This is a genomic window from Pseudoalteromonas caenipelagi, assembly GCF_013140855.1.
GTDB classification, from domain to species: domain Bacteria; phylum Pseudomonadota; class Gammaproteobacteria; order Enterobacterales; family Alteromonadaceae; genus Pseudoalteromonas; species Pseudoalteromonas caenipelagi.
Genome location: NZ_JABBPG010000002.1, coordinates 576,714 through 634,384, shown reverse-complemented (window position 1 = coordinate 634,384; position 57,671 = coordinate 576,714). Strand labels below are relative to the sequence as shown.

The 57,671-nt window shown below is 39.3% G+C and carries 41 protein-coding genes and 3 pseudogenes (2 of these 44 cut by a window edge); 20 read left to right on the top strand and 24 right to left on the bottom strand.

What is annotated here, in order from left to right:
* Both HG263_RS07490 and HG263_RS07485 read left to right on the top strand, forming a co-directional pair.
* Positions 1-1,381, top strand: the 3' portion of a protein-coding gene (locus HG263_RS07490) for an isocitrate lyase (RefSeq protein ID WP_171625447.1). Its footprint begins 224 nt before the window's first position; the window shows 1,381 of its 1,605 coding nt (coding positions 225-1,605); the start codon falls outside the window, past its left edge; the stop codon is at positions 1,379-1,381.
* A gap of 839 nt (positions 1,382-2,220) precedes the next feature.
* Entirely contained in the window at positions 2,221-2,712 is a 492-nt protein-coding gene (locus HG263_RS07485; protein ID WP_171625446.1) for a hypothetical protein, read from the top strand.
* A gap of 38 nt (positions 2,713-2,750) precedes the next feature.
* Here HG263_RS07485 and HG263_RS07480 read toward each other — a convergent pair whose 3' ends face one another.
* The 6 genes from HG263_RS07480 to HG263_RS07455 all read right to left on the bottom strand — a co-directional run bounded on the left by HG263_RS07480 (position 2,751) and on the right by HG263_RS07455 (position 11,017).
* Positions 2,751-4,193 carry a DNA recombination protein RmuC gene (locus HG263_RS07480; protein WP_171625445.1) on the bottom strand — a complete coding sequence of 481 codons (1,443 nt, stop codon included), beginning with the start codon at positions 4,191-4,193 and terminating at the stop codon, positions 2,751-2,753.
* 183 nt (positions 4,194-4,376) lie between these two features.
* On the bottom strand, positions 4,377-5,054 hold the full coding sequence (locus HG263_RS07475) for a response regulator (protein WP_171625444.1): 678 nt from the start codon (positions 5,052-5,054) through the stop codon (positions 4,377-4,379).
* 7 nt (positions 5,055-5,061) lie between these two features.
* Positions 5,062-5,265 (bottom strand): hypothetical protein, encoded by a 204-nt coding sequence (locus HG263_RS07470; RefSeq protein WP_171625443.1) that lies wholly within the window; start codon positions 5,263-5,265, stop codon positions 5,062-5,064.
* 276 nt (positions 5,266-5,541) lie between these two features.
* Complete coding sequence (locus tag HG263_RS07465; RefSeq protein ID WP_171625442.1) at positions 5,542-8,643, bottom strand: DEAD/DEAH box helicase; 3,102 nt, start codon at positions 8,641-8,643, stop codon at positions 5,542-5,544.
* A 163-nt stretch (positions 8,644-8,806) separates the two neighbouring features.
* Positions 8,807-9,769, bottom strand: a complete 963-nt coding sequence (locus tag HG263_RS07460) for a transcriptional regulator (protein ID WP_171625441.1) — start codon at positions 9,767-9,769, stop codon at positions 8,807-8,809.
* An 18-nt stretch (positions 9,770-9,787) separates the two neighbouring features.
* Positions 9,788-11,017 carry an AAA family ATPase gene (locus HG263_RS07455; protein ID WP_171625440.1) on the bottom strand — a complete coding sequence of 410 codons (1,230 nt, stop codon included), beginning with the start codon at positions 11,015-11,017 and terminating at the stop codon, positions 9,788-9,790.
* A gap of 698 nt (positions 11,018-11,715) precedes the next feature.
* Here HG263_RS07455 and HG263_RS07450 point away from each other — a divergent pair.
* Entirely contained in the window at positions 11,716-12,930 is a 1,215-nt protein-coding gene (locus HG263_RS07450; protein ID WP_171625439.1) for a replication protein A, read from the top strand.
* A 24-nt stretch (positions 12,931-12,954) separates the two neighbouring features.
* Here HG263_RS07450 and HG263_RS07445 read toward each other — a convergent pair whose 3' ends face one another.
* Complete coding sequence (locus HG263_RS07445; RefSeq protein WP_171625438.1) at positions 12,955-13,824, bottom strand: DNA replication terminus site-binding protein; 870 nt, start codon at positions 13,822-13,824, stop codon at positions 12,955-12,957.
* Positions 13,825-15,550: 1,726 nt separating this feature from the next.
* Between HG263_RS07445 and HG263_RS07440 the strand changes: the two genes are divergently transcribed.
* Positions 15,551-16,906 carry a class II 3-deoxy-7-phosphoheptulonate synthase gene (locus tag HG263_RS07440; RefSeq protein WP_171625437.1) on the top strand — a complete coding sequence of 452 codons (1,356 nt, stop codon included), beginning with the start codon at positions 15,551-15,553 and terminating at the stop codon, positions 16,904-16,906.
* Positions 16,907-16,936: 30 nt separating this feature from the next.
* On the opposite strand, the gene ppsR is transcribed toward HG263_RS07440, so the two are convergent.
* A complete protein-coding gene (gene ppsR, locus HG263_RS07435; RefSeq protein ID WP_171625436.1) occupies positions 16,937-17,746 on the bottom strand; it encodes a posphoenolpyruvate synthetase regulatory kinase/phosphorylase PpsR in 810 nt (269 codons plus the stop codon).
* A 143-nt stretch (positions 17,747-17,889) separates the two neighbouring features.
* On the opposite strand from ppsR, the gene ppsA reads away from it, so the two are divergent.
* Positions 17,890-20,265 (top strand): phosphoenolpyruvate synthase, encoded by a 2,376-nt coding sequence (gene ppsA / locus HG263_RS07430; RefSeq protein WP_171625435.1) that lies wholly within the window; start codon positions 17,890-17,892, stop codon positions 20,263-20,265.
* A 41-nt stretch (positions 20,266-20,306) separates the two neighbouring features.
* Here the strand turns inward: ppsA and HG263_RS07425 are convergent, their stop codons facing one another.
* Positions 20,307-20,510 carry a PGPGW domain-containing protein gene (locus HG263_RS07425; RefSeq protein WP_171625434.1) on the bottom strand — a complete coding sequence of 68 codons (204 nt, stop codon included), beginning with the start codon at positions 20,508-20,510 and terminating at the stop codon, positions 20,307-20,309.
* A gap of 145 nt (positions 20,511-20,655) precedes the next feature.
* On the opposite strand from HG263_RS07425, the gene ydiJ reads away from it, so the two are divergent.
* Complete coding sequence (ydiJ, locus tag HG263_RS07420; protein WP_171625433.1) at positions 20,656-23,703, top strand: D-2-hydroxyglutarate dehydrogenase YdiJ; 3,048 nt, start codon at positions 20,656-20,658, stop codon at positions 23,701-23,703.
* A 55-nt stretch (positions 23,704-23,758) separates the two neighbouring features.
* Here the strand turns inward: ydiJ and HG263_RS07415 are convergent, their stop codons facing one another.
* From HG263_RS07415 to zapE, 4 genes are all read right to left on the bottom strand, one after another.
* The gene (locus HG263_RS07415; RefSeq protein ID WP_171625432.1) at positions 23,759-24,970 is read right to left on the bottom strand and encodes a tyrosine-type recombinase/integrase; all 1,212 of its coding nucleotides are present in this window, start codon (positions 24,968-24,970) and stop codon (positions 23,759-23,761) included.
* Positions 24,971-25,582: 612 nt separating this feature from the next.
* The gene (locus HG263_RS07410; protein ID WP_171625431.1) at positions 25,583-25,975 is read right to left on the bottom strand and encodes a hypothetical protein; all 393 of its coding nucleotides are present in this window, start codon (positions 25,973-25,975) and stop codon (positions 25,583-25,585) included.
* Positions 25,976-26,043: 68 nt separating this feature from the next.
* A complete protein-coding gene (locus HG263_RS07405) occupies positions 26,044-26,520 on the bottom strand; it encodes an NYN domain-containing protein (RefSeq protein ID WP_171625430.1) in 477 nt (158 codons plus the stop codon).
* Positions 26,521-26,607: 87 nt separating this feature from the next.
* Positions 26,608-27,675 (bottom strand): cell division protein ZapE, encoded by a 1,068-nt coding sequence (gene zapE, locus HG263_RS07400; protein ID WP_171625429.1) that lies wholly within the window; start codon positions 27,673-27,675, stop codon positions 26,608-26,610.
* A gap of 114 nt (positions 27,676-27,789) precedes the next feature.
* On the opposite strand from zapE, the gene HG263_RS07395 reads away from it, so the two are divergent.
* The 3 genes from HG263_RS07395 to HG263_RS07385 all read left to right on the top strand — a co-directional run bounded on the left by HG263_RS07395 (position 27,790) and on the right by HG263_RS07385 (position 29,559).
* Positions 27,790-28,392 (top strand): Crp/Fnr family transcriptional regulator, encoded by a 603-nt coding sequence (locus HG263_RS07395; protein ID WP_171625428.1) that lies wholly within the window; start codon positions 27,790-27,792, stop codon positions 28,390-28,392.
* Between the two features lie 65 nt (positions 28,393-28,457).
* Positions 28,458-29,105 carry an NAD(P)H-dependent oxidoreductase gene (locus HG263_RS07390; protein WP_171625427.1) on the top strand — a complete coding sequence of 216 codons (648 nt, stop codon included), beginning with the start codon at positions 28,458-28,460 and terminating at the stop codon, positions 29,103-29,105.
* 1 nt (position 29,106) lies between these two features.
* Entirely contained in the window at positions 29,107-29,559 is a 453-nt protein-coding gene (locus tag HG263_RS07385) for a DMT family transporter (RefSeq protein WP_171625426.1), read from the top strand.
* A 49-nt stretch (positions 29,560-29,608) separates the two neighbouring features.
* Here HG263_RS07385 and HG263_RS07380 read toward each other — a convergent pair whose 3' ends face one another.
* The 5 genes from HG263_RS07380 to HG263_RS07360 all read right to left on the bottom strand — a co-directional run bounded on the left by HG263_RS07380 (position 29,609) and on the right by HG263_RS07360 (position 34,233).
* The gene (locus HG263_RS07380; RefSeq protein ID WP_171625425.1) at positions 29,609-30,244 is read right to left on the bottom strand and encodes a glutathione S-transferase family protein; all 636 of its coding nucleotides are present in this window, start codon (positions 30,242-30,244) and stop codon (positions 29,609-29,611) included.
* A 195-nt stretch (positions 30,245-30,439) separates the two neighbouring features.
* Positions 30,440-32,035 (bottom strand): AbgT family transporter, encoded by a 1,596-nt coding sequence (locus HG263_RS07375; RefSeq protein WP_171625424.1) that lies wholly within the window; start codon positions 32,033-32,035, stop codon positions 30,440-30,442.
* 143 nt (positions 32,036-32,178) lie between these two features.
* Positions 32,179-33,657, bottom strand: coding sequence for an FAD-binding domain-containing protein (locus HG263_RS22675; protein WP_171625423.1), 1,479 nt, complete (start codon positions 33,655-33,657; stop codon positions 32,179-32,181).
* Positions 33,650-33,958, bottom strand: a complete 309-nt coding sequence (locus tag HG263_RS07365) for a hypothetical protein (RefSeq protein WP_171625422.1) — start codon at positions 33,956-33,958, stop codon at positions 33,650-33,652. Before HG263_RS07365 ends, HG263_RS22675 begins: the two co-directional genes overlap by 8 nt.
* An 8-nt stretch (positions 33,959-33,966) precedes the next feature.
* Complete coding sequence (locus tag HG263_RS07360; protein WP_171625421.1) at positions 33,967-34,233, bottom strand: DUF3081 family protein; 267 nt, start codon at positions 34,231-34,233, stop codon at positions 33,967-33,969.
* 81 nt (positions 34,234-34,314) lie between these two features.
* Here HG263_RS07360 and HG263_RS07355 point away from each other — a divergent pair, with 81 nt between their 5' ends.
* The gene (locus tag HG263_RS07355) at positions 34,315-35,250 is read left to right on the top strand and encodes a ribonuclease Z (protein ID WP_171625420.1); all 936 of its coding nucleotides are present in this window, start codon (positions 34,315-34,317) and stop codon (positions 35,248-35,250) included.
* On the opposite strand, the gene HG263_RS07350 is transcribed toward HG263_RS07355, so the two are convergent.
* Complete coding sequence (locus HG263_RS07350; RefSeq protein ID WP_171625419.1) at positions 35,215-36,540, bottom strand: DUF2252 family protein; 1,326 nt, start codon at positions 36,538-36,540, stop codon at positions 35,215-35,217. The genes HG263_RS07355 and HG263_RS07350 overlap by 36 nt on opposite strands.
* A 252-nt stretch (positions 36,541-36,792) precedes the next feature.
* Here HG263_RS07350 and HG263_RS22815 point away from each other — a divergent pair, with 252 nt between their 5' ends.
* The 6 genes and pseudogenes from HG263_RS22815 to HG263_RS07330 all read left to right on the top strand — a co-directional run bounded on the left by HG263_RS22815 (position 36,793) and on the right by HG263_RS07330 (position 47,789).
* Positions 36,793-37,212 carry a DUF4158 domain-containing protein gene (locus HG263_RS22815; RefSeq protein WP_439331982.1) on the top strand — a complete coding sequence of 140 codons (420 nt, stop codon included), beginning with the start codon at positions 36,793-36,795 and terminating at the stop codon, positions 37,210-37,212.
* Between the two features lie 100 nt (positions 37,213-37,312).
* The gene (locus HG263_RS22810; RefSeq protein ID WP_439331981.1) at positions 37,313-38,242 is read left to right on the top strand and encodes a hypothetical protein; all 930 of its coding nucleotides are present in this window, start codon (positions 37,313-37,315) and stop codon (positions 38,240-38,242) included.
* A gap of 36 nt (positions 38,243-38,278) precedes the next feature.
* A pseudogene (locus tag HG263_RS22805) lies at positions 38,279-39,714 on the top strand (Tn3 family transposase).
* A gap of 249 nt (positions 39,715-39,963) precedes the next feature.
* Positions 39,964-40,482 (top strand): hypothetical protein, encoded by a 519-nt coding sequence (locus HG263_RS07340; protein ID WP_171625418.1) that lies wholly within the window; start codon positions 39,964-39,966, stop codon positions 40,480-40,482.
* Between the two features lie 330 nt (positions 40,483-40,812).
* Positions 40,813-44,925 (top strand): hypothetical protein, encoded by a 4,113-nt coding sequence (locus tag HG263_RS07335; protein ID WP_171625417.1) that lies wholly within the window; start codon positions 40,813-40,815, stop codon positions 44,923-44,925.
* A gap of 5 nt (positions 44,926-44,930) precedes the next feature.
* Entirely contained in the window at positions 44,931-47,789 is a 2,859-nt protein-coding gene (locus tag HG263_RS07330; RefSeq protein WP_171625416.1) for a hypothetical protein, read from the top strand.
* 114 nt (positions 47,790-47,903) lie between these two features.
* Here HG263_RS07330 and HG263_RS22310 read toward each other — a convergent pair.
* Positions 47,904-48,017: pseudogene (locus tag HG263_RS22310) on the bottom strand (IS30 family transposase); the annotation flags it as partial.
* Between the two features lie 82 nt (positions 48,018-48,099).
* Here HG263_RS22310 and HG263_RS07325 point away from each other — a divergent pair.
* Complete coding sequence (locus HG263_RS07325) at positions 48,100-49,197, top strand: ISAs1 family transposase (protein ID WP_171625415.1); 1,098 nt, start codon at positions 48,100-48,102, stop codon at positions 49,195-49,197.
* Positions 49,198-49,227: 30 nt separating this feature from the next.
* Here HG263_RS07325 and HG263_RS07320 read toward each other — a convergent pair.
* Positions 49,228-50,067, bottom strand: a pseudogene (locus HG263_RS07320) (IS30 family transposase); the annotation flags it as partial.
* 452 nt (positions 50,068-50,519) lie between these two features.
* On the opposite strand from HG263_RS07320, the gene HG263_RS22305 reads away from it, so the two are divergent.
* From HG263_RS22305 to HG263_RS07310, 3 genes are all read left to right on the top strand, one after another.
* Positions 50,520-50,846 (top strand): recombinase family protein, encoded by a 327-nt coding sequence (locus HG263_RS22305; RefSeq protein WP_246239898.1) that lies wholly within the window; start codon positions 50,520-50,522, stop codon positions 50,844-50,846.
* Complete coding sequence (locus HG263_RS22670) at positions 50,840-51,064, top strand: helix-turn-helix domain-containing protein (RefSeq protein ID WP_343043962.1); 225 nt, start codon at positions 50,840-50,842, stop codon at positions 51,062-51,064. Before HG263_RS22305 ends, HG263_RS22670 begins: the two co-directional genes overlap by 7 nt.
* Positions 51,065-51,559: 495 nt before the next feature.
* Positions 51,560-54,520, top strand: coding sequence for a TonB-dependent receptor domain-containing protein (locus HG263_RS07310; protein WP_171625413.1), 2,961 nt, complete (start codon positions 51,560-51,562; stop codon positions 54,518-54,520).
* A 72-nt stretch (positions 54,521-54,592) separates the two neighbouring features.
* Here the strand turns inward: HG263_RS07310 and HG263_RS07305 are convergent, their stop codons facing one another.
* The 3 genes from HG263_RS07305 to HG263_RS07295 all read right to left on the bottom strand — a co-directional run.
* Entirely contained in the window at positions 54,593-55,396 is an 804-nt protein-coding gene (locus tag HG263_RS07305; RefSeq protein WP_171625412.1) for a DUF1338 domain-containing protein, read from the bottom strand.
* Positions 55,397-55,462: 66 nt separating this feature from the next.
* Positions 55,463-56,482, bottom strand: coding sequence for an arginine N-succinyltransferase (astA, locus tag HG263_RS07300; RefSeq protein WP_171625411.1), 1,020 nt, complete (start codon positions 56,480-56,482; stop codon positions 55,463-55,465).
* Positions 56,483-56,522: 40 nt separating this feature from the next.
* Positions 56,523-57,671: the 3' portion of an aspartate aminotransferase family protein gene (locus HG263_RS07295; RefSeq protein ID WP_171625410.1), read on the bottom strand. The gene runs 78 nt beyond the window's last position; only the last 1,149 of its 1,227 coding nucleotides appear in the window; its start codon lies beyond the right edge, outside the window — the gene reads right to left on this strand; it ends in the stop codon at positions 56,523-56,525.

The following is a 57,671-nucleotide window of genomic DNA, read 5'->3' as shown; positions in this document are numbered from 1 at the left end:
TGGTTTTACTGCTCAGCAAATGATGATGGCTATTAAGCGCCATCAAAAAACCACAAAGCGCTCATACGTTTACTTAAGTGGCTGGATGGTGGCGGCATTACGCTCTGAATTTGGTCCATTGCCAGACCAAAGCATGCATGAAAAAACCTCTGTACCAAAGTTGATTGAAGAGATTTACACCTTTTTAAAACAAGCAGATGCAAGAGAGCTTGATCACCTATATCGTGAACTTGACGAAGCTAAAGCGACAGGCGCAGATACTCAAGCGATCATCAGCAAAATCGATAACTTTGAAACCCATATTGTACCTATTATCGCAGATATTGATGCAGGGTTTGGAAATGAAGAAGCAACTTATCTGCTTGCTAAAAAGATGATTGAAGCGGGTGCATGTGCAATCCAAATCGAAAACCAAGTATCAGATGCAAAACAGTGTGGGCACCAAGCTGGTAAAGTGACTGTACCACATGAAGACTTCTTGGCAAAAATAAACGCTGTTAGATATGCCTTTTTAGAACTTGGCGTTGAAGAGGGAATAATTGTTGCGCGCACCGATTCTTTAGGCGCAAGCCTTACGCAAAAAATTCCTGTATCGAAAGAGCCCGGCGATTTAGCAAGCCAATACACAGCATTCTTAGATACCACGCCCGTTAAATCAGCCGATGACTTAAACGATGGAGAAATGGCAATAAAACTAAATGGTCAATTATGTAAGCCAGTGCGTTTAGATAACGGCTTGTATCAGTTTAAAGAAGGGACAGAAAAAGACCGAGTTGTTTTAGACTGTGTTACTAGCCTAAACTCTGGTGCAGATCTGCTTTGGATTGAAACTGAAAAGCCGAATGTTAGTCAAATTGCTGAACTTGTGAATCGCATTAAAGAGCAAGTCCCTAATGCTAAGTTAGTTTATAACAACTCACCATCATTCAACTGGACATTAAAATTCAGAGAGCAAGTTTATGCACAGTGGCAACAAGAAGGCCGTGATCTAACACAATACCCAGAGCCAAACCAAGATCCAAAAGCACTCATGGATCCACAATTAGATAACTCTGAATTAGCAGCAGCGGCAGATGAACTCGTTAAAAACTTCCAGCGTGATGGCGCTCGTGAAGCGGGTATATTCCATCACTTGATTACACTGCCTACTTACCATACCGCCGCGTTAAGTACAGATATTCTAGCCGAAGGATATTTCGGAGATTTAGGTATGCTTGCTTATGTGCGTGATGTACAAAGACAAGAGATTAGAAGGGAACAAGCTTCGGTTAAGCACCAAGACCTAGCAGGTTCAAACATTGGTGATACACATAAAGAATACTTTTCTGGTGAAAATGCGTTAAAAGCAGGTGGTGAAGCTAACACCATGAACCAATTCTAATAAGCAACAGTTCGCAGTTCAAAATCAATTACTTTTTATAGAGGGTCGCAAGACCCTTTATTTTTTGTAATTCATATCTTCGTCTTGCGATGAGATCAGATTTTTACCAAATCACTCACCGCTATGACTCGCGCGCATCGTCTGGCGTTGAGTTGTCCAAGAAAATATTAAAACTCAGTACATTGTTATTATTTTTCTAATATTTATGACCATAACAACACATCTGAAAACAAAATTTTACTAACTAAATAAGCCACAGAGCATCATTTTACTAACTGAATCTCTGAATAAACCGAAATTTTACTAACTCAAAAGCGATAAACCAAAATTTTACTAACTATTTTGACATGTCTTTGTCATAAATCCATATTATTGAATAAAGAGCAACTTTGTAAACCCCCTTTACAATTTAACCTAAATTTTAGTTGAAATATTACTCTTATGTTATACGCATAACGTTTAGCCCTTTCATTTAGCATTATCATTACTTATATTTAAAAGAATTCTATGGCAGTACCTGAGTTTATTTTAACATTGTATAAAATTAGGAAATTCCTCTTGGTAAAAGTGTGATCTAAAATAACATAAACTTATTTCAAGCCGCGAAAAAACAAAGAAAGACATTTAATAACAACAAGTTAAAATGCATTCGAACATTTCAAATGTGCTATATAGATCAAGATTTAACTAACTAGACAATAGAAAGTTAAGAAGGTAGCGTCATTCATTCACACCTCGTATGCATATTTACTGGTCCTATCAGCTTTCACTAACTAGATGCTTCATTTTTCTTCCACATTTATTCGCTTAAATAGCGTTACACACGAGAGGAAAGAAAAATGACACAGCAAACTATGAAACACGGAGATTGGGCCAAAGTTGTCGAAATACGTCAAAAAAAGAAGCAAGCTAAATTAAAAAAAAGTGACGATAACAAGTCGATAATTGCCATACTACTTCTTGGTTTTTTTGTTATTGCAACTCTGTGGGTATGCTTCCTTGACAGCTCTCAACAAACCTTAATTTCAACTTTGAATAAAGCGCAAAAAGAGCGCATAACTAGACATTTTTCAAAGCAGTTTATTATGGGGAGTTGGGAGTTTTACGATGCCAAGTTTACAAGTTCAGATATTAACGTGCTAATAAAAATACCAACAGAGCTGGCAATGGATGAGTTACAGATATCAAAATATATAAAAAACTCGTTATGTCCTTCAACAAACAGTCAAGTGTGGAGAGATGTGAGAAAGTACAATCTGTATATCAGCTTATTTGTCGACTCTCCGCGTAAAGGCATCTACGCTAAGTGCGTAAATCCAAATATGGCTTGATAAAGTCTGCATTTAACCCCCTGTAAAGGGGGTTAACATTACTCAAGTTCTAAACGGGACTTTTCGACGACTTCCTCTGGTAAAGATTTACTTACCGACACCCCTAATTCTTTAAATTCAGATGCTTGCTTGATCAAATTTCCTTTTCCGCTGTATAGCTGACCAAATGCTTTATCATAGCTTTCTTTGGCTTTATCTAGTTGTTTTCCGACGCCATCCATACTGTGCAAAAAGGCATTTAACTTGTTGTAAAACTTCTCCGCCCGTAACGCCAACTCTCTGCTGTGCTTACTCTGCTCTTCAAACTTCCATAGTTGTTTAACAATATTTAAACTAGTAAGTAAGGTCGTCGGTGTGGCCACTAAAACATTCATATCAAGTGCTTGCTGATATAAATTAGGGTTGTGCTTAATCGCTTCAACAAAAGCTGACTCAACAGGGATAAACATGATCACGACTTCTGGCGAGTTAAGCCCAGGTAGCCGCTCATAAGATTTATCACCAAGCTCTTTTATTCTTGCTTGCACCGCTTGGCAATGTTCAACAAGCGCATCTTTGGCACTAACGTCATTATCGGAGTTAACATAACGGGTATAAGCATTTAAAGACGTTTTTGCGTCAATTACCAAGTGACGCTGTTGAGGTAAATACACTATAACATCGGGACGAAACTTGCCTTGCTCAGTGGTAAATGACACTTCTCTTTTATAGTCAAACCCAGCTCTTAAACCAGCACTATCAAGTACATTTTCAAGCATCAACTCACCCCAATTACCTTGGGTTTTCTTCTGTCCTTGCAGTGCAGTGGTTAGCTTATCAGCTTGCTCGGTGATTGTTTTATTATTCGCTTGCAAATGCATAAGTTCTGTTTTTAAAGAAGCACGCTGTTTTAGCTCTTCACTATGAATCGCTTCCATTTTGTCACGAAATCCCTTTAGCTCACCCTGCACTGGCTGCAACAATTGACTTATACGCTCTTGGCTTTGACTGTTAAAACGCGCTGTCTTTTCTTCAAAAATCTGATTCGCAATATTTTCAAATTCTTGTTTCAAAATAGCCTTGGATTTTTCTAGCTGCTCAATTTGTGCATCAAATGCTTGTTGTTTTTGCTCTAGTGTAGTTTTAAGGTCGGTTAATTCAATTTCTAAACCGTGGGATTTTTCTGTGCTTTGCACCAGAGATTTTTCACTTTGCTGCCATAGCAGATGGTACTGGTTCGCTTGCTGTTGCTTTTCACTCAATCGCGCCTGATATTGCTGACAATTCCCATGCAACTGCAATTTTTCAGCTTGTAATTGCCTTACTTGCTCAGCGTAATCAGTGGCCTGTTCAGCGTGCTCAACAAGGCGTTGTTCTATGGTATTTAGCTGCGAGGAAAGCTTTTGCTTTTGCATGATATACCAAGGAAAAGTCACAACCGCACCGCCGCCAATTAAGGCTAGATGCAACCAGCTGATGTGCGAAACAAGCGTATCAAACATACATTATCTCAAAGATAAAACTCATATGTTTGATAATACCTTAATGAGCTAATACAAGCACTTAATTAACCCCGTTTGAATAGGAGTTTTAATTATCGGTGTGATAAAAACTAACATTACTCATCCGATGAATGATAATGTTCTCAAAATCAAGGCGTTTATCCTGAGCTGAGATTAATTAACTCATTCTTCGAGTTGTTGGGCGTCATAACGATAACCGGCACCATATACGGAGCCAATTAACTTAGCACAGAAGCCAAGTTGCTTTATTTTCTTACGAATATTTTTTATGTGGCTGTCGATTACTCGATCAGAAATATCAAAATTATCTGGTTGGATAAGGTCTAAGATTTGTTGGCGGGAAAACACGCGGCTTGGCGCTTTATACAAGAGTAAAAATATATCAAACTCAACCTTGGTTAGAACAAGTGGTTTGCCAACAATGCAGATAGATAACTCGGATTCATTAACCGCGACTTTTTGCTGTGTTTGCTCATTGGGTGTGCAACGTCTTAAAATAGCTTTAATACGCATGACAAGCTCTGCAGCACTAAATGGCTTACATACATAATCATCAGCGCCAAATTCGAGCCCTTTAAGCCTGTCAGCTTCAGCCACCTTAGCGGTCACCATCACAATTGGGACCATCGAAAACTGACGAATTTGCTTCATGCACTCAACACCATCTTGGTTTGGCAACATGATATCCATAACAATCGCATCTGGTTGATTTAATTTAACCCAATCAACAACCAATCCGCCATCGGCTATATGAGAAGTTTCGAATCCAGACGCTTTAAAGAACAATATTAATTGCTCTGCAATATCAAAATCATCTTCGACTATTAAAATGTGATGCATAAACCCTCTAGTTCAATGTAGCACTTTGTTTTGCTTTCAATTGGTTATTTACTTTACGGCGTAATGAATCTGATAACGTGTCATCCAAAAGCAACATCACTAAAATACTATCTAGATCTTCACACGCAGCAACTTCATCTAACAGATCATAATCGCTTTGCGAAGCAGGTTCTATAAAATTAAGATTCTGAGGCAATTCATGACGGCTCATGATGATATATCCTTATTGATATTAACCGACCTAACAATGTAAGTGTGATTAAGTTTTAGTATGGATATTTAAACATCATAATATGGAGCAAATATGGAATGCATTACCTGCGCTTCTATCTTAACAAACAAAAAAGCCAGCTTTCGCTGGCTTTATTACAAAATGGTAATCAAGGGGGAATCAACAAATGCTTATCGCTACAACAAGCATAATAATAGACTCGCTGATAAACGTTTAGTTCAACATTAGATTAAATAAATTACTTCCGCATTCTTTTTAACGTAACAGCGACAACATTTGCTCTTCATCAAAGTTATTTAAATTCATACCCTTATCTTCAAATAAAGCATCTACGAGTGCTTGTTTTTGTTTTTGCATATTAAACACTTTTTGCTCAATAGAATTAGCCATGATCAGTTTGTAAACAAAAACAGGCTTGTCTTGTCCTATTCGGTAAGCTCGATCTGTGGCTTGATTTTCTACAGCAGGGTTCCACCAAGGATCAAAATGAATAACCGTATCTGCTTGGGTTAAATTTAGTCCGGTGCCACCGGCTTTCAAACTAATTAAAAAGACATTACATTGACCATCTGTAAATGCGCTAATTACCTTATCTCGATGACGTGTTTGGCCTGTCAACATAGTGAAAGAAAGCAGCTGTTGCTCACATTGCTGAGCAATTAAATCAAGTACACTAGTGAATTGACTGAAAATAATCACCTTTCTACCTTGCTCAAGCATGATCGGCAGATGATCTCTCAACCATTCGAATTTAGCGCTCTCGCCCTGACTTTGGGCATCAACCAAAGTTGGGTGGCAGCAAATTTGCCTAAGCTTCAACAATGCGTCTAAAAACATTAACTTGCTACGTTGCATACCTTGCTCTTTAAACAAGTGCGTTAAATTATCTTCCACTTGTTGTTGAACACTCCTATAAAGCTCGGCTTGAGTAGGTGAAAACTCTAGCTCTTTTACCAGCTCAGTTTTGTCAGGTAGCTCTTGAACAACTTGTGCCTTTGTGCGACGTAAAATGAACGGAGTGATGACAGAGTGTAGCTCTTTTGCTCGTTCTCTATTTTGCTCTTTTTCAATTGGATACTGGAAATACTGTTTAAACTGCTGTCTTGTCCCCAGAATATCGGGCATGACAAAATCAAGCAGTGATTTTAGCTCCAATAGATTATTTTCTACCGGCGTACCGCTTAAACACAGTTTGAACTGTGCTTTTAGTTGCTTTACACATTTTGAAATTTGCGCAGATTCATTTTTAATGTATTGCGCTTCATCAAGCACGATAGAATCAAACTCAAGCGCTTTGTAGTGCGCCAAATCCCTTTTCAACACAGGGTAAGTGGTTAAAATAAACTTTGCTTTGTGTATTTGAGCAAGACTTTCGTCGCGGTTACTACCATGCACTGTCGTTAAACTCAGGTGTGGTGCAAAACGCGCAAATTCATTTTGCCAATTACCAACCAAACTTGTTGGACAAACAATTAGGCTGGGCGTATTCACCAAGGTGTTATGTTGCGTAATGAAATAGGCGATAACCTGCAACGTTTTGCCAAGTCCCATATCGTCAGCCAAAATACCCCCAAGCTGATGACGGTTTAAAAACTTAAGCCAATTTACACCTAGCTCTTGATAATCTCGCAGCACAAAAGTTTGACTGGTGCTTGCAGGAATAACATTCGAGGTTTCACGTGGGTTTTGTAATTCATCTAGATAGCTTAATAAGCGCGTATCATCGCAGCTAATCGTTATATTCTCTAACGCAAACAATTCTTTAGCGAAATACAGAGGAAATTTAAACTGACTATTAGACAAATAATAACTAAAACGAGATTTCAGGCTTAACAACTTGGTAAAAGTTGCACTGTCAACAGCATAGGATTGCTCAGCAATTTTTACATATTGAAATTTGTTCGCCAGTTCATTGAGTTCACTGCGAGGCCTAGTATCCCAATCAAGCAAAACCGTTTTGTCCCCAAACTGCACTTTGCCGAGAATGTGATGATGCTTGTCTCTGCGTAGTGCCAGTGACACTGTAGGCTCAATAACGGGCATATTCGTGGATATTTCGTCCACATCCCAGCCTTTAGCAATCAATTGAGGGCGAACTTCATTATTAAACCAGTGATAAGCTTGATCATTATCGACGGGTAAACATAACAGCCCATCTTTATACGATAGCCCTAATCCTAAAAGTAACTGTTCACTACGCTTTTGCTGTTTCGCCAAATCTCCCTTTGAGAGTTTAGCTGTGTTGTCCCAGCTCAGTTTTAGACGCAGACCATCTATGGTATCAATCGCGCTCAAACGGTTACTCAGGCGTTTAGTCACTGATAGGTTAGCGATCCCCTTGGGAGGCTCTATTACATCTGCACAGTACAGCTGAGCGAAGCGCTGATATACCTGTTCAAGTTGATCTGATGCAACTGGCGGCATTGTTTGCAAATGGGCTATTTCATTGCTATCAAGCTCTGAGTTTATTGGCCCAACACACATACGTTCAGTATCCAAATAATAGGGGGGATCTGTTTTTATCAGCAACCACTGTTCGGTGTTGGTCAATTGCGGCCGCAATTGTACGTTCCCCATCTCTTGCTGCCATACAAATTTAAGGCTTTGCTGATGAGCTGCGCTCAGTGGCGTACGATTATTCTGAAAGTAAAGTCTGTTGGTGTTTAGCAATTGTTGTAATGCTGCATACCCCCATGTTCCACTCAGTTCATAATGCCCTGGCGTATTTTGGGACCTAACCCAGGTAAACAATCTAAAATCATCATCGGCAATGCCTGCAGGAGCCAGCTGGCTCGAAAGCTGCTGCTCCGTTAGCGACCGTCCTAATGGATATTCGCCATCGGGTCTAAACGGGCTAATTTTGGGTGAAAGTAATAATTCTTGGCCATGTGGTTCGAGTGAAAACAACAATACGTTATCTGATTCATGCAACTTCGGAGACTGCAATAACTCTAATTCATTAAACCAGTCATTGACGAGATAGGATTCACCAAAGCCGCCGGAATGCTCTATTTTTAACTTAAGCAGAACAGCTGCAATATGACGACATTTAGGATTGCTTGAGCAGGTACATTGCGCATCAAGTCTTATACCAGCAGACTTTTGCTCGATACTGATATGTTGTGAAAACGTATTACCGTGATTACCAATGATTTGCGCATCAATCTTTGCAAAGTCTTCGCTGTGCTCTAAGAAGCTTATTTGCGAATCCTTCAGATACTCTTTGGCTTTACTGAGCATTTGCGTATTAAAGTACTGCTTTAAAAAACGCTCAGAAAGTGGAAATTGAGTGGCTTGCTCTTGTTTAATTTCTTCAAACAATGCAAATAACTGTTCTTTAGATAACTGCGTAGACATCAGCACAATACTAAAATTTACTTATCCGCCCAGTATATGGGATTGTGCTTGTAAGCAAAAGGGGTAGATAAGCAATAAAGTGCTTAATTTAACTGGTTGGAGCACAAGGGGTTGAGCTTTTACCTGACCAAGTAGTTATTTTAGCTACTTGATCAGGTGTTTGTTAATTATAGTTAGAAAGGATTTTTTGCAGCTGCTCTAAACGCTTATCTGTGAGCACTCTATTATCAATCTTAATGGTCACATCACCACTTTTTAGGCTTCTTTGTACTTTCACAAAGTCGCTTTCTAGCAAAGACTCATTACGGTGAGATTTATCTTCAAAAGTAGTGAGGTACTTGGTGATCATCAAAGATCGCTTTTCGTCACTCATTTGTTCTTCCATAAAGGGCTGTGACGGTACTTCTTTTAGCATTTGCTGGAACAGCTCAGGCTCTTGTTGAATCGCTTCTATGATCTTTTTTGCAGCCTCTCTGCCCACATGGTTTGCTGTAGGGTAAAGGTTAAGTACATTTTTTGGTATCTGTTCGTAAGCCTTTATCGCATCTGCAATCGCGGTATGAGACACACCTTCTATAGCAGCGATTTCTCTAAAAGACCCTTTTTTACCCTGTTCTTGAAGCTTAAGCTTCGTACCAGCATACGCTTGGCCTAATTCCCATAAACTAGGTGCTATGTACTGATCTGATGAGACAGCCAGCAATTTAGCGTCATTTTCATTAAAATCGTTAGAGGTTAAAACTACATAATCAGCCCCAGCTAATGAACAGGCTTTTCTGCGTCTAGATCCTGACAGTACCCAATGAATATTGTCTTTTTGCCAACATAATGCCGGATGAAGGTTTCGCTTATCATTTTTTATTGCAGGTAATATGTCAGCTACAGAGCGCTCGTTTAAAAGGGACTGTTCACGACGGTTTTGGCCATAAACTTTGGTTTTTAGCTCAATATCTTTATGCTTGATCACGTGACAAGTTAAGGTGATCGTTCTGTTTGGATCACTAGGAGCTGGCATCGTGATCACATCACCAACTTTTGCTTGATCTAGTAAATCATCAAGACTACTACCTTCAACAGGAGACGCGAAAGGATCGAGCCTAGTGTCATTTTTACGTTTCTTTGCCATTAGTTAACCTTATTCTTCTTACGTCAGTGATGATTGCGTTGATGGCCAATTTGAGCGGATCAACATTTCTAATTCATCAACCACGTCTTTTATATTTTCCTGTGCTTTGATCAAAGACTCTCTACTCGCTAGGCTGTCAGAAGTCTTTTGATCAAAAATGGTATTAAACGATGATGAGCTGGCTGTAATAGCTGAGCTATGATTTATGGGGTAACTCATTACCTGACGTCCAAATGCACTACGTACGTCTTTAACAATATCTCTTTGTGAGTGATTGCCTTTTACATAGTTTGTCACCAAAAATTGCATGAAATCCCACCCTTCATGACCAAGTGCTGCAACCGTGTGATAAATTTCGCCCAAACGCTTCAGATATTTGTTATTGGCGTCAAAATCAACCGCTTCTGGATGAACCGGGATTAACATCGCTGTTGATGCCATTAATGCATTGTAAAACATAAAGTTAAGCGATGGGGCTGTATCTATTAGAATAATGTCGAACTCGTTTTCTACAGGCTCAATTACTTTTTCATATAGTTTATGATAGTGACGAGTTTGCTCGTAGCTAGAACTTTCTTTTAGTTCTGTTGCAGTTTCATGTTCAAAGTAAAAATCGTCCATCCCTGATGGCAAGACCCTTATATTTGGGATGTGTGTGGTTTGAAACGCATTAGAAACGACACTTTGCCATGTCTCGTTTGGTTCAAGCTCAATACAATCTCGCATTAAATCACCTACCGTGATGGGTTCAGGATCATTAGAAGGGAAAAAACTTGAAGATGAGCCTTGAGGATCTAAATCGATGATGCCAATACGATATCTTTTAATATTTGTTGTGGCTAATGCTGCTGCGATGTTTACAAGTGAGGTTGTTTTACCGCAGCCACCTTTGAGAGAATTGATAACAATAACTTGCAGTTTATCGCCTTCTTTTCTTTGATCGGCATCAACACCCATTATTTCTGCCATAGCGAAAATATTGGATAGGGTGTAAGCATAATGTCCATTTGCCCCCTTTTGAATACTAAGGTGGTCAAAATCGCCTTGATCATGGCGTCTTTTTAAAGTTCTATTATTACAACCAAGTAGATCTGCTGCGGCCTTTTGGGTATACGTTCTAAGCTCTTTTTCGTCGGTTTTAAGGTGAGCTCGATAATGTTGAATTCGCCCTTCAAGAGATTGCTCTGCAACCTCAGCTGTTGCTTTTAAAAGACTATATGTTGATAGTGCTTTGTTATTAATTGACATACACGATATCCTTTACTTGATACCAAACATTATAATGTCCATTGAATTGGTAGTAAACAATAAAAATGAAAGACATTTGAAATTTTACTAACTTAAGATTAATAAACTAAGATTAAGTATGGTTAAATATATAGGTATATAAAGGCTAAGAGGCAAAAAATTAGGTATAACTAGCTGTTTTATAAAAATAAAGTGATAGATATCAGATCGCAATTATACGCAGTAAAGATCCGATCTATACGTAGTGACAGATCGAGCTTTTACTAAGCTCTATTTCACGTTTCGTTTTATAACAAGCTTATTAACAGGTTTATCCACAAAAAAGTTTAGCTAGATCATATTTATACTAAGTAAAATCAGCAAGTTACCCACAAAAAGGTGATTGAACTCAAGGCTAAGTAAGTAAAGATCAGATCTTTTCTTGGTTTAGATCAGATCTATACCAAGGAAATATCAAGTTATACACAGAGCACCCATAAATCAGTTAGTTATTGCGATATTTTAGCTAAATTAAAGCTGAAAACTGACTTTATATTAGACTAGTTAGTATAAATTTGATCTGAAAAAAAATTACTTAGTAAAAAAGTGATCTAAAATAAAAAATTGAGCTTAGATCAGATTTTTACTAACTTTAGTCATTAACTTTTGCTTATGAATATGTTGTTATAAGCTGTCATAATATTTTGGAAGTAAGAACAATGAGCCGAAAGGTGAACATCTCGGTAGATAACCTACCTGATTCGTTGCGAGGGCAAATCCATGGTGTGGAAAGCGCTATTGATAACGAGAGTTTAGCGTTATTCACTGATAATAAAGATGTTCGTATATCAATTGAAAATGCAGCCCATGGTTTAAGAGCTTATTCTAATACTTTTAATCACTATGATCTTTGGGGTAGATTTGTACGTTCAGGTCACAAAAAGCTGCCACTCGAAGAAGCTCCTAAAAAGACGATAGTTACCCGTCGAATATCCGAAAAAGTCGATGGAATTTTGTATGAAGGTGAGATCAAAATTACCCCTGCTGTCGTAAGTACAAAAAAGGACGGGGATGACGTTGAGTATCTTGTCTGGCCGTCAGATAGAGAAGAAAAAGTAGAGCGGGCTCTAATTCGTCTTGCTTCTAAAGGAAAAATTGTAAAGATAAACTTCAAATCAGGTATTCAATATGCGGTTATCTTTTCAATGAACGAGTTAGCCCAAGAGCTTAAGGCTGTTGGACAATCCATGCCATATCCTCAAATTAAAGAATCTTTGGAAGCCTTACAAGGTTCGAAGTTATCATTTAAATATTCGGCAACTGATACAAAAAATTCGGATATTGATGATTCGTTCTATGAGTCAAATATGAACTTTTTATCTTCTTTGCATTTTAGTGGCAAAAAAGGGCAGGGCGGCAATATTAAATGCGTAGCCTGTTTAAATGCTTTTGTTCATAACATGATTGATAATCTCGAGTATAAAGGATACTACTTTAATAGTGCTCAGGAATTAAAAAGAGGCTTATCACGTTGGATGATGCTTCGTTTGTATCATTTGTGGCGCTATGCTGCACCCGGAAAAACGTATCATTTTAGATTGCTATCCATTATGGAAAAATATGGCACTATTTACTCAACTGATGATATTTCTGAGAATAAACTTAAAGCATTGCGTCGAGATATGACGACAACGATGAAAGATCTAATCGAAAAAGGCGCGATATCTGAATATAGCATCACAAATGTTAAAGATGATAAAACGGGGCAAATTATAGACTATGTATATGAGATGCATCCATCCGCGCAATTCTGTGAGGAAATCTTAGCATTGAATAAACATCACAAGCGCATCGAAATTCAAGGTGGAAAACGTATCGTTGAAAATGCAGAAGTGATAGACGAAGATACGTTAGAAGAAATTGTTAAAAAATAAAGAAAGCGCCAATTGGCGCTTTTTTTAATCGACCTTTTCTAAATAAATTCTATCTACTAAAAAATTGTAAGCCCGTTTTCTTGGATGATTTTCTATTTTCTCGTAATGGGGTAGATCACCCAATTTTGTTTCTGGATGTGGATTAAAAAGAATAAAAGGTAATGCTGCACTGACATGGTAACGTTTTTGTGCAGTGAATCGTACATTTACTTCAGGAGAAACGCGTGTTGGGCGCCGGATACGTAGTTTACTCTTTTCAGTCAAACTACTAACACGCAGCTTTTCTTGTTCAACAAGAGTTTGCCAAGATTGCTGGTCTATCATTCGTGGATTTGAATAATTTGATGAGCGAGAAAGCATATCTAATGCAGCTTCCTTTGAAAGCGTTCGGGTGGCATGCTTTGTCATCCAGGTAAATCGCACTGAATATGGTATAGCATTTTCACTGTGAATTTTTCGATAACTGGCAAGCGTTATAAGTGATGGGATTGCATTGTGAACAGCCTCAAAACGTGCATCATTATTTGGAATTTCTAATATTAAGTCTTTAAATTTTTGTTTTGCCTCATTAACGTAGTTGAGTCGTTTCATGAGATGGCCTTTAGGGTCATTAATACTCAAAAGACCTGGATGTCGTTGCATTACTTTGCTACTGACTTTTTTGTCGACGAATAAATCCAAGTAAGCACTTACTATTCTTTTTATCGCATCATCCCCGGCTATTTTGTTAACATGAATTGAAGATGGTGCTTTATCTTCATGTTCTTTAGTAATTTCAGGTAACTGAAAATAGATTGTATTAATAATATCGGCGTTACGAATTTCATCACAAAACAGAGACAGTTGCTCAAAAAGTAAGTCGAACTGCGAGCGAATAGAAAATTTGGTTTTCATGAAGAACACATCATCCATTTTTTTTGAGGTTGCTGAGTTTGTTTATTTCAACACATCTGTATGATGTGTTCTCTATCGTAATGATAGCAAATATATTCTTTTTTTGGATCTTTTATTACCTTCCATAATCATTTTGGTCCACTGGGTAACTTACTTTGTATAATTTTAAATCATTTGAAATAGAGCAGAGGAGCACAATAAAACACTAAGTTAGTACTCACTAGTTTGACCAGTTTTCACAAAAAAGAGACTAATAACGAGTAAATTATTTATGAACATATATAACTACCAGTATTAGAAAGTAGTGCATATGATAATGTGCCTAAAGACAAAAATATCAAAAATAGGATTTCGAACGAACACTAAATCCCTTATAGCTATACGGCTAGTGTATAAGTGAAAGGGATGAAAACCAGCTCATATATCATTAGCTTTGAAACAGACGAAATACTGCACGAGTATAAAATTCGTGTGATTTGAGATTAATAACATCATCTAATAGACAATATTATGATCTTAGCAAATAAAGAAATTGATGTTGCTGATAATTTAGTCTTACATTTTGAAAGATGCTAAGGTTATATATATATTTAACATTACGTATGATGTGTTCTTTTATTGAAAATAACACGTTCTTATCTTCAACCCAATTAAAATCTACAAAAAGCGGTAACGGAACTATCGAATGTATTATGTTAAATATGTTGTTTTGACACAAAAGAGGGAGAATACTATTAGCTATCTTCGCAATGATGTTGTGTTACTTCTCGATATAATTTATACACAAATTCCTTAATTACCTCTGAACCCGTTTACCGCTCAAACTACTATCACCAGTTTTTTTTAAGTTTTGCTAAGTGACATGATTTCTAAACGTCAAATTATTACAGCCAAAGCCAGAATAAAGTTACTGATACTATGTTTTAGGTCACGGAAACAGCATGAACTTTTAAGATAAGTAGTCCCTCTATTTCAGCCTATACATTTCTCTTCCACTAATAATCTACACAAACAATGTAAAGTGAGAATCATCTATTCTTGACAATCAGCGACGTAATCAGAGGTTGTCATTGTTGGGAGAAAATTGAAGATTTTCCCTTTACAAACTTGCCTGATAAAAAAATTATAGTCCGCGCCACGACACCCAGGTAGTAAGCCACATTGATATTACCTAGTTTCAAATCTATAGGAAGAAAAGCTTTAGTAAGCTCTCGAACGGCTGTTTTATTGCAATTGATGTGATGGGCTGTAAAAGGAGAGGAGATTGCAAAGCGCTTTCTGTCAGCAATGACACGCCAGATAGTGCCTTAGCGTATAACCTAACTACCAAAAACAAGGAGAATTAACATACATAGATTAGGCAAAATAACACAGTCACACTGAAGTAACCTTCTTGCGTCTTTAACAAAGCTGTGTGCCAAACAGTTAAAGGCGCATAGAAATGACTACTATTTATAAAAAGTATTAAATAGAGATTGATTTATATACGTTTTTATTAATTAGTAATAGTAGCTGATACCAAGAACGTGCGTTCGTTTTGTTGGCTTTTATTTTAAAGTCAGCTCGGTGTGTGGCTTGTTATTAAGATTAAATAGTATGATGTGTTCCTTTTCTTATTCCTATGAATAAAGCCTTAAACACTTGTAAGTTGAAATTTTCCTTGATGCAAAGAGCTCTATACGTTACTTTCACTTTGAAGTAATACTACTTGGAATGAGGAAAACAAATGAAGCCATGGAACCCTGACAGTTGGAGAGAGCATCCGATTGTACAGCAACCAGAATACCCATCTCAGGAAGACCTGAAATTGGTAGAGAAACAATTAAACAGTGCACCACCTCTTGTTTTTGCTGAAGAAACGAGAAGTTTATACAAACAACTAGCCGATGTATGCGAAGGTAAAGCTTTCTTGCTGCAAGGCGGTGATTGTGCAGAATCGTTTGCAGATTTTAATGCAGCAAACATAAGGGATACTTTCAAAACATTACTACAGATGGCTGTAGTTTTAACTTATGGCGGGAAATGCCCAGTGGTTAAAATTGCTAGAATGGCAGGGCAATATGCAAAGCCACGCTCATCTGACTTTGAAACAATAGATGGAGTTTCGTTACCGTCATATCGAGGCGATATAATTAATAACTTCGAGTTCACTGAAGACGCTCGTATCCCCGATCCAAATCGCCTTATGACTGCGTACCATCACAGCGCCGCGACACTTAACCTACTAAGGGCATTTGCACAAGGCGGACTTGCAGACTTACATCAAGTTAACCGTTGGAACATGAGCTTTGTTGCTGCAAACCCTTTAAAAGAGAAGTATCAACAACTAGCTGACAGGATTCAAGATGCGCTCGAATTTATGGAAGTTTGTGGTATTAACTCAGCAGTAGCGCCAAGTCTAAAAGAAACTGACTTATACACTTCACACGAAGCACTTCTTTTAGGTTATGAAGAAGCACTTACTCGCAGGGATCACCTAAGTGGTGATTGGTATGATTGCTCTGCGCACTTTGTTTGGATTGGTGAGCGTACTAGACAGCTAGACCATGCTCATATTGAGTTTTTTAGAGGAATTAAAAATCCGATAGGTGTTAAAGTCGGTCCAGGTATGAAACCAGATGAGTTGATTGAACTCATTGATGCTTTAAACCCAGACAATATACCAGGTAGGCTAACACTTATTACGCGTATGGGCGCGGATGTGCTACCAGAGAAACTGCCTGCGCTAGTGCGTAAAGTGCAAGAAGAGGGCAAAAAGGTTATTTGGTCATCAGATCCAATGCACGGTAACACAGAAAAAGCGAGCACTGGTTATAAGACACGTAGCTTTAATAATATTTTACGCGAAATCAGCCAGTTCTTTGCTGTTCATAAAGCTGAGGGGTCCTACCCCGGCGGCGTGCACCTTGAAATGACTGGTCAGCACGTTACAGAATGCACTGGCGGTGCTTATGGTCTTTCAGATGAGGACCTAGCACAAAGGTATCGTACTCAGTGTGACCCGCGCTTAAACGCCGATCAGGTATTAGAGCTTGGCTTTTTAGTAGCAGACTTACTTAAAGACGCTCGAACTAAAGCTTAGCTTTTATGAAAGGCCGCTACAGCGGCCTTTTTAATACTTTCTTCTTGTTAGCCCAGTCTCAGAAATAATCTTGGCAGATATTTCTTCAACGGAATGAGATGTAGAATTCAAATAAGGCGTTTTATGGCGTTTAAATAACATCTCTACTTCCCTCACTTCTATTCGACATTGTCTCAGCGAAGCGTATTTAGAATTTGCCATGCGTCCCTCTCGGATCGCAGCTAACCTTTCTGGATTAATCGTCAGACCAAATAGCTTATGTTTATATGGAAGTAAGCAACGAGGATAATTGCCTTTTTCCAAATCATCCTCTGTCATAGGATAGTTTGCAGCTTTGATACCATATTGCAGCGCTAGATATAAACTCGTTGGTGTTTTACCACAGCGGCTTACACCAACCAAAATAATATCTGCTTGTTCATAGTCTTTTATATTGGCCCCATCATCATTTGCTAATGCGTAATTCACAGCCTCGATACGAAAATCATAGCTCGCTTCATGTATAGAGTGAGTTCGGTGAATTTTAGGCACAGGATCAACATTGAGCTCTTTTTTAACAACTTTGCTTGCCAGCGCAAGAAAGTCATAACAAACGCCCTGAGAGGATAAGATAATGTCAGAGAGTTCTGGGTTAACAAACGTGAAAAATACCAATGGCTTTTCACCACTATTTTGTGATGTTGTGTCTATGAGTGCTTTGATTTCTTTTGCTTTTTGAATTGTCTCTACAAATGGAATTGTCTGGTGGTTAAACTCCACAGGAAACATAGATAGCGTTGCATGACCAAATACTTCTGACGTAATTGCTGTCCCGTCCGAGATATAAAATGCGGTTCTCATGATAACCTTATTATTTCAAATTAGCTGAATTTAGCCCAACGCGGTTTACGTAGGCGTGCTTACCAGTGTAGAATGCCCTTGACCTCAATAAAAGGTCAAACAATCTCTCACATTTATTACAATTTGTTTTTGGAGACAGTTCCGTGCAAGACTACGTTCTCTGGTATCAAGAGTTAGGTATGCAAGACGTGCCTCGAGTTGGTGGTAAAAATGCCTCTCTTGGTGAAATGATATCTAATTTATCAAACGCTGGTGTACAAGTTCCAGGAGGATTCGCAACAACAGCTGAAGCCTTCAATGAATTCCTAGACCAATCAGGTCTCAACGAAAAGATCCACACCATACTAGATACCCTTGATGTCGATGACGTCAACACCCTCGCCAAAGTAGGCGCCGATATTAGACAATGGATTATCGATACTCCATTTCAGCCAACCCTAGACAAAGCAATTCGCGACGCATACAACACACTTCACGGTGATACTAGTTCTGACGTTTCTTTTGCGGTTCGTTCATCTGCTACTGCGGAAGATATGCCTGATGCATCATTTGCAGGTCAACAAGAAACTTTCCTGAATGTACGTGGTATTGACGCCGTCATGGTCGCAATCAAACACGTATTTGCGTCACTGTTTAATGACCGCGCAATTTCATACCGTGTTCACCAAGGTTATGACCACCGAGGTGTTGCGTTATCAGCGGGTGTTCAACGCATGGTTCGCTCTGATAAAGCCTCTTCAGGTGTTATGTTTAGTATCGATACCGAGTCTGGATTCGAAGACGTAGTGTTTGTAACATCAAGTTATGGCCTTGGTGAGATGGTTGTTCAAGGTGCTGTTAATCCAGATGAGTTCTATGTACATAAGCCTACACTAGCTAAAGGCCTACCAGCAGTTGTACGCCGCAATATCGGCTCAAAAGCTATCCAAATGATTTATTCAAGTGATGAGTCTCACGGCAAACAAGTTGAAATCGTTGATATGGACCCAGCTAAGTCTGCACAATTCTCAATTACTGACGAAGAAGTTCAAGAATTAGCGAAACAAGCTGTAATCATCGAAAAACACTATGGTCGTCCAATGGACATCGAGTGGGCTAAAGATGGTAACGATGGCAAACTCTATATTGTTCAGGCTCGCCCTGAAACCGTTCGCTCAAATGAAGATGCGAACGTTATGGAGCGATTCCAACTAAATGCGCATTCAAACGTCATCGCAGAAGGGCGTGCTATCGGTCATAAGATTGGCTCTGGCGTTGTACGTGTTCTTAATTCCATTGATGAAATGGACAAAGTGCAACAAGGTGACGTACTGGTTACTGATATGACTGACCCAGATTGGGAACCAATCATGAAACGCGCGGCAGCTATCGTTACAAACCGTGGTGGCCGTACTTGTCACGCGGCAATTATCGCCCGTGAATTAGGTATCCCAGCTGTAGTAGGTTGTGGTAATGCGACAGATCTCATCACTAATAACCAAAAAGTAACTGTATCGTGCGCCGAAGGTGATACAGGCTATATCTACGAAGGTGAACTTGAATTTGAAGTCATTTCTTCACGCGTAGACGAGATGCCTGATCTACCAATGAAAATCATGATGAATGTTGGTAACCCAGACAGGGCATTTGACTTTGCCAGATTGCCACATGCAGGTATTGGTCTTGCTCGCTTAGAGTTTATCATTAACCGTATGATTGGTGTTCACCCTAAAGCGCTTATTAATTTCGATACTCAGCCTGCTGATTTACAAGCTGAAATCAAAGACATTATTGCCGGCTATGAATCTCCTGTGGAATTTTACATTGCCAAGCTTGTTGAAGGTATTTCAACTCTAGGTTGTGCGTTTGCTCCAGAGCGCGTGATTGTTCGTATGTCTGACTTTAAGTCTAACGAATATGCAAACCTAGTTGGCGGCCAGCAATATGAGCCAGAAGAAGAAAACCCAATGATTGGTTTCCGCGGTGCGTCTCGATACATTTCTGAAGACTTTCGTGAGTGCTTTGCGTTAGAGTGTGAAGCCATCAAACGTGTAAGAAACAGCATGGGTTTAACAAACGTAGAAGTTATGATCCCATTCGTTCGTACTTTAGAAGAAGCGGCTCAAGTTATTGATTTGCTTGAACAACATGGCCTTAAGCGTGGTGAGAACGGTCTAAAAGTTATCATGATGTGCGAATTGCCATCAAATGCATTATTAGCTGACGAATTCTTAGAATATTTCGACGGATTTTCAATCGGCTCTAATGACTTAACTCAGCTTACGCTTGGTCTTGACCGTGATTCTGGTTTGATTGCTCATTTGTTCGATGAGCGTAACCCAGCGATTAAAAAGCTACTATCTATGGCGATTCAAACTGCGAAAGCAAAAGGCAAATATGTTGGTATTTGTGGTCAAGGTCCATCAGATCACGAAGATTTTGCAGCTTGGTTAGTAGATCAGGGTATTGATTCTGTATCACTCAATCCTGATACAGTACTTGAAACTTGGTTATATCTAGCTGATAAGCTAAAAAACTAAGCTTATTTGTTAGAAAAAGGCCGACTACAAAGTCGGCCTTTTTATTTTATACCGTCTAAGCGGTAACAAGCGCGTTTAAAAATCTTTTGTACTATTTTTAAAAGATCTCGAGCCTTTGGATAATAAATCGAAAAACAAACTAACGCGGCTAACAAAAAGACAATCGAAGGTCCGGGTACGATCGCAAAAACGAGCGCAAACAAAACAAACACAGCCCCTAAAGCGAGAACTAGAAACTTTTTCATAACATACTCCATAAAGTGCCATTCGCTTACTATAGTGCAATTGATGTGTAGAAGTTGCGTTAATATGTAACAAAGATTAAATTTCTCAATTTTTTAAATCTTTCTACATGATACAATACCGCCAAAGCAATAAATTATTACTGCCATGATTGCCAATATAAGTCAGCAAGATACAGCCAACGAATTACTTAACGACTATTTAGATACGATAAAAAAAGCCTGTTTTTTGGGTGACACCGATACGAGTTATGCAACCCGTTTAGTCAACTCCACTGATAACAGCATTTATCAAAATGTGCCACAAGCTGTCATATTCCCCAAAAATAACAAAGATATTCAAACTGCGTTACAGTGTGCAGCACAAGACCCATTTTTATCCTTAACTTTTGGTCCGCGAGGCGGTGGTACTGGCACAAATGGTCAGTCGTTAACCCCAGGGATCGTTATCGACTTATCTCGTTACATGCGAGAAATCATTGAGATTAATGTGGAAGAAAAATGGGTAAGAGTTCAAGCTGGTGTGATAAAAGACCAGCTAAATGATTATTTACGACCATATGGCTTTTTCTTTTCTCCCGATTTATCAACAAGTAACCGTGCAACCATTGGTGGTATGATAAATACCGATGCCTCTGGTCAAGGTTCGTTGGTCTACGGAAAAACCAGCGATCATGTTTTAGGTCTTACAACCTACCTAGTAGATGGTACACAATTAAGTACCAGTAAAATTGCTACCGAAAAAGCGCACCTCATTGCGCAGCAGGACAATCGCGTCGCGCAAATTTATAAGCAAGTATTAGCATCTTGCGAACAAAATCGCGCGCTCATTTTAGAGAAATTTCCACGTTTAAACCGTTTTCTTACTGGCTATGATTTAGAAAACGTATTCGACTCTAAACTTGAGAATTTTGACCTCTCAAGAATAATTACCGGCTCTGAAGGCTCGCTAGGTGTTGTTGCAGAAGCGAAACTTAATATAACACCAATAGCGCCTTACAAAACGCTGATCAATATCAAATACGATAGTTTCGATTCTGCACTGCGTAACTCACCATTTTTAGTACAAGCGCAAGCTACTTCTGTTGAAACCGTTGACAGTAAAGTTCTTAATCTTGCTAGAGAAGACATTATTTGGCACTCAGTATCGGACTTAATTACTGATGTTCCAGGTATTGAAATGCAGGGCCTGAATATGGTCGAGTTTAATGGTGAAACTGCGGATGAAATGGATGACAAGATCAATGCTCTTTGTAAAAAGCTAGACACTCTCATTAAAAACAAACAAGCAGGTGTAATAGGATATCAGTTGACCAACAACAAAGATGATATTCTAAAAATTTATGCCATGCGTAAAAAATCAGTTGGCTTGTTAGGTAATACCAAAGGAAAACAAAAACCGCTCGCATTTGCAGAAGACACCGCCGTTCCACCTGAAAATTTAGCAGACTTTATTGTTGAATTTCGACAACTGCTAGATTCACACGGCCTGCATTACGGTATGTTTGGCCATGTTGATGCAGGTGTTTTACATGTTCGTCCAGCATTGGATATGTGTGACCCAGAGCAAGAGCGATTACTTCGAGAAATATCAGATAAAGTGGTAGCACTCACCGCAAAATATGGCGGCCTTATGTGGGGAGAGCACGGTAAAGGTTACCGCAGTGAATATGGACCTGAATTTTTTGGCGCACAATTATTCTCTGAACTTCGCAAGATTAAAACTCTTTTCGATAAAGACAACAGATTAAACCCCGGTAAAATATGTACACCTTTTGAAAGTGAAGACTCACTAGTCAGTGTTGATGACCAAAAACGAGCGTGGTTCGATAAACGTATCGCCATTGAAGTGCGGGACAGTTTCGAAAACGCCATGAACTGTAATGGCAATGGACTTTGTTTTAACTATGATGAAGCATCTCCAATGTGTCCATCATATAAAGTAACAAAAGATCGTCGCCACTCTCCAAAAGGTAGGGCAAGTCTTATCCGTGAGTGGTTAAGGCTCCAAGAGGATGCTGGTACAGACTTGTTAGCAACTGAAAAACAGCTTATACAAAAAGAAAACAATGTTACTTGGTGGGAACGTTTTAGACATACACAAAGTAAACGCAAAGGGGCTTACGACTTTAATCATGAAGTAAAAGAATCAATGGATGAATGCTTAGCCTGTAAAGCGTGTACCACAGCATGTCCAATTAAGGTTGATGTACCAAGTTTCCGTTCACGGTTTTTGAATTTTTATCACAGCAGATATAACCGCCCATTAAAAGATTATTTAGTAGCTAACATCGAAACAATGGCACCTTTTCTGTCTAAGCTTGCTACTTTTGTTAATCCCGTTGTGGCCAACACGTTTGTCGCTCACGTAATTAAAAAAGTATTTGGCTATGTGGACACGCCGCAACTAAGTGTCCCAAGTTTACAATCTAGACTCAAATCAGAGTTTGATTTTGACCAAAGCAAACTAGATAAAATGAGCGAAGAAGAAAGGGCAAACTGTGTATTCATAGTTCAAGATCCATTCACAAGTTACTATGAAGCAGAACTTGTTGCGTCATTGGTTGATGTAATACAAGCATTGAACAAAAGTCCGATACTGCTACCTTTTGTACCAAACGGAAAGGCACAACATGTAAAAGGGTTTTTGAAGGAGTTTGCGAAAACCGCCGAACACGCAACGTCATTTTTATCTGATCTGGCTGAATATAAAATTCCGATGATAGGTGTAGATGCATCTTTAGTAATGGTATACAGAGATGAATATAAACAGATCTTAAATACCAATGAGTTGGGGTTTCATGTTGAGCTTGCTCACGAATGGCTAAAAGATCAAGACTGGTCAAATATCGTATTAAATGTACCAACAGGTGAAGAATACACATTACTTGCCCATTGCACAGAAACGACCGCACTTCCCAGTGCTGTAAATGTTTGGAAAACGATTTTTTCTCGGTTAGGTTTAAAGCTCAAAACGCCAGCAACAGGGTGTTGTGGTATGGCAGGTACATACGGGCACGAAATTCAAAACCAAGAAAATTCACGTGCACTTTACGAGATGTCCTGGCAAAAGCATGTTGATTCAACAGAACCAGAAAAATTGCTAGCAACAGGTTTTTCGTGTAGAAGCCAAGTTAAACGTTATGAAAATAAAAAACCGATGCACCCATTAGAATTTATTGCTCGCTCAATATAAATAATAATAGGTAAGTTTGCCCTAATTAAATAAAGTTAGGGCCTTTTTAACATAATCATAATTTACGCTTAGAACCTGACTTAGCTCTATCTTTAATATTTGTTTGTATGTAAATTTGGTCCGTTGTAGCAATCTTCGCATGGCCAAGATCTTCAGATAGGTGCTTTAAAGGGCGGTGTAGGGCATCATGTGTAGCACCAGTGTGACGTAACCAATGCGCAGTGGCGGCTTTTAGTTGTTCCGCTTCATCAGAAAAACCATCTTTATTTAAAGATTCTACTGCTAAATCAAAGCTTTGTTGAACAATTCGGCGTAATTGTCTCACATTCATACCGCCTTTTCCGCGCAATTTATGAACGATTGGGTAGGGTTCATCCACCCTTGGAAGCGGTGATAACCCACGATAAATTCGATATCGCTTTAGGTACTCGATAAAGTCTTCACTGAGAGTAACATCACGAAGCTTATTACCTTTGCCCATAATACGTAAATACCAAAAACCATCTGGATCTTGCCAAAAATGACTCATTACCGGAGACCATTGTTGCCTCTCAGATAATTCTGAAATTCTTAAATATAATCCCTTTAAACATGCAAGCGTAAATAAATTTCTCTCAAGATCTGGAAATTCCGAGCACTTGTCTTTGGTGACACCTAAAACATATTCCCACTGTAAATTACTTAAAGTGTCGGGAAGTTTAATCTGTGATTCAACTACGAGGTAAGGGCTATTTTTCTTTACAACAGGCACAAAATTAGTGCTTGTTTTTTCTTCAAGAATGGCGAATTTGTAAAATACATTTAAGGCGGTAAACATAGCAGCCAGAGTTTGTTGACTAACTGCCTGTTCTTTTGTGGTAAAAGGACGCCAGTTTTTATTAACTAATCTAATACCTTGATTTTCTTTAAACCGCCATTGTACAGAATCAGAGCACCAAGTATGCTCTGGCTGCGCCATAAAATCTACATACGCTTCGATATCATCCCGTTTCAATTCAAAAACCGATAATTGCTTTATATTCCAAGCCCACAAATGAAATCGTTCTAACTCATTCCTAAAACGATTAAATGTAGCTTCAGACTTTCGACCGTAAACATAAAGAAACTGATATAAAAAGCTCAGATCCGTTAATGCTTGTGGAATTATTTTGGCAACACGCGATAAATACGCGTCAAGCTCAGGATACTCTTGAGGTAACGTTGCATCTTCTAAATGTGCTATTTGATAACGGAGCTGCTTAAATGTATCAACCAGTGGTACCAACATGGGTTATTAAGTCCGATACTGAAATGCTTTAAGCCTAGTATAAAGAGTTATCTAGTTTTTACAAACTTAATTGAACTATTTTTAATACCGAAAACTTCATTTTTAATGATATCTAGTGTTAAAAATCTATGTAATACCTGATATAAAAAGACAATTTAAACACAAATAGAGATTACAGCACCTTTTATAAAAATTAGTTATATACCCCCCGAAACAATATCAAAATTTGATGGAATAGATTAGCTTGTGAATTAATTGAAGATAAGCCTATTAAACGTACTTAATTCGTGTGAACTAGTGATAGGGTTAATTAGGTTGAATAAAAATTTTGAAAAAGTTCAATATGAAGAGCTCGGCATATTAAATTCTATTTAATATTAAAGTATAAAAATAACTATTATAAGATTGAAAGCCTAAGAAAAACGATTACACCTATACACACAATAAGCATGGATTTAAAATATTTTTTATTCGCTGACCACGCGAGCCTTTCGATTAGTTTATATGTAACCAACAATTAGGTTATCGATATACCAAATATAAAATCGGTGGTGCTCCTATAAATTGATTGACTAAAATAATCTTTATTTTAGTCAATACCACCGTAGTAGATTATTTTTCATCGTTTGACAATTCAGACCAGCCCCAAGGGCTAATCTCAAAAATAACATCTGAATCAATATTTTGTTCCGCACAAACATCACTTTGTCCTAGTAAACGAACGGGGCGTTGATGTTTATAAGACTCAAGTAATAATTCATATTGATACTTCGCTACAGGAGACGTGATATCTAAACGCCATACCATTGATGCCTTATCGACAATACATGGAGCATATTGCGAACTGTCGGATATAGATTTCGCCCTAAAATATATCTGATGATCATTATTTGAAGAGTGTGAGCGAATATTTAATTCATCGACCACAGCATAAACATCATTTCCTGCAAAAGAGGGGAAAGCCAAAAGTGAAATGAATGCACCCTGTAACAAGTTGATTTTCATGTTTTTCCTTAACAATAAAATTTTAAGTTTAGCGTAGCGTAGCGTATATTTATTAAATTTTAAAGGTTTTAGGTAAGCAACAACCGCTCGTCAATAGGGATAAATTCGTCACAGCTTTCTATAAGTAGTTGGGCCGTTAGCTTTTCGGCCCCATATACTTTGCTTGATACTTGATAACGATTACGTAAATGCGCTAATAAAATTGCAAAATCACCATCCCCTGAGAGTAAAATCACTTCATCAACATGCTTCGCGGCTTCCATCATATCGATGGTGATCCCAACATCCCAATCGCCTTTTTTTGAACCATCGCTGCGAACAATATAGGGCTTGAGCTTTACTTCAAATCCAATCGCACGCAATATATTTTGAAACTGAGTTTGCTTGTCGTCACCACGATAAGTTGCATATGCAAAGGCATATTCTATTTCACCTAATTGCTGAGCTTCAGCCCAAAAAGCGTTGTAGTTAAAATTAAAGCCTAGCGATTGTTTACAGGTATAGTAGATATTTTGTACGTCTACGAATAAAGCGATTTTTTTCATGAATCGTATCTTTTGTGCGAAAACCACCATACTAGCTCACATAACCCATCCATACTAGCAGTGCAGCTATTTTGTTATATCACTGATTTAAAATGACCAATGCTGCATTTCTACTAACCTGCTTTTTGTTCTTTCAAACTCAAAAGCAAGACGCTTTCCTACGTATAGATCATTGATATCAACAGGCGAAGAAATCACAACAATGCAGCGCTGCTCATAACATTCATCTACTAAAGCAATAAATCGTCTAGCGTGATCATCCAGATGATATGAGTCATGTACTGAGCCGCTACGCTGATAGCCATCTTCTATACCTTGTACTGCGTGATTATGCTCAATCCGTTCGCCCATTTTTGGAATGTTTGCAATGAAAAGTGCTGGATAGTCTTTCGCTAACTCAATGTAGTCGGCAGTGGCACGAGGCGCTGAGCATAAGCTCATAAAATCAAAAGCAATAACGCTTTTGCCTTGTCCTAATATATTTATTTTGCGATTGAATAATTCGATACTCGAACTAATTTGCTCGCCACCTTGTTGAGCAAAAGCATTAAAGAAGGCTGTAGGCTCATTCACAAAATAGTGATTACTAATAAGCCCTTTTGTGAATCGGTGATCAGTGTCGCCATTGACACTTACCACCTTACAATGGGTTTCAAGTAAATCGATGGTGGGCAAAAATCTATCTCGTTGTAAGCCGTTTTTGTATAGCTCTGATGGATGACAATTTGAGGTAGCAACAAGGACCACGCCATGGGCAAATAACGCATCAAATAGCCGTGCCATTATTATTGCATCACCAATGTCAGTAACGAAAAACTCATCAAAACACAGCACTTTTGCATGTAGTGCCCATTGCGCTGCTATATGGGCTAATGGATTACTTTGACCTTGAATGCAATTAAGCTGATTATGGACCTTTTTCATGAAGTGGTGAAAGTGTAAGCGCTGTTTAGATACACCTTCCAAAGAATTGAAAAACATATCCATAAGCATGGTTTTACCACGCCCAACTGGCCCATATAAATAGACACCACAAGATGGCAAACCATCTATTAATTGCTGATGTAGTCGTTCTAGTATCTCGACCGCATATTCCTGTTTAGAGTCAAAGCTCAGTTCACCCGAGCGTAAAAGTTGTTGATATTGTTCGCGCATAAAACCTTAAAATTATTTAGGGTGTTTTGAAGTATTGGATATAATCCACCAAGCAGTATATTACCGCCGAGTAAAATAGTTTTGAATATTTCCAGCGTGTAAAACGGAGTTTAAATGTCTGACGCACTAAAAATGCTACGCAACGTTATGGAAGGCTATTCTCCCATATCGCCAACAACATGGCAGCAAATAGTCTCCCTGTGTACTAAAAGCACCTATAAAAAAGATCAATACATCTATCCTTATGGGGAATTGCCTAACAGTTTTGCTTTTATAAACCGTGGCATAGTTAGACTATTTGCCTGCGACCATCAAGGTCATGAGTACAACAAGCGCTTTTTTTGCGCCGGTGAGTTTCCCGGTATAATGAGTGCGTTGCATCAAAAAAAAGCCGTCGAGCAGGGCATACAGTGCTTGCAAAACTGCGAGGTATTATTAATCAATTTTAAAGCTTATCGTGAGGTCTTATTCGATAACCATGAGCTAATGCGCTTTCAAATTAAGTACCTTGAAAAAAATTGGTTGCTTGAGAAAGACCAACGCGAAATTTGCTTAATTCAGCAAGATGCAACAGAGAGGTATCTGTTGTTTTTGCAGCAAAATGCTTCTTTAGTTGAACAAATTCCTCAATATCACTTAGCGTCACACCTAGGAATTAGTGCCACCCAGTTAAGTAGAATAAGAAAATCGTTAAAGACCTCGCGTTCATTTACATAGGTAAATGAACTGCGAGCGCTGAGTGATTATGCTGCATTTAAGATTACTTAGATGTAGAGAGACTTATGCAAGCAGAATCATTTACTCACCTTCAACCGATGCTACAATGGAGATACGCAGTTCGCCGCTTTTCCGATGAAATTGTCAGTGATGCCAAATTAAATCAAATCTTAAAAGACACTCGATTAAGCCCGTCATCTTTTGGTTTACAGCCTTACAAGCTACTCGTTATCACTGATAATGAGATAAAAAATAAATTAGTCGAAGCCAGCTACGGCCAAGAAAAAATAGCACAAAATAGTCATTTGCTTATTTTATCCGCGGATATGAGTTCAATAACCACAATGGTTGAGCAGTACATCCTTAGATACTCGCTGCATACCGACCTAATCGGTAAAAAGCTCAGCGCAATGAAACAAACTATGTTGAGTGCCGTATCAGGATTTGATGTACAACAACAGTATCAATGGGCCTCCGAGCAAGCGTATATCGCATTGAGCACTTTATTACTCTCTGCAGCATCTTTGAAAGTAGATGCATGTCCAGTGGGTGGTATAGATAAAGCTAAATATGATCAGATTTTAAAGCTAGATCAAGCTAAGCTCAAAACAGTTATCGCATGCCCAATTGGCTATCGGCATCCTTTAGATTATGTTGCGCACGTAAACAAGGTCAGAAAACCAATCGAAGACCTCGTTATTAAGGTAGAGTGATATGACGTTTACTATACTCGCATTTTTTGCGGGCGCGGCAATTGCGCTACAAGCAAGCATGAACGCACAACTGGGTAGCTTGTTAAGAAATCCAATTTTGGCCACAGTCTGTGCTTTTACGTTTAGTGCATTCTTCTCATTGATTGCTCTGAGCGTTTCTAATAACAGCGCACCAAGCGCAAAGCTTGTGACTTCTGTTCCTTGGTATCTATGGGGAGTCGGCGGGGTTTTAAGCGCAGCAGGCGTAGGGTTGTGTTATTTTTTAATTCCGAAAATGGGGGTCGGTAATTTAATGTCGTTTGTACTTAGCGGCCAGCTTCTAATGGCAATGTTAATATCGCATTTTGGTTGGTTTAGCGTGCCTCAGGCCAGCATCTCATTACAAAAACTAGCGGGAATTACTGCCATGATTATAGGACTAGTACTTGTAAATAAAGACTTTAGCGCGACATAATTATAATACTTTCATGGGGTACAACACCAACCCCATGATGCATAGCGTCTTATTTGTATACTGATAAATCAGTTTGCTCGGCTTCGCAAACCGCCTTGATTGCAGGATGTTTCGCAAGCCCTTTTAGGTAGCGGTTGAGGTTAGCAAAGCCCAGTGGTGGTTTTTTCAACTCATCTGCCCATATACACAGCATAAACATATAACAATCGCACACTGTAAATTGGTTATTTACCATGTATGTGTTGTCGCCTATGTACTTGTTCAATATCCCCAGACACTCACTTATCCTAGACTGTTGCGTGTTAACTATATCATCGTACATAATCGCACTCTGAGTATGCCGCTCAGGATAGAAGTAAACCATTAATTCATTTTGCACGGTTGTTGTTAAATACATTAGCCATTGATAAAACTCTGCTTTTGCTTTTGGCTCGATAGGTATCAAATGACTTTCTGGGTGTTTTTCACACAAATATAAACAAATTGCTGCGCTTTCAAATAGTACAAAATCATCATCTACTAACGTAGGTATTCTGCCTGTTGGATTTATTTTCAAATATTGAGCTGATTTTTGAACAACTTTCTTGCGGTCAACAAGCTCAAGCTGAAATGGAACGCCAAGTGCTTTCAAGACAAAATGCGGCGCAAGGCTAGCGTTTCGAGGGTAATAAAAAAGTGTGTACATAAACTACCTTTACGATCGGTTAAAGTTTCATTAGAAACCTAAGCTCCTTTTTTGGCGGGTTCTATAGAACTGTAGGTGAGCATCCTCTATTTAACAAATTGATTTTTACTATTATGTCAATATATTATAGTTTATTGTACCTGTATACTTACCACCTTAATTAAAAACGCCGACATAAGTCGGCGCTCTTTACCTTTACGGTGTGTAATATATCGGTGAATTTGGCCCAACAGGTAACCCAAATCCAAATACCCAGATATAAAATAGTAGCACCCAGCCAACAAAGAAGAACATGCTGTAAGGCAGCATAGTAGCAACGAGTGTACCAATTCCCATATCCTTCTTATATTTTGTTGCAACCGCGAGTATCAGGCCAAAATAGCTCATCATCGGTGTGATTAAATTTGTCACAGAATCACCAATTCTGTAGGCTGCTTGAATCGTTTCAGGCGCATATCCTACCAGCATTAACATCGGTACAAATATCGGCGCAGTTACAGCCCATTGTGCCGAGGATGATCCTAAGCTCAAATTTACAATCGCACACATAAATATAAATAACACGAACACTTCTGGGCCAGTAAGGTTAAGTGCTGTAAGCAGTGCTGCACCATTGATTGCCAAAATAGTACCTAAGTTAGTCCATTTAAAGAATGCCACAAACTGCGCTGCAAAAAACACCAATACAATGTACATGCCCATTGAGCTCATGGATTTACTCATCGCGTTTATCACGTCGCGGTCATTTTTCATGGTCCCAACCACGCGGCCATAAACAAAGCCAGGTATGGCAAATGTCACAAAGATAAATACCACGATTCCCTTTAAAAATGGAGAACCGGCTACGAGGCCTGTTTCAGGGTGACGCAATATGCCATTTTCAGGCACAATTGTCAGAGCAAGTAAAATCGATACGATTAGAAGCGTAATGCCAGCCCACTTTAAGCCCGACTTTTCTTGTGCCGACAAGTGCTCAATATTATTTTCACCCAAATCTATACTCGCTTCATTTGGGTTATATTTTCCAAGTCGCGGTTCGACGATTTTTTCAGTTACCAATGTGCCAACAATGGCGATTAAAAACACCGACACCATCATAAAGTACCAATTAGCTTCGGGACCGACTTGATATGATGGGTCTATCATTTGTGCAGCTGGCGTTGTAATGCCCGCAAGTAGCGGATCTATTGTCCCAAGCAATAGATTTGCACTATATCCACCTGAGACCCCAGCAAATGCAGCAGCTAAACCCGCCAGTGGATGACGTCCTAAACTATGGAAAATCATTGCTGCAAGTGGGATCAACACCACATAACCGAGTTCAGAAGCGGTATTTGACAATATTGCCGCAAATACCACCATAAACGTCACTAAACGTTTTGAAGCGCCCATCACCATGCCACGCATTGCAGCTGATAATAACCCAGAGTGCTCTGCAACACTTACGCCTAATAAGGCAACTAGCACCGTACCAAGTGGCGCAAACCCAGTAAAATTAGTAACAAGCCCGGTGACAATTTTTTGTAACCCTTCGGCACTTAATAAACTGACTACTTCAATAATACCGTCAGGGTCTCTACCTTTGGCACCTTCCGGTCGCGGATCTATGGCACTTAACCCCATCCAATCTGCAATACCGCTAAATAAAACAATAGCAATACAGAACATTGCAAATAGGGTGATAGGGTGGGGTAACATATTCCCTAAAAATTCAACAGTCGCTAAAAATCGGTTAAACCAACCTTTATTATCCTGCTGATTATCGGCTTGTGTCTCTACAACATTTGACATAGCTTAATCTCTAATTCTAAAAATTCGCGATAATTTACCATTTTTTAGCGTTACTATCACAAAGATTCGTTAGCCAGTCACTTTAGCAAGACAAAATGATTCGCCTTAATCCGGTAAAACGCCCTAATTATGTGCTTGGAGGCTTAAAATAACGATAATTGGTTGTGATTTAATTTTGCTGTTTGCGTCCTTTTTATATTACGGCCGCGCCGCGACGCATGTTTTTTAATGACGCGCTTTGTTTCCGAGCTGTTTACATGCACTTTGTAATAGCTGGAAATTTTAAGCCTAGCTTGTTTAGCAGCTTCGTCTGGTAGCACCTTGGGTTTATCGTAACAGTCTGTTTTTAAGCCTGAATATAACCATGGAGTATGAACATAGCTATCAGGCACATGAGCAAGCTCTGGTATGTACCTTCTTATAAACTCGCCCTTTGAGTCAAACTTTTGCCCTTGTGTTATTGGATTATAAATACGAAATGGATTAATGCCCGTTGTGCCTGACTGCATTTGAACTTGCGGGTAGTGGATACCTGGTTCGTAATCAACAAAGGTGCTAGCTAGGTATGCGGCTGTTTTAGGCCAATCCAACCATAAATGGTAACTGGCGAAGGCGACCAACATTGCACGCATCCTAAAATTAATCCAGCCTGTTTGCAGTAGCATTCTCATGCAGGCATCAATAAAAGGCACGCCTGTACAACCAAGTTTCCAACGCTCAAAACTGGCTTCTTCAAATTCACTCTGACGCATGGCCACCAACGAGCGATGTACAGCTTGAGTCTCATATCTTGGCTCTGACTCCAGTTTTTGCACAAAATGGCTGTGCCAATATAATCTTGCCAAAAAACCTGACTTATGACGCTTTTCTACATGCTCAAGTTCATAGGCCATTTGCATGACCTGCTTTAGACTCAGCATTCCGTAGCATAAGTAAGGGCTCAAGCGAGAGCTTGCTGTTACTGATTTTATGGGACTGGATATACCAAACAGATAATTATTGATTCGCTGTTTAAAAAAGCTTTGCAGCGTGGCCTTTGCCGCGTCGGTGGTGCCTTGTTGCATTTGCCTGGCAATAAAATTGTCATTGCCTGGGTAGTTGTCCAACAAATGTAAGCCGCTATGATAACAGAGCACTGAGCGCACACGGCTGGGGGGTGGCAAAACTTCACTGGCAATCCATGCACTCGCGCGAGATTGCCAAGAATCTCTATTTAGTCGTCCTCTAAATACCGCTTGCTGACGGTATTGGTGTACTTTAATGTGATTTTTAGCACACCATAAAAAAACCGCATTATCTCGTTCAAAGGTCCATTGGTTGCCAGTTTCTTGATGGCAAAATAACGATTTTATGGGGTATTTTTGATGGATTTTTGCCAGTACCTCATCAACATTGCCGCGACGGACACACAAAAAGCCACCTAGCTTTTCTATTTCTCTCGCATAAGAAAGTATAGCTTGTGAGATAAACGCAAATTGCCTCTCGCTGGTATCATCAAGGTGCCAATATTGCGGTTCTATAACATATAAGAATAAAGTTGGCTCAGCGCATTTTTGACTATTGTAAAGCGGTGCATGATCATTGACTCTAAAATCACGCTTGAGCCAAACAATATTAATCACTTACCACGCCTTTAAACAGTAGCGGATAACGCCTAATACGTTTGCCAATGTAATCATCAGCCAGAACTTGAGCAACAATTCTGTCAATATTATCATCCACTTCAAACACCCATTCAAAGCGCTCTACAGCCAACAGTAGGCCCTTTTTCAAAAACGGCTGCTGCTTAAACACATTACAGTTGTTTTTTATAATATCCAGCTTATCTGGGTTAGCCTTTAGCTCTTCAAGGGCTGCATGAATAAACTGCAAGCCTCTGCTATCGCACTCCTTGTTTTTTTGTCGTTTAACCCGATATGTCATAGATCTCGTTAGTCACTATCAGCTTGCTTTTTAATTGCGTCAATCTTGGCAATAAAATCGTCTTTGTGCTTATCATGCTCGTAATCTAAGTGATAAGTATTGTGAAATCCATAGCGCATCAACACACCGCTTCCCTTAAAGTAAATGGTATACCCATCAATATCTGAAAATGCAGTAATGCCGTTAAAAAACTTACCTTCTGGTGTAGCTTCTCCATGTTTTTGTATGTACTCATAAACACTCAATATCGTTTTGCTGTCTAAGTCGTTTTTCATGATGACTCCATTTTGTTGTCTTTGATACGTATTAGAATTAGGGTAAGATCAATAAAACACAAGTTTTACGTAAACCATCATATGCAAATTCAGTTTTTGGGCACCTCTTCAGGTAGTCCAAGTCGATATCGCAACATGTCAGCCGTTGCAGTCTCTTTTGACAACGCTAAGCAGTGGCTACTGGTTGACTGCGCTGAAGGCACACAACACCAAATACTAAAAACCAATTTATCGCCTGCTAAATTAGCAGTGATCTGTATTACCCATATTCATGGCGATCATTGTTATGGCTTGCCTGGTTTATTATCGAGTATGTCTTTGTGTGGCAGAAGCGAACCTGTATCACTGATAGCACCGCAAAAGCTTATTCATTTTATTCATGAAAGTTTAGCGCTGACCGATGTTAAGCTGGGTTTTGATTTAATCTGCCATAATGTTGAACAATTAAATACGCCACTCTCGCTTCCTTTGTGTCAAATAGAGCCCATTGAACTAAAACACAGGGTTCCCAGTTTTGGCTATAAAATCACAGAAACCCACATTCCTAAAAAGCTCAAAATAGACAAATTAAAAGCGAATAATATTGAAAGTGGACCTCATTACAATGCGCTGCAAAAAGGCCATGATGTGGCTTATAAAGATAAAACTCTCATTGCCAAAGAGTATACCTATGACAGCTGGCGTCCTCGCACTGTGGTTATTTGTGGGGATAATGAAAGACCAGCAAAACTCACAGAATATCTTAGCGATGTTGACTTGCTGGTTCACGAAGCAACATTTACACATTCTGATTTGCTACGCTTAGGTATGCATACTGGCCATTCCGACGCCAAAAGAGTGTCTGAATTTGCGCAAAAACACGCAGTAGCACGCTTGGCGTTAACTCACTTTAGCGTACGCTACCATGGCCCAGGTATGCTAGAGCCACTAAAAAGAGAAGCACACGAACATTACCATGGCGAGTTATATTTTGCTGAAGACTTATTGTGTTTGACTATCCCTAAGCAAGGATTGTAGTAGTTCTTGATCTGCCTGAACCATAATCGCGTAGTTTTGTGCACTAGTTATCAATTCATCAACGTGTGGGCTGAGTTTTTCGACACATGCTTGTTGAAAAAGTGTCGAGCGTCTGTCGCCACGCATATGAGCTAAAGCCAAAGTGTGGCCGCAGCTTGTTGCATACTGTATAAAGCCATTTTTAATGGCTGCTCGTTTGCCCAGCATAAAATCCTCTGGTTCACAGCCAACACGGGCATGATGTCTCGAACGTACTAACCAGTGCTTATCTTGCCAATATACATCATCAAGTACAATATCAGGACGGCGCTGCATTTTTCGTTGGCAATTAACAGTTAAGTGAGCTGCGTTTAAGCGGTTTATGGCGCTCAGCTCCGTGAAATAGTAAAGTGGTGCAGCCAAACGCTGTTGTTTTACCTCTACAATATGGCATAAATGAAACTCTTCTTCGCATAATTTAGCACTTTGAGGGCCTACAAGTAGATAATAACGCGTCAAGTTATGTGAGCCAGTGCCTGCACTTAAACGCTCAACTACGTCTATGATCTCATCATCAACATACGGTGAAAACGTCTCAATAAGGCTGTTATAAAGGTCTGAATTTAGGCGTCTAAAACGTAACTCATCATCTTTAAAAGCCAGCGGCAAAGTATCAAAGTCCAGTTCTTTCGCCAGTGTACTGTTTGTTTTAAACGCTGCACCACCTGCTTTTCTTTGCAATGCTTTTTGCCAACGTTTATACAGGATATGTTCGTTATCGAATGTTGATAAAGCCGATTGTGTAGTGAGCCTATCATCAACAGAGTCTTTACAAGCTTGCAGGTACGATTGCAAAAACGCGCGTGCGCCCTCGTAAACTTGCTCTTTGCTTACCAGTGGCTTTTGCCTAATTTTGATGTCGTCAGAGTTCATTTGTAGGTCTGTTGCATGATGACGGGCTAAATACAAACTCGTTATAAATCGAAACAGATCCCACGCAGCATGGCCAACGCAGGCATCATCAAAGTCATTTGGGGTGAAGATGATAGTGTCGCCGTGTGAGCCTTCTTCACTAATAAATCCAAAGTTTCCAGTATGGCAGTCGCCTAAAATACAAGTGAGTGGAATTTCAAATAAAGGAGCGGGTAATGATATGGCATCTTGAGAAAAGTCACTGTACATCAAAGGCGCACTGCCGCGTAAGAACAGAAATGGGCTGGTCGCCATTTTTAAGTGTTTCTGTAAAGTACCTATTGATTGTACGCCGTCAATATCCTTGAGTATGAGTTCTATGTACGAGCGTCTATTCATTTTTACTTTCCTCATTTTGGCATCACCAGCCATTGGTTCTTATTTTAGAATGAGTAACATAACCACTGTTATAGCTTAGCGTTTTCTAAAATACCTTACCCCACGCTAACGAAACACTATGACAATTTAGTTGCAGTAATATGACTTAAACTCATTCGGTTTAGGGGTAGTGACCACATAGCTGCGAAAACGGCCAACTTTTGTATTGCCTCCTAAAACTGGTTAATCTCTAGTCAAAAAGGAGCGTTAACGGTGAAACAGTTTTGGGATGCACATGAACTTAGCGAACATTGGTCACTTACATTTGATGAACTTGAACTATTAAAAACAAAACCAGCAAGAAGCCGCTTGGCGTTTTGCCTCCAGTTAAAATATTACCAATACACAGGAACCTTCCCCAAATCACTCACTGATTTACCAGACAGTCCACTGCATCACCTTGTTGATCAGCTAGGCACTGAAATTAAAGACATCAAGGAGTACGACTGGAACGGACGCACTGGACGCAGACATCGAGAAGAGATTCTCGTGTTTCTGGGCGTAGCTAAGCTTACCGAAGAAACCCGCCATGAGTTAGTTTTGTGGTTGTGCAATTCTGTCTATGCCAATGGGCTGAAGCGAAAGAGCATACATACGAATGGCTTAAAAACAGAAAATAGAGTTCCCGGCTGATAAACAGTTAACCAGAGAGCTTGCTACGGCATATAACCAGTTTGAATTCGATCTATTTAAGCACCTAGAGATCAGTATATTACCAACTTCCAAACCACAATTGGATGAATATTTAAGTGCCTCTCATGATGTTCCTTCATCTTTTGTACAAATTAAAGCAGATCCATGGCGAATTGGCCTGGATACGGTATTAAAAGAAATCGAAAAGCTGAGCTTTATCAATTCACTTAATTTACCAAATGAACAGCTTATTAAGATAAACCCCAAAATCCTTACTCGGTTTAAACAACGTGTATCTCCAGAGTCCGCCTGGGAAGTCAAACGTCACCCAGACCATATACGATATGCCATGATGCTGATTTTCTTTTATCTCCGCAAAAGTGAGTTGATTGATGGGCTGATAGAGCTGTTTTGTCAAATCGTTCACCGCTTGTCCGTTAGGGCTGAACGTAAGGTTGTAAAAGAACTCATGCGTAATTATCAAAAGGTGTATGGCAAAAATACCTTATTACTTCGTATTGCTGAAGCGGCCCTGGGTAATCCAGAAGGTGTGGTCAAAGATATCGTTTACCCCATTGCCAACGAGCAAACTTTAGAAAATCTGGTTAAAGAGTTTAAATCATCCGGCAAAGGCTATAAAAAAGAGGTACATAAGGTGATACGCTCAAGCTACGGTAGCCACTATCGAAGAATGGTACCTAAGATTTTGAATAGCTTGAATTTCAACTCAAATAATGACCAGCATCGCCCTGTCCTAACAGCACTTGAATGGCTTAATACCCATAAGGCTTCCAAACGGCAACACTATTTATTGTCTGAAGATATTCCGATTGAAGGTGTGATACGACCTAAATGGAGGGATATCGTGGTTGAAATTGATGATAACGCAAAGGAACGAATAAACAGAATCAATTATGAAATATGTGTGCTTCAGGCACTAAGAGACAAGCTTAGGTGCAAAGAAGTTTGGGTGTCTGGCGCTGATCGTTACCGCAACCCAGATGAAGATTTACCGCAAGATTTTAGCTAAAATCGCAAGCATTATTATCAGACGCTCGGTCAGACCATGGATGCAGGTGAGTTTGTGGCAGCTCTTCAAAAGCAAATGAGAGCTGAACTGACAAACCTAAACACATCCATACCAAAAAATGACAAAGTAAAACTCTTATCAACGGGCAAGAACAGGATATCCATTACACCACTTACCAAACAGCCTGAGCCTGTGAATATCAACCGGCTAAAAGGTGAAATTCAGTCTAGTTGGCCGATGACCAGCTTGCTGGATATTTTAAAAGAAGCCGATCTGCGTATTGATTTTACTGATTGTTTTCAGGCTCAACGCACATCAGAACGTTTGAGCCGTGATGAGTTGCAAAGACGCTTATTGATAGCGTTATTTGGTATGGGTACCAATACCGGGTTAAAAAGAGTCAGCGCCAGTCGTACTGGGTTCAGCTACAAAGAGCTGCTGCATACCAGGCGTTTCTACATAAATAAACAATCAATGCGCCAGGCTATTTCCAAGGTAGTCAATACGATATTTAAAGCCAGACATGTACACTTGTGGGGTGAAGGTACGACAAGCTGTGCATCTGACTCGAAAAAATTTGGCTCCTGGGATCAAAACCTGATGACAGAGTGGCATATTCGCTACGGTGGCCGCGGAGTGATGATTTACTGGCATGTGGAAAAAATTCCACCTGTATCTACTCCCAACTTAAACGCTGCTCTTCATCTGAAGTGGCCAGTATGATCGAAGGTGTGCTCAGGCATTGCACCGAAATGTCAGTTGAAAAGCAATATGTGGATACGCATGGTCAGAGTGAAGTCGCGTTTGCGTTCTGTCACTTGTTAGGCTTTCAATTGATGCCAAGGTTGAAAAATATTGCCAGCCAAAAACTGTATTTACCAGGTTCCGAAGAGACATCTAACTACGATCAATTACAATCTATACTAAGTCGGCCTATCAACTGGGATCTAATCATTCAGCAATACGATGAGATGATTAAATATACTACGGCACTCAAACAAGGCACCGCTGATCCAGAAGCGATACTACGACGGTTTACCAGAAACAACGTTCAGCATTCAACCTATAAAGCACTCTCTGAATTGGGGAAAGTGATAAAAACCCTATTTCTTTGCCAATATCTCGAACAAGAAGCGCTACGCAGGGAAATCCATGAAGGCTTAAACGTTGTTGAGAACTGGAACTCTGCCAACTCGTTTATCTTTTACGGTAAAGGTGGAGAGGTTGCCACAAATCGGCTTGAAGATCAGGAACTGTCCGTTCTGGCGTTGCACCTATTGCAGATATGTTTGATTTACGTCAATACCTTAATGATCCAACAAGTCACGTCAGCCAAAGAGTGGGATGGCGTGTTAACGGAGGAAGATTACAGGGCTTTGTCTCCACTGATCTATGCTCATGTAAATCCGTATGGGATTTTCGAATTGGATATGACCCAACGCTTGCCTATTGAACAAGCGCCAACTGCTTAGGAACGTTTGTGTAATTACCTGTAATAACATTTTTTTAACCATTGCGCTATATTTCTCTACCTGTGTTGCTGCCAGTATTTTTAAGCTTATATCACTGAAAATACTGGCAGCAACTTTTTACAGAACGCGCATTATGTATGAAGTTGTTTTGAACTTACGTAATTAAGAAGCTTTACTTTTCATAAGAAAAAGCTGATTTTATTTACATTTAGTACTGATCGTTAACTTTAAATAAAAGGGACTAAATTTATGACATCTAAAACATTCGGTTTATCAAGCCCAGTTTATGAATTTCAACGAGTTTTATCTTATACATTAGGGCAATCATCTAACGTAATTGTTTCTGAGTTATACAATGAAAACGAAATTGATGTTGTTGCACTGTCATCTAATACTGCAAAAGCAATTGCGCAAGTAATAAAGCTCGAACAAAATATAGGCAATTTGAATATCAAAATTTGGGTAAAAGACATCAAGGGTGAAACGTATGAACCCAATCAAACCGATTTTAATACTGAGTTGTTAATTGAGAATGCAAGAGAGGCGCTAATTAACAATCCAATTATACAAAGCGTAACCGCAATTGATGACTTATCAGGGAATGAAATCGCCGGCGTTTCAGTTGTACCGACGACTATCCAATTTTGGAATGACAACATTGCCAACCCATCCTCCTTTACAACTTTACTTGCGTCAGACGGATTTGAACGGGTATTGAATGACCAATTTAAAGTATTTAACCAAGGTAAAGAAATAGGGAACCTGTGAGCATTTTAATTCTTTAAGTAATCGAGCAAAACCTTTTTCTTTTACGTTTTAAGCAAGTGATTGAATTAAAGTTTATTCCACTGTTTAAAGTTAAGACATAATACCGGTTTTGCTGCGCCGCGGCACTTACCAGGGGACCACCATGAAAAAATCACCGATTCCTGTAGTGGTTTAATTAATGAGCCTAATGTGCATATTAACTCTGTAATATGACTAGGTTTTTATTGGCGCATCTATTTGATCACTAACAGAGTTTAAATTCACACTTTATTAAGATCAACCTTATGAATAAATACAATTATCACTAACAATACACTTTGAGAATCGCTAATGTTTGATATTAAAACCGCTAAGAAAATAATTTCATTATGCAGCAAAAATGGCAAAAGTTCTATGTTTGATATTTATGTTAATCATGACTTTACAACGGCAGAAATAGCTAAGTTTTCTTTTTATCGAAAGTATCTTCCTAATAACTTTTTTAATGGCATTAAAAATCACCGTGAAATTAAAGATGATTTGACAAATAGAGCCACCGGTCAAATAGATGGAATAGAAAGATTCGAAATTGCAGAAACTGGAAGACACTTTAAGTCTATAGGTGGAAGTTATTTTACATATTTAGAACCATTAAAAAGCTACCCTCTTGGTGAACTAGCTAAATACACACGCCTTGAAGGTAAAGAAATTGTGCCGTTTTATAAACTAGCTGAAAATCTTAAATGGGTTCCGGAAAAAGGGCAGAGCCCAGCTAGCATTTATATCGCAAGCATAAATGAACCTATTAAAGTCATTGATTTTTCTGCAAACAATCCGGAAACGCTGCAGGTGGCAGAATCATTCCTATCCTTTATTCATCAACATGACCCGTCGGTGTTTCCGAACCGCAATGCTAAAGAACTGCTTCTAAATAAATCAGATACTACATTTGTTAAGGCGCTCTCAAATGTATTATTTAACTTTACTGAGGTTGATGCTGTTTTACTGTCTTCCGTTCAAGACCCAGATGTATCCAATTTAGTCGTAAGGACAAACGCGGAGGGAGAGCCTGTTGTAAACGTCCAATTAGAATCACAAATGACTATTTTAAAGGATTCTAGTGGGGTATTTAAGGCATTTTTCACAAACAATGATATATCTGAAAATTCGAATGTAAAGGCTACAAATGGTGAGATAGTTCCGTATGCTGATTTTTTTAACCCTCATCAGGATTACTTCGGCTATAGTTTAATCGACGATTTAATTAAGATGGATAAGGATGCTCAAACTGTAGTTAAATACAAAGATTTTATTGATCTTGGTTCTGTTTCACCTGATATATTAAAAATTGTTAATGACGCTACTAAGGAAGAAGTTAGGACGCTGAAAAGCCCTTTTAGTAAATCCATTTCTGAAATAAAAGCTGCAGTAATGAGCACTAAAACTAACGAAAAGGTTTTATCTACTTTATCCAAGAAAAGCGTTCTTGCTGTGACACAATTAGCAAGAAACGATACGAATCTAAAGGAGGCTCTTAAAGGTTTATCACCCATAGGTACTTCTGCTGTTATACAAGGAAGCATTGCAAGCAAAGTGTATTCTGAGTTAGGAGGAAACACCCCTGCAGATAATAACTCATTTATGCAATTAGCTATTGAGCAGTCAATCATACAATTAAGAGAACGATATAGACAAACGAATATTTCGGATTTGATTAAAGAGGTTGCTAAAAGCGCAGAAAATCAAAAAGTAACTGCAGATGAGATCAAAGCAAATATTGACGAGCTGTCTAGTGTTGAAAGTAAATTAAAAGATGTTAGCAAATTGACTCAAGAGCATGAAGCTAAGTTATTAGAGCAAAAAGAAGCCTTGGAAAGTAAGAAAAGAGAGCTAAGGGAAAAGCAGAAAAGGGAAATAGAGGTTAGCAAAGAGCTAAAAACTGACGGTTCTGAATATAAAGAGAAAATAAAAGATTTAGAATTAAAAATCATCGAAAAAAGGAAAGAAATCTTTCATGAAAAACCCAAGCTTAACACTATGACATCCAACGCAGCTAGTATGAATAAAAATTTTGTTAAAGAAACTAGCTGGCGGCTAGGTGAATCAGCTTGTGAAGTCATATTTGAGAATGTCATAGAAAGAGCAAAAGACATTGTTTTAGCTCATTTCAATAGAATGTACAAAAAAAATAAACTTGCGAACGTTTTTCAAACTAGCTTCAATACTAAAATCCCCCATTTAGATTGCTTCGCACAAATTAGTTTTTATATTATCCTAAAAGAACCCACTATTACAAACATTTGTGAAAAATTAAACTCCTTCACTCTTGAGCTTTCACTTGCTCCTGAAAGTAATTTCTCAATCTATAGTGAAAATAACCCAGAACTCAACAGAACGGAATCAGTAAATGATAAACACTCTACATTTAAATTGGTAATACCAATATATAAAACACTCTCAGATTTAAAAAACAATTCTTCTGATTCTATAGAAAGCTCTAAAGTAAGGGTGAAGTTTTATAATAAACTATTAAACCTTACATTAAGTCCTGAAAAAGGAACATTCTTTCAGCTCTGTATGGAAGGTGAAGAAACTCATTCTATTTGGGGCCATTATTTATTACCCAAACTCGCAGAGTTTTTTTTCACCAAAATAAACCACAGAATACAGCCCAAAAAATCATTTGATCTTAGAGAACTAATATTCAGAAATAATTTTCCATCCTCAACATGTAATTTCAATTTATCTGACTGGGAAGTTAGTGTTAAAGAGGTCGAAGAGTTTTTTATTCATCGATTGCAAATTAAAAACTGCGATGAATCCAATATAAACAGCCAGCCACAGGAAAGAAAATTTGTTTCACGAAAGGTAGGGATCAATAGCGGTTATGGAGTAACAATTTCCAATAATGAACAAACCTCTTTACCTGTGCTGGAATTAAATGAACTTATCGAAGAAATGAAGGGTGTAAATACTACTGACAAATGGGATTTAGCAATTTCTTATGATGCAGCAACCTTGACTGCAATTTTAAAAGAAAAGTACTCGGAAGGTAAATTAATCGAAGAAATAAATTTATCTACGTCAAGCAAGCTTTTCGGGCGCACTATCAAAGCAGATTATACACTTCATCTTGAAAGTCCAACTATTGTATTTGATGGGGCAGACCTTAAAAGTTTAGAAATGTCGATGGTCATCAAAGATAAAAGTAAGATAGAGGTGTTTCAAGACAACGATACCTCCCCCTCCATAACCAACATTGAAGGTGACAAATACAAGCTTGTCGCAAATGTACCATTGGCTGTTCTTAGGGGAACTACTGGCAAGGTAGAGCCTAGTGATACCGTTATAGTTTTCGATGAGGATAAAGAAGTATCTGACCATGTAATTTTACACTTTGAAAATTCAAACAAAGTTCAGTTCCGGTTTGAGGCAATAGACCCGCACGATACTTCGGAAGATAGCAATATAGATGAATTGAATTATCTAGGTCCAAAATTAGCAAATTATTTTTCTACCAAAATAAAAGAAATTGATTTGGCATTAGCACAAGTAAATAACCAGCAGGAGAAAGAGGGTACATCCCTTATTAAGCCTCAAGAGTTTGTAATTGATGCAATAGGCACTCCAGAACATGGAGTTTTGACTATCTACATGCGTGCGGATAAAGGCACTGCTAATGGAGCACGCTACCCAGCTTTTAAACCTAAAGACAGCAGAGTTTCTCCAATACCTAAAGGTCACAAAGCTAGTCTGATTATTTCTAATGACTTTACTAAATCCCATTTACTGGAACCTGCAATTAGCAAAGAAGGGTTTCATGTAGAATTTCGAAATACTGCGGGAACTGGTGGCATACAAGCTAAGTTATCTAAAGCTACGGACGTAATACGTTATCCAGGGGACCGCAGCAAGTCTGGGGTGTGGTCTACTGATAAGTACGAATTTGAAGCAGCAGCAATAAATTTATCAGATTTCCCTATTTGTTTTACGATAGGCAATGGATGTTTAAGTGTAAACTGGCATGGTACGTGTCATTCTAATTGGCGGGAAAGTCATGAACACCTTTATGATCCTCACAGGGGGAACGATAACAACCACGGAAGAGTTATAATTAATGCTGATTTGCACTATCCAACTACAAAATTAACTGCAGAAAATCAATCTATTACCATCCCTCCATTAAAATTCGGGGAGCAATATGTAAACATCTCTTTTGTTCCAGATGGCGAGGAGGCCTGTTGTCTAAAGGATTGGCTAACAACAGTACCCTCCTATTATAAGGACGTGAAAATAGATATCCCCACAATTGAAATAAGTTTTGGGTCGTTCGACTTTTTCTTATCCAGTAACGTCTTGTCTCCAGGCCAAAACCTTTTCAACTTGAGTAAGGCTGATGGAGTAAATATACCGTACGACATGTTGATGGTTGGTGAATTAATACAAGCCCCCACAAAAGGATGATTTATATGAATATTTTAGAAAATAATTCTATCATAGAAAACTTTAATAGATATCAATCTGTTACTGTGGGAAATAAGATAATTGTATTGAGTGCCCTTGACCAACTTTCAGTTGGTGACATTACATCATTGCTGGGTAAAGAAGCATTTGGACTTGAAGTATATTTGTTTGCGTCCAAATTGTCTTTAAGGGGCGAGTATAAGTTTCTTGGTGGCGGAATCTCTGCAGATGTGCTTTTTACTGACGCTATATCTGAAGTAATAATGACCAACACAAGCGATTCGGAAAAAATCACACTTCCAACTTTTAATATCAGTGGCTCAGCAGGGGAAACTAAGTTAGTTAATGGAGAAGCAGGTGGTAATGGGGAGAATGCAGGAAACTTATCTCTATTTGTATTAAATCAATCAGGAGTTTCTTTAGAAATAAATGCTCAAGGTGGAAAAGGAGGAGACGGCGCGGATAGCAATTTTGGAAAAAAGCCTGGTTCTGGCGGAAACGGAGGTGTAGGAGGAAAAATAAATTTTGTATTAGGGTCTATAATCATTGAAATTTATAATGACATTCGTAAAGTTTTTTTGACACTAGAAAAATCTGAGATTTCTTCTAAAAAATTACGAAGTGATTTAAATCTGATAATTTCAGAAAAAATCCCGAAGGAAACTATCTGGAATCCGATAGTTCATTCTCTGCAAAAAGCAATTAATACTAAATCTAGTAAAGACTTGAGAGGCGACCTTTTAATCGCAGGTCAACTCCTTGAAAATTTTATCCAAGATCAACTACAGAGCATTGACGCAAATATCAATGTCGATGGTGGTCTTTATGGATTAAGAGGTGAAGGTGAACCTCCTGCAAAAAATGGAATTTCAGGAGCTGAAGGTATCAACGAAACTTTATTGATAGAAACCAGCGCTGATTTGATATCTTCTAAAGTAGAACCATTTTTTTTAATCCATCCCAGTCAATGTAAAAAAGCATTGGACGCCATTAAGTTACAATATTTTTCGCTTAATGGCCAAGTTGATATAAGCAAGACCGTTACAGACCTCACTACTAACCTAAAAAGAGTAATAGATAAGACTGAATTGTTTGTACAGGCTGATAATAAGAATCCGTGGATAGAGTACTTCAGCAAACATGAATTAGAGTTTGGCAGTAAAAACTCAGTCTCCATTTTGAAAGATATCAATATGAAGGCCAAAATCTACCTAGGTAACTTGTTTAACGGATATAATTTTTTTGGGCAAACCAGCAGTCAGGTGCCATTAGCCAGCTTTTTTCAATATAAAGAAACATTAAATACCCTGATTGCTGATTTTAGACAGTTGGAACTAGACTATGATCAGTATTTAAATACACTTAACACGGCTGAGAAAAAAAGAGAAAGTATTATCAACTCCCGTTCATTTTACTCAGGGCTTATAAACTTTTCTAGCGATCAATCCTCAAAATTTCCTAGACAACTCCGTAAAATCGCCTCAAATATTACTCAACTTAACGAAGCACTTAAACCCAGCAAAAAGAGGTTATTAGCGAGCATCGCAGCAGCGCGAAAGGAGATCGATAGTAAACTGGATTTTAACATTGATTCAATTTTTCAAGCAGTTTCAACAATAGCATTTGCTCCGAAATCTAGACTTCTGTTGGCTTCAGAAATCGCAAATGTAGGCTACAACGCTTTTGATAAAGTAACTTCTGATACAGGTCTCCCAATAAAAAAAAGCTATGTTGTTAATCAAATCAGGAGTATTGAAGGGAGTCTTGAATCCCTAATTGAAGGTTATAAACAATTGGAAAATGGAACATTGGAAGCTGACGATCCAGGAGCTGGTAAATTATTAGTGGCTAGAGACAAGTTTCTAGAGACGATGGATTCTTTTAAAAATAGATTAGGAGATAAGCTTAAAGACGTGTCCTCAAATTTCGATAAGTATATTAGTGACGTAATCACGCGTAACAATGCAATTTTAGAATACAACAACGTAATTTCCAATGCACTTAGTTTGAAAACTAATCTAAATGAAGCTAATCAACAACTTCAGGAAATAACGCGAGATTATCTCGAGACATCGGATCCTGATTTACCAGCAATTGTTGATTATGTGTCGTATTTCTATGAGAGAAGCAGAGACCAAATTTTACAGCATCTATATTTAGCGTCTCAATCTTACAAATTTTGGGCTCTTTCTGATGAAAGCCTACTTGAAAATGCAACAAAAAATAAAAGCTTGGTTCAGATAAACGCCACAATATTAAATGGTATAAAAGAAGATATTATTACAAAAATTTTAGCTGTAAGTGAGGACTTTGGGACAGAGCGAAGTGACTTTCCCGCCGAACCTGATGAACCAGGTGTAGTTGTTACTTTGGGAGAAAATGAAATATTTGATTTGCAGGCTACTAATTCTTTAATTTTTACACTCAAGCCAGCACTGTACCATTCTACGACTATTGAAGAAAGTGGGTTTGCAGGCATGGCAGACGTGCGAATTAACGAAGTACGTATCTATGTAAAAGGGGCAAATACTAAAAATGGTATGTTAAATATTCTTATTACACATCAAGGCCATGAAACAATAGTAAGCACTGATAATGAAACCCATGAATTTTCTCATAAAACAATTAAAAAGAACTTTCAATATGATATGAAACATAATAACAAAATACATCGCAGAGCAAACTTTGGGTATAAAAATCCTCGTCAATTTAATACAAATGCAAGTAATGGTGTTTTTGCACCAGTTGGTCCGTTTACAAGCTGGTTAATAGAAATTCCTGCAGAATTAAATGAAGGATTGGATCTCATGGAAGTAAGCGAAATTGAAATGCAATTTTTTGGAACATATTATAATTTTGACTAAATATGTCCACTTCCCTTAACATGAAGCATGTTTAATTAGAGTTTTCTGTAATATCACAAACAGGAGACAACAATTTCCCGAATTCAACTCTGAAGTGCGACACTCTCTACAAAATTAAGCAGCCTGTGTCATTTCTTTGAATACCACTGCTGGCTGCTTGAACCCTAAACATTTTCTAGGACGGTTATTGATCCTCGATTGAGCAAACTGAATATACTCATCCGTTACCCAGTGCGGGATCGAACTTTAAATTGACGAGTATTGGTGTTTTATGATCTGATTGCGCATCGCAATTTTTTAAGTCGTTACAATGAGCATCATCACACATTTAGAGTGGATTGAAGATCCTAGAACTGATGTCAACATCAAACACAATCTTGTCGACGTCTTGTTTTTAACTTTGAGTGCCGTGCTTAGTGGCGCTGACGGATGGAAGTCAATTCAAGAGTTCGGTGAGTTGCAACTGGATTGGCTAAGGCAGCACCGTCCTTTTGAACATGGCATACCCAAACGTCACTGCATTGCGAACATAATCAAAGCTTTAAATACCGATGCTTTGCTTAAGGCTCTGCTAGATTGGATTAATTCTCGTCGTGAAGAAGCTCAAAAGCCACACATTGCGATTGATTGTAAAGTGCTTCGAGGTTGTTGGAAAGACAATGTGTACAATGCGCTAAATGTGGTTAGTGCATTTGATGTTGATAATGGACTAGCCTTATATCAACAAGCTGCGAAAAATAAAGGCCAAGAAGGTCAAATTGTCCGTGATATCATCGACATATTAGCGTGTAAAGGTTGCATTGTGACGCTTGATGCTCTGCATTGCCAAACGAAAACGTTGGAGACGATTGTAAAGAATAAGGGCTACTTTATTATCCAAGTCAAAGCCAATCAGCGTAATTTACACAATGCTATCGCTGAGCACTTTGAAACTCACTATGGCAACATGGGCCAATACGAAGAAGCACAAAGCAATGGTAGTGCTCATGGCCGAGGTGAAAGTCGTCTAGTTATGCAGCTACCGATTAAATTACCACAGGAACTCAAAGAGAAATGGCCTCATGTCAAAACGGTGATTGAGGTTGCAAGAGGTCGTAAATTAGGTGAAAAAACCAGTTATACCTCCCATTTCTATGTCAGTTCATTGTCGATAGAGCCAGAGTTAGTGGCAAAAGTAATACGGGAACATTGGCACATAGAGAATCGGCTTCACTGGGTCTTAGATGTTGTTTTCAAAGAAGATAAATTAAAGATAGCAGACCCCGACGGTGCGGCTCACATAGCTTTATTCAACAGACTGTGCCTAAACATAATCAGGCAGCATCAAGGTAAGAAAGACAGCTTAGCAGCGAAACGAAGAGGAGCAGCTTGGAACGGTGATTTTAGGACCGAGTTACTCTTTGGTTAATCTATGAGCAAAGTGGAATCCCACCCTGCCCGTTACCTGCCTCAAGTCTGACCCTTTCTTCACATATTGCCTCAATAGACCATTCGCGTTTTCGTTTGCTCCTCGCTCCCAAGAGCTATAAGGGTGAGCAAAATATATTTCAGCATCTAAAGCTGCACCAATATGCTCATGGCCCGCGAACTCTCTACCATTGTCTTCTGTGATTGTGTGTACACAGCCTTTAAATGGCATTAGCATCTCTATTGTCGCCTTGGTCACTGCATCTGCCGATTTGGACGATACTTTCTTAGCCAAATAGAACCGACTTTTTCTCTCTAAAATAGTCACGATAGCACCCGTACCATGTTTACCTAATACAGTGTCGATTTCCCAATCCCCAAATCGTTCTCGGCTATTCACAATTGATGGGCGCTCATCAATGGATACCGCATCTTTTATCGTTGGCGCTTTATCTTTCAGGCCTTTTCGATATCGCTTGTGCCCTTGCCTCAAGTGACGATAGAGCTTACCACCTTGTCGTTTATCCTGAGCAATATAGCGATAAATCCATTCGTGGCTGACACTTGCTCCCACACTTGTTAGCACATTGGAAATTTGCTCAGGACTCCAATCGATACTAAGCAGCAAACGCACAAATTCAATGCGCTCAGGCGGAATACGATATTTGCGAGCTGCTTTACGCCTGTTAACAGAATAAATGTGGGCATTCTGAGGGCAATAACCCCCATGCGTTTGATTTCTTTTTAACTCACGATACACCGTTGCACGGTGGCATTTCACTTTTTTGGCGATTTCTGAGATTGAAATTCCCAGTTCCAAAAGGGTAGAAATCTGGTATCTTCTCCCCTCGGTCAACTGCTGATAACTCATAGTAGTATTGCTTGTTTCTTTGGCGAGAAGAGCGTACCACTTTCGGCAGTTGGCTTCCTCTTCTACACCAATCTATGAGTGTCGCACTTATTATCTGAAATCAGGTTTAAGTAGCACTGTCAATAGTCGTAGTAATTAGTCGTGAAATAGATTGGATTGGTGAATGAAAGCAGGGTAGTGTCCAAGCTTTTACAAAAGGCGCTTTTTGTAAAAAGTAATCCCTTTCAGTTACAGTATTGATAGGGCCTGCAAGCCCGTTGCACGAACATACCCAACCGGCGAAATGTAAAAAGTGCATATCTGCGAATATTGGAAGTCTCTTTAAACGAATGTTTTATGGGACTTCTTTTTTTGGATCGACTTCCCCCAAAAACTCAGTGGTTATTAGTCTTGTTAATCCATCTCATCTATCATAGTTTCATAAAGTCATTAAATTTTTAGTATATAAGAAAATGGGGCGAAAAATTGGCTATGCCAGAGTCAGTACCAATGAACAGGAACTTGATCTACAAATTGATGCGCTAATAAGAGAAGGGTGTGACCAGTCACTGGTATTCAAAGATCGCACTTCCGGAGCAAAATCCACTCGCCTCGGGTTGGATCAATGTCTTGATGTTTTAGAGCCAGGTGACACTTTAATTGTTTGGCGCTTAGATAGACTTGGCCGCTCTATGTCTCACCTGATTAATCTCATCGAGTCTCTTATCGAGAGAAACATAGGGTTCAAATCTATTCAGGACGGTGCAATTGATACAACGACCGCATCTAGTGAATGCTAGCGCAGTTTGAAAGGCGGCTTATTCAAGAGCGAACAAAGGCAGGACTGAAAGCAGCGAGAGTCAGAGGTAGAAATGGAGGCCGGCCAAAAATAGGAAGCAAGAACCCGAAAGTCCAGATGGCCAAACAGATGCACCAAAACAAATCTCTTTCTGTCGATTCTATCTGTGAGTCGCTTTCAATATCCCGGGCAACTTTTTACCGATATTTGTCACTATAAAAAGTTGGCCGTTTTCACAGCTATGTGGTCACTACCCCGTTTATACAGTTTTGCTAATTATTGAAACAAATTGTTGCAGCATACAAATTAATGACTTTTAAAACCCGAGTTCAAAATAAAAAACATACTTTACTACTGATTTTTACGTAACGAGGAGGGATTTAAATCGAAAAAACGCTTTATTATGGCTTACTGCTCAATGATTAACCTATTAATCTAACTTTATATCCAACACCAGTCAATATACAAGATACTTTTAAATGTATCTGAGATTACCTCACCGTATCTTAACCGTTACTTTTTGCTCCGCATTGTAAAATTCACAATACAAATGACAAACCACTCAAATCTGTTCACAAATTGACTACGAGCCGTTTTTTTCATTCTCTATACATAAGGCCAAATCTCATAAAAAACTTCTTGATATGGCTAATTGTCGTGCTTTGGCTCTTAAGTCAAACACAATAATAATAATTAAATCGATAGGATGTAGTAATGCGCAAATTCAACCGTAGTAAAGTCGCACTTAGTTTAGCGACACTATTAGCCACAGGCTCCAGCTACGCTGTAGAACAAGACGGCGTTGAAGAAGTAGAAAAAATTCAAATAACAGGCTCTCGTATTGCCCGTTCTAGTGCACAAATGACCACACCAACTACAGTACTTGACGCCAAAGCTATTGAAATGTCGGGTGTTAAGAATATTGGCGATCTCATGCATAAATTGCCAGCAATGATTGATGGAGTGGGTGGGGTGACTGCGCGAGATCAAAACGGCAGCGGCTTATCTTCAGCAGGTCAAGAGCTGGTAAACCTGCGCGGGTTGGGCACAGAGCGAAGCCTAGTATTAGTTAACGGACGTCGTCACGTACCTGGTGATGCTGGCAACTCAGCTGTTGACTTAGCGATGATCCCATCAGCTCTAGTTGAGCGAGTAGAGATAATCACCGGCGGCGCATCTGCCATTTATGGTGCTGATGCCGTAACTGGCGTTGTAAACTTCATTATGAAAAAAGATTTTGTTGGTCTTGAGGTTGACGCATCTTATGGTGAAAGTGCACAAGGCGATGCGGCAAGCGAAGACTTATCAATCACCTTTGGCCAAGACTATGCTAATGGCAAGGGTAACTTTACTGTTCATGCTACCTACTCAAAACGAGACGAGCTAAAAGCAACCGACCGTGATTATGCAAACCTAAACCACTCATTTTTGCCTAACCCAGAAAATACCGGTCCAAATGATGGTATTTCTGATACCTTATTTGTGAATGACCTACGCTTTCAAGCTCTAAGTGCCGAAGGATTAATTTATGTACCGAATGAGAATTACTTTTTCGGTGACATGCCAATAACACAGGCTCCAGTGCCTACATTTGCAAATGACCCAATAGCTTTCCCGTTTGGGAAGGTAGGCTATGATACCTTCACGCTAGACCGTGAAGATGGTCACTTCAGACCATTTGAAAGTGGCGCATTTTGTAGTGGACCGGTGCAGTGTGACGGTGGTGACGGTTTTAGAACGCCTGAAACGATTTATCTTGTAGCACCAAGTGACAGAATGTTATTCGACTTTGGTACACGTTATGACGTTGCTGATGACCTAACGCTTTACGCCAACGCAAAGTATGCAAAAGTGGAGTCATTTGCAACAGGACAAGCAAGTATTTTTCATGATGATAACTTTGGTCCGTTAGTTTCCCTTAAAATTGATAACCCATTTTTACCAGACGGGTTGAGACCATTGATGCAAGAGCGAGGCTTAAACGAAGTAGCTTTAGCTGTAGTCGGTTTGCCATCTAGCTCTGATAATACCCGTGAAACACGCCAGTTTACCTTTGGTGGCGAAGGGCAATTTAGCGACTACGACTATGAATTTTATGTTCAACATGGCCAAGTTGATGGCGATATCTATGAAATGACGACCTACAATGAACGTTATTACCGTGCTTTGGATGCTACAACCAATGACGCAGGGGAAGCAGTATGTCGTGATACGTCAGACCCAGATTGTGTACCTTATAATCCAATGTTCAAGCAAGCCTCTGCACAGGCGCTAGGTTACGCAGGCGTAAAACTACACCGCCAACAGCAAATGAAACAAACCTTGGCCAGCTTTGTTATCAATGGTGATTTGGGTTCAACTGATCTTGGCCCTATCGCTTTTGCAGCGGGTCTAGAGTATCGAAAAGAAGAATCTTCAGATAGACCAGATCCATTAACTTATGGTCGTGATGAAAATGGTATTGGCTTGGGCTTAGTAGGTGTGACCACAGGACAAAGTGCAGAGACAAATATGTTCTTTAGCCCAATTAAAGGCAGCTACGATGTAAAAGAACTATTTGCCGAAATAAGCGTGCCACTGCTTGCTGACTTACCTTTAATTGAAAGCCTAGATGTAGAGTTAGCAGGGCGCTACGCTGATAACAGCATTACTGGCGGCGATTTCACATACAAAGGCGGGTTTAATTGGCAAATAGGGTACGACATTGGCTCGCGAGTGAGTTTTTCACGAGCCGTGCGAGCACCTAACGTCAATGAGCTATTCAAGCCAGCGACAGCTGGAGCTGGAAGATTTTCCGACCCATGTCACGCAGAAAATTTAGATGCAAAAGCATCTGTTGCAACAAACCGCAAAGCAAACTGTGCAGCATTAGGATTGAGCCCAGATTTTGTGTCAAATGCGTCATTTGGTACTGTGCTACAGCACTCACAGGGTAATTTAGAATTAAAACCTGAGACCGCTGATACGTTAACTGTTGGCTTAACGTATACACCAAGCGCTGACTTTAATCTGTCAATTGATTATTGGGATATTGAAATAACCGACGCAATCACAGAAATTGATGGTACTGATGTATTAGAAAACTGTGTAGATGGCTCTGGGCTTGACAGCACTTTTTGTGACAAAATCAAGCGCGCTGACGACGGTAAAATTCTATACGTGACAGTTAATGCCATTAACGCCGCTAAATTTAGTGCGCGAGGTGTTGATGTCGAGAGTATGTTAGCCTTTGATTTACCGCTAGGTCGCTTAGATTTTCGAGCTAATCTGTCATATCTTGATGAGCGCATTTCTGAGCAAAACCCAAAGGCAGGCTTACCTACCGAAAACGAAGCTGGAAATCGTAGATACCCTCGTGTAAGAGCGAATATTGCGACTACCTATCAGTACGAGGATCTTTCTGCGAGCTTAAACACTAACTTTGTTGGCAGCGCTACGTTTGATAAAACTAGATCTGCTGAATATTACCCTAAAGAATTTGGCAATAACATTCCAAGCTATACAACACACAACTTGCGTATCAATTACAACGCAACAGATGAGTTAATGCTTTATATGGGTATTAATAACTTAGGGGACAAAAAGCCACCTAGATTACCTCTTTTGAACCAAGGCAACATGTTCTATGATGCCGTTGGCAGAACATACAGAGCAGGCTTAAAGTACAAGTTCTAATTTGACACTTTACATGTAACAGCAAAAAGCAGAGCTCAGCTCTGCTTTTTTATTTGCATAATCGCATTTAAATTAACGCGCGTTTGTGCTTTCGAAAATCTTATCAGCAGATGCCGCTACAAACCCTGTGTAAATTTCACCATCTGGTTTTTCATAGCGAAGTGCAAACTCATAGAAACAACTTGGGATGCTAAATTCACCATCACTGAACTTAACGTTGAAGTGATCAGCAAGTGTTGACGATTGCTCCAATAATACCTCTGGTGATCCTTTGATTTCACCACCTGAGCTATTTAGCTCAAAACCAGCGTCTTTCAATGCTTGGTTAACCGCTTCAATGGTGCTGAAGTTTTGCAAATAGTTAATGCTCACTGTGAAGTGGTTTGCACGGTAACCCCATGCAGCCATCCACGCAGCATATTCGCTTTCTTCTAATAACTGTTTGTACTGCTCGTGGCTAACTTGCCAGTGTGTACCTGAGTATAAGAAGTTGTCGGCAGTGATAGCACTTTCATCGATTTGCGCGACCATATCTTTAACAATTGCTTGTAACTGAGGTGAACACTTCTCAACTAATAGCTCCGAAATGAACACTTTAGGTTTTGTTGGATCTGAGTGTTCAAAGTGCTTTGCATATAGCTTTTTAGCTTCGAAATGGTATTCGCCACACTCTTTGTAACCAACCGCTTTGAAATGCGCTGCTAGTTTTTCTAGGCCAACTTTCTCAAGGTTGAAAGTACGTAGTGCAATATGGTCATTGATCACATCATCTTTTTGCGTTGAACCAAGCAGCTCATGAACTTTAACTGCTGAAGGTGTTACCGAAAGATAATTATTCCAAAGTTCGTCAAATAGTTGATCAACATTGTTGTGCATAATGGGTTCCTTAATTTTGCGGATTGTCCGCGTTAACTTGGTGCGATTAAGCCCGACGCAACAAGTTTATAAAGTAAAGGTTCTCACAGAGTCACCGTTGTTTAATGCCAATGCCTTCGCGACATCAGGAGCAATAAATAGCGTTTTGCTCTGTTCATCATAAGAACATTTATCAGTAAAAGTTGCTTTAAAGTTTGCAAGCCCTTGATTCGATATAGCTCTTGCTTTACCCGATACGTCACTGCGTATCTCAATCTGAGCAACCTTAGAGCGTTGAACAGTACGAATATTTTGTAATTTCGCCTCAACAGTTGGGCCTGCATCAAACAAATCTATATAGCCTCTGTGCTCAAAACCTTCTTTTTGCAAAAGTTTTAAAGCTGGTTTGGTTTTTTCGTGTACTTTGCCTATTACAGCCTGAGCATCAGTACTGAGTAAATTTGCATAGATAGGGTATTTTGGCATCAGTTCGCTAATAAATACTTTGTCGCCTAGACCAACTAGATGGTCGGCTTGCGGAAACTCAATACTAAAAAAGTGCTCTTGTAGCCACTTCCAAAATGGAGAGTTACCTTCACTGTCACTCACGCCGCGCATTTCTGCGATAACCGTATCGCTAAAGCGTTCACTGTGATCTGCCATAAACACAAATCTCGAGCGGCTTAAAAAACGCCCAGCCAAACCTTTGCGAAATGGCTCTCTTAAAAACAATGTGCAAATTTCGCTACACCCAGTGTAGTCATTACACATGCTCAATATGTCAACGGTATTGTAAACATCAAGCGTGCGTGAATGATGCACAGTTTTACCTAAATGATAGTGATAAAGGGGAACCTGCATGCCAACCGCCGCTTCGATGGCGGTAGTGCCCATGATTTCGCCTGTTTCACTATCTTCAAGTACGAACACGTAGCCTTCATCAAACGGCTTAGACAGTGTTTTGCTAAAGCTTTTCTCAGAGCGCGCTATTTTGTCTTGTAATAACTGGTCGTCTACTGGTAACGACGTAAAACCGTGACCAGACTCTATGGCGATTTGTTTAAAAGCTGCGAAATCGCTACTCGCTATCGGTCTTAATATCTGCATAATTGCATCCAAAGGGAGGCCGTTACACCTCCCAAACCGATTAAGCGCTAGCTGCTTGCGCCGTAGCTGCTACAACATCAGCTACCGCCATTTCAAAGCGCGCTAAACCAGCTGCAATATCTTCATCAGGAATCACTAATGAAGGCGTGAAACGAAGCACGTTGGTACCTGCAACTAAGGTCATAAGGCCATGTTTGGTGCTTGCAAGCATAAATTCACGGGCGCGGTCTTTGTAGCTATCGTTCATTACTGCCCCTAATAACAAGCCTTTACCACGTACTTCAGAAAATACGTTGTACTTTTCGTTGATAGCACTTAGACCATCACGGAATAATTGCTCCTTGTGCTTAACTTGGCTTAACACGTCTGGCGTATTAACTGTATCGAACGCTGCTTCTGCAACGGCACACGCCAGTGGGTTACCACCGTATGTAGAGCCGTGAGTACCTACTTTAAGGTGTTTAGCGATTTCATCCGTGGTGATCATAGCGCCAATAGGGAAACCGCCGCCCAATGCTTTTGCTGTGCTTAAGATGTCTGGCGTTACACCAAGGCCTTGGTATGCGTAGAGCTCGCCTGTACGGCCAACACCTGATTGTACTTCATCAAAAATCAACAAGGCATTGTGCTTGTCACAAAGTGCGCGCACGCCTTCAACAAACTCTTTAGTTGGTGTGATGATACCGCCTTCACCTTGTAGTGGCTCCATCATAACCGCACAGGTTTTGTCGCTGATAAGCTTTTCAAATGCTGCTAAATCGTTGTAATCACAGTGTACGATGTCAGCAGGCTTTGGACCAAAACCGTCAGAGTAAGCAGCTTGACCGCCCACAGTTACTGTGAAGAAGGTACGACCGTGGAAACCTTTGTTGAATGCGATGATTTGTGTTTTGTCTTCACCGTAGTTATCTAGTGCAAAACGACGAGCAAGCTTAAGTGCCGCTTCATTTGCTTCTGCACCTGAGTTTGCAAAGTACACTTTGTCGGCAAACGTAGCATCAGTGATTTTTTTTGCTAAGCGCAATGCTGGCTCATTGGTCATTACGTTTGATAAGTGCCACAGTTTTTGGCCTTGTTCAGTCAATGCGTTAACGAGAGCTGGGTGACAGTGACCCAAACAGTTAACGGCGATACCACCAGCAAAGTCGATATACTCGTCGCCTTTTTGGTCCCATACACGTGAACCCTT

Excerpts from the sequence above, each read along its gene's own strand:
- HG263_RS07475 (WP_171625444.1), bottom strand. The coding sequence starts at position 5,054 with ATGCATCACATTTTAATAGTCGAAGATGATTTTGATATTGCAGAGCAA.
- HG263_RS07380 (WP_171625425.1), bottom strand. The coding sequence starts at position 30,244 with ATGTACACACTTTTTTATTACCCTCGAAACGCTAGCCTTGCGCCGCAT.
- HG263_RS07340 (WP_171625418.1), top strand. The coding sequence starts at position 39,964 with ATGACATCTAAAACATTCGGTTTATCAAGCCCAGTTTATGAATTTCAA.
- HG263_RS07480 (WP_171625445.1), bottom strand. The coding sequence starts at position 4,193 with ATGTTTGATACGCTTGTTTCGCACATCAGCTGGTTGCATCTAGCCTTA.
- HG263_RS07445 (WP_171625438.1), bottom strand. The coding sequence starts at position 13,824 with ATGAAAACCAAATTTTCTATTCGCTCGCAGTTCGACTTACTTTTTGAG.
- HG263_RS07470 (WP_171625443.1), bottom strand. The coding sequence starts at position 5,265 with ATGAGCCGTCATGAATTGCCTCAGAATCTTAATTTTATAGAACCTGCT.
- ppsR (WP_171625436.1), bottom strand. The coding sequence starts at position 17,746 with ATGAGAACCGCATTTTATATCTCGGACGGGACAGCAATTACGTCAGAA.
- HG263_RS07375 (WP_171625424.1), bottom strand. The coding sequence starts at position 32,035 with ATGTCAAATGTTGTAGAGACACAAGCCGATAATCAGCAGGATAATAAA.
- HG263_RS22670 (WP_343043962.1), top strand. The coding sequence starts at position 50,840 with ATGCTAGCGCAGTTTGAAAGGCGGCTTATTCAAGAGCGAACAAAGGCA.
- HG263_RS07390 (WP_171625427.1), top strand. The coding sequence starts at position 28,458 with ATGCAAGCAGAATCATTTACTCACCTTCAACCGATGCTACAATGGAGA.
- HG263_RS07350 (WP_171625419.1), bottom strand. The coding sequence starts at position 36,540 with ATGAATAGACGCTCGTACATAGAACTCATACTCAAGGATATTGACGGC.
- HG263_RS07455 (WP_171625440.1), bottom strand. The coding sequence starts at position 11,017 with ATGTCAATTAATAACAAAGCACTATCAACATATAGTCTTTTAAAAGCA.
- HG263_RS07325 (WP_171625415.1), top strand. The coding sequence starts at position 48,100 with ATGAGCATCATCACACATTTAGAGTGGATTGAAGATCCTAGAACTGAT.
- HG263_RS07355 (WP_171625420.1), top strand. The coding sequence starts at position 34,315 with ATGCAAATTCAGTTTTTGGGCACCTCTTCAGGTAGTCCAAGTCGATAT.
- HG263_RS07415 (WP_171625432.1), bottom strand. The coding sequence starts at position 24,970 with ATGTTGGTACCACTGGTTGATACATTTAAGCAGCTCCGTTATCAAATA.
- astA (WP_171625411.1), bottom strand. The coding sequence starts at position 56,482 with ATGCAGATATTAAGACCGATAGCGAGTAGCGATTTCGCAGCTTTTAAA.
- HG263_RS07385 (WP_171625426.1), top strand. The coding sequence starts at position 29,107 with ATGACGTTTACTATACTCGCATTTTTTGCGGGCGCGGCAATTGCGCTA.
- HG263_RS07410 (WP_171625431.1), bottom strand. The coding sequence starts at position 25,975 with ATGAAAATCAACTTGTTACAGGGTGCATTCATTTCACTTTTGGCTTTC.
- zapE (WP_171625429.1), bottom strand. The coding sequence starts at position 27,675 with ATGCGCGAACAATATCAACAACTTTTACGCTCGGGTGAACTGAGCTTT.
- HG263_RS07395 (WP_171625428.1), top strand. The coding sequence starts at position 27,790 with ATGTCTGACGCACTAAAAATGCTACGCAACGTTATGGAAGGCTATTCT.
- HG263_RS07460 (WP_171625441.1), bottom strand. The coding sequence starts at position 9,769 with ATGGCAAAGAAACGTAAAAATGACACTAGGCTCGATCCTTTCGCGTCT.
- HG263_RS07330 (WP_171625416.1), top strand. The coding sequence starts at position 44,931 with ATGAATATTTTAGAAAATAATTCTATCATAGAAAACTTTAATAGATAT.
- HG263_RS07365 (WP_171625422.1), bottom strand. The coding sequence starts at position 33,958 with ATGACATATCGGGTTAAACGACAAAAAAACAAGGAGTGCGATAGCAGA.
- HG263_RS07305 (WP_171625412.1), bottom strand. The coding sequence starts at position 55,396 with ATGCACAACAATGTTGATCAACTATTTGACGAACTTTGGAATAATTAT.
- HG263_RS07335 (WP_171625417.1), top strand. The coding sequence starts at position 40,813 with ATGTTTGATATTAAAACCGCTAAGAAAATAATTTCATTATGCAGCAAA.
- HG263_RS07405 (WP_171625430.1), bottom strand. The coding sequence starts at position 26,520 with ATGAAAAAAATCGCTTTATTCGTAGACGTACAAAATATCTACTATACC.
- ydiJ (WP_171625433.1), top strand. The coding sequence starts at position 20,656 with ATGATTGCCAATATAAGTCAGCAAGATACAGCCAACGAATTACTTAAC.
- HG263_RS07360 (WP_171625421.1), bottom strand. The coding sequence starts at position 34,233 with ATGAAAAACGACTTAGACAGCAAAACGATATTGAGTGTTTATGAGTAC.
- HG263_RS07440 (WP_171625437.1), top strand. The coding sequence starts at position 15,551 with ATGAAGCCATGGAACCCTGACAGTTGGAGAGAGCATCCGATTGTACAG.
- HG263_RS07450 (WP_171625439.1), top strand. The coding sequence starts at position 11,716 with ATGAGCCGAAAGGTGAACATCTCGGTAGATAACCTACCTGATTCGTTG.
- HG263_RS07310 (WP_171625413.1), top strand. The coding sequence starts at position 51,560 with ATGCGCAAATTCAACCGTAGTAAAGTCGCACTTAGTTTAGCGACACTA.
- HG263_RS07465 (WP_171625442.1), bottom strand. The coding sequence starts at position 8,643 with ATGTCTACGCAGTTATCTAAAGAACAGTTATTTGCATTGTTTGAAGAA.
- HG263_RS07485 (WP_171625446.1), top strand. The coding sequence starts at position 2,221 with ATGACACAGCAAACTATGAAACACGGAGATTGGGCCAAAGTTGTCGAA.
- HG263_RS22305 (WP_246239898.1), top strand. The coding sequence starts at position 50,520 with ATGGGGCGAAAAATTGGCTATGCCAGAGTCAGTACCAATGAACAGGAA.
- HG263_RS07425 (WP_171625434.1), bottom strand. The coding sequence starts at position 20,510 with ATGAAAAAGTTTCTAGTTCTCGCTTTAGGGGCTGTGTTTGTTTTGTTT.